The organism is Salipiger thiooxidans (assembly GCF_900102075.1).
Taxonomy (GTDB): domain Bacteria; phylum Pseudomonadota; class Alphaproteobacteria; order Rhodobacterales; family Rhodobacteraceae; genus Salipiger; species Salipiger thiooxidans.
The window spans coordinates 54,755-101,326 of the sequence record NZ_FNAV01000018.1 but is presented as its reverse complement, the minus strand read 5'-3'; the positions used below and the strand labels follow the sequence as shown (position 1 = coordinate 101,326).

The 46,572-nt window shown below is 68.9% G+C and carries 46 protein-coding genes and 2 pseudogenes (1 of these 48 running past the window's edge); 24 read left to right on the top strand and 24 right to left on the bottom strand.

The window, feature by feature from the left end; all coding sequences use genetic code 11:
- Positions 1-315: pseudogene (locus BLQ77_RS22910) on the bottom strand (transposase); the annotation flags it as partial.
- Between the two features lie 58 nt (positions 316-373).
- Here BLQ77_RS22910 and BLQ77_RS28265 point away from each other — a divergent pair.
- The 5 genes and pseudogenes from BLQ77_RS28265 to BLQ77_RS22900 all read left to right on the top strand — a co-directional run.
- Positions 374-487: pseudogene (locus BLQ77_RS28265) on the top strand (IS5/IS1182 family transposase); the annotation flags it as partial.
- Between the two features lie 67 nt (positions 488-554).
- Complete coding sequence (locus BLQ77_RS28905; protein WP_165617182.1) at positions 555-698, top strand: hypothetical protein; 144 nt, start codon at positions 555-557, stop codon at positions 696-698.
- Positions 699-958: 260 nt separating this feature from the next.
- Complete coding sequence (locus BLQ77_RS29725; protein ID WP_264187694.1) at positions 959-1,087, top strand: hypothetical protein; 129 nt, start codon at positions 959-961, stop codon at positions 1,085-1,087.
- Between the two features lie 227 nt (positions 1,088-1,314).
- Positions 1,315-2,100, top strand: a complete 786-nt coding sequence (locus tag BLQ77_RS22905; protein WP_089963088.1) for a sulfotransferase family 2 domain-containing protein — start codon at positions 1,315-1,317, stop codon at positions 2,098-2,100.
- 108 nt (positions 2,101-2,208) lie between these two features.
- The gene (locus BLQ77_RS22900) at positions 2,209-3,456 is read left to right on the top strand and encodes a lytic murein transglycosylase (protein WP_089963086.1); all 1,248 of its coding nucleotides are present in this window, start codon (positions 2,209-2,211) and stop codon (positions 3,454-3,456) included.
- Between the two features lie 24 nt (positions 3,457-3,480).
- Here BLQ77_RS22900 and def (BLQ77_RS22895) read toward each other — a convergent pair whose 3' ends face one another.
- Genes def (BLQ77_RS22895) through def (BLQ77_RS22885) form a run of 3 tightly spaced genes read right to left on the bottom strand, consistent with a single transcriptional unit; the run spans position 3,481 to position 4,990 of the window.
- Positions 3,481-3,975: a peptide deformylase gene (gene def / locus BLQ77_RS22895; protein ID WP_089963085.1), complete on the bottom strand. Its 495-nt coding sequence runs from the start codon at positions 3,973-3,975 to the stop codon at positions 3,481-3,483.
- Complete coding sequence (gene def / locus BLQ77_RS22890; RefSeq protein WP_089963083.1) at positions 3,972-4,472, bottom strand: peptide deformylase; 501 nt, start codon at positions 4,470-4,472, stop codon at positions 3,972-3,974. The genes def (BLQ77_RS22895) and def (BLQ77_RS22890) overlap by 4 nt, the downstream gene beginning before the upstream one ends.
- Positions 4,469-4,990: a peptide deformylase gene (gene def, locus BLQ77_RS22885; RefSeq protein WP_040384207.1), complete on the bottom strand. Its 522-nt coding sequence runs from the start codon at positions 4,988-4,990 to the stop codon at positions 4,469-4,471. Before def (BLQ77_RS22885) ends, def (BLQ77_RS22890) begins: the two co-directional genes overlap by 4 nt.
- Positions 4,991-5,131: 141 nt before the next feature.
- Between def (BLQ77_RS22885) and BLQ77_RS22880 the strand changes: the two genes are divergently transcribed.
- A complete protein-coding gene (locus BLQ77_RS22880; RefSeq protein ID WP_089963082.1) occupies positions 5,132-6,307 on the top strand; it encodes a MalY/PatB family protein in 1,176 nt (391 codons plus the stop codon).
- Positions 6,308-6,487: 180 nt separating this feature from the next.
- Here BLQ77_RS22880 and BLQ77_RS22875 read toward each other — a convergent pair whose 3' ends face one another.
- The 6 genes from BLQ77_RS22875 to ispH all read right to left on the bottom strand — a co-directional run bounded on the left by BLQ77_RS22875 (position 6,488) and on the right by ispH (position 10,249).
- Positions 6,488-7,108, bottom strand: coding sequence for a trimeric intracellular cation channel family protein (locus BLQ77_RS22875; RefSeq protein WP_089963080.1), 621 nt, complete (start codon positions 7,106-7,108; stop codon positions 6,488-6,490).
- A 16-nt stretch (positions 7,109-7,124) separates the two neighbouring features.
- Complete coding sequence (gene rnhA / locus BLQ77_RS22870; protein ID WP_089963078.1) at positions 7,125-7,586, bottom strand: ribonuclease HI; 462 nt, start codon at positions 7,584-7,586, stop codon at positions 7,125-7,127.
- Positions 7,579-8,166, bottom strand: coding sequence for a class I SAM-dependent DNA methyltransferase (locus tag BLQ77_RS22865; protein ID WP_089963076.1), 588 nt, complete (start codon positions 8,164-8,166; stop codon positions 7,579-7,581). Before BLQ77_RS22865 ends, rnhA begins: the two co-directional genes overlap by 8 nt.
- The gene (locus BLQ77_RS22860) at positions 8,163-8,618 is read right to left on the bottom strand and encodes a DUF3429 domain-containing protein (protein ID WP_008886242.1); all 456 of its coding nucleotides are present in this window, start codon (positions 8,616-8,618) and stop codon (positions 8,163-8,165) included. The genes BLQ77_RS22865 and BLQ77_RS22860 overlap by 4 nt, the downstream gene beginning before the upstream one ends.
- Positions 8,615-9,229, bottom strand: a complete 615-nt coding sequence (locus BLQ77_RS22855; protein ID WP_089963075.1) for a LysE family translocator — start codon at positions 9,227-9,229, stop codon at positions 8,615-8,617. The genes BLQ77_RS22860 and BLQ77_RS22855 overlap by 4 nt, the downstream gene beginning before the upstream one ends.
- Before the next feature lie 72 nt (positions 9,230-9,301).
- The gene (ispH, locus tag BLQ77_RS22850; RefSeq protein ID WP_089963073.1) at positions 9,302-10,249 is read right to left on the bottom strand and encodes a 4-hydroxy-3-methylbut-2-enyl diphosphate reductase; all 948 of its coding nucleotides are present in this window, start codon (positions 10,247-10,249) and stop codon (positions 9,302-9,304) included.
- Between the two features lie 143 nt (positions 10,250-10,392).
- Between ispH and BLQ77_RS22845 the strand changes: the two genes are divergently transcribed.
- Positions 10,393-10,599: a hypothetical protein gene (locus BLQ77_RS22845; RefSeq protein ID WP_089963072.1), complete on the top strand. Its 207-nt coding sequence runs from the start codon at positions 10,393-10,395 to the stop codon at positions 10,597-10,599.
- A 3-nt stretch (positions 10,600-10,602) separates the two neighbouring features.
- Here the strand turns inward: BLQ77_RS22845 and BLQ77_RS22840 are convergent, their stop codons facing one another.
- Complete coding sequence (locus BLQ77_RS22840; protein ID WP_089963070.1) at positions 10,603-11,049, bottom strand: YqaA family protein; 447 nt, start codon at positions 11,047-11,049, stop codon at positions 10,603-10,605.
- 40 nt (positions 11,050-11,089) lie between these two features.
- On the bottom strand, positions 11,090-11,665 hold the full coding sequence (locus BLQ77_RS22835) for a LabA-like NYN domain-containing protein (protein WP_008886053.1): 576 nt from the start codon (positions 11,663-11,665) through the stop codon (positions 11,090-11,092).
- A gap of 136 nt (positions 11,666-11,801) precedes the next feature.
- On the opposite strand from BLQ77_RS22835, the gene folK reads away from it, so the two are divergent.
- The 5 genes from folK to BLQ77_RS22810 all read left to right on the top strand — a co-directional run bounded on the left by folK (position 11,802) and on the right by BLQ77_RS22810 (position 16,692).
- Positions 11,802-12,368 (top strand): 2-amino-4-hydroxy-6-hydroxymethyldihydropteridine diphosphokinase, encoded by a 567-nt coding sequence (folK, locus tag BLQ77_RS22830; RefSeq protein WP_242661824.1) that lies wholly within the window; start codon positions 11,802-11,804, stop codon positions 12,366-12,368.
- Between the two features lie 78 nt (positions 12,369-12,446).
- Positions 12,447-12,800, top strand: coding sequence for a DNA-directed RNA polymerase subunit omega (gene rpoZ, locus BLQ77_RS22825; protein WP_008885085.1), 354 nt, complete (start codon positions 12,447-12,449; stop codon positions 12,798-12,800).
- A 39-nt stretch (positions 12,801-12,839) separates the two neighbouring features.
- A complete protein-coding gene (locus BLQ77_RS22820; protein WP_008884397.1) occupies positions 12,840-14,978 on the top strand; it encodes a RelA/SpoT family protein in 2,139 nt (712 codons plus the stop codon).
- A gap of 153 nt (positions 14,979-15,131) precedes the next feature.
- The gene (locus tag BLQ77_RS22815; protein ID WP_008885274.1) at positions 15,132-15,785 is read left to right on the top strand and encodes a DUF2062 domain-containing protein; all 654 of its coding nucleotides are present in this window, start codon (positions 15,132-15,134) and stop codon (positions 15,783-15,785) included.
- A 43-nt stretch (positions 15,786-15,828) separates the two neighbouring features.
- A complete protein-coding gene (locus BLQ77_RS22810; RefSeq protein WP_089963067.1) occupies positions 15,829-16,692 on the top strand; it encodes a DMT family transporter in 864 nt (287 codons plus the stop codon).
- A gap of 16 nt (positions 16,693-16,708) precedes the next feature.
- On the opposite strand, the gene BLQ77_RS22805 is transcribed toward BLQ77_RS22810, so the two are convergent.
- Positions 16,709-18,181 carry an ABC transporter substrate-binding protein gene (locus BLQ77_RS22805; protein ID WP_089963065.1) on the bottom strand — a complete coding sequence of 491 codons (1,473 nt, stop codon included), beginning with the start codon at positions 18,179-18,181 and terminating at the stop codon, positions 16,709-16,711.
- A 123-nt stretch (positions 18,182-18,304) separates the two neighbouring features.
- Between BLQ77_RS22805 and panB the strand changes: the two genes are divergently transcribed.
- Both panB and panC read left to right on the top strand, forming a co-directional pair.
- The gene (panB, locus tag BLQ77_RS22800; protein ID WP_089963064.1) at positions 18,305-19,138 is read left to right on the top strand and encodes a 3-methyl-2-oxobutanoate hydroxymethyltransferase; all 834 of its coding nucleotides are present in this window, start codon (positions 18,305-18,307) and stop codon (positions 19,136-19,138) included.
- Positions 19,135-19,977 carry a pantoate--beta-alanine ligase gene (gene panC / locus BLQ77_RS22795; RefSeq protein WP_089963062.1) on the top strand — a complete coding sequence of 281 codons (843 nt, stop codon included), beginning with the start codon at positions 19,135-19,137 and terminating at the stop codon, positions 19,975-19,977. Before panB ends, panC begins: the two co-directional genes overlap by 4 nt.
- A gap of 63 nt (positions 19,978-20,040) precedes the next feature.
- Here the strand turns inward: panC and BLQ77_RS22790 are convergent, their stop codons facing one another.
- The gene (locus BLQ77_RS22790; protein ID WP_089963060.1) at positions 20,041-21,315 is read right to left on the bottom strand and encodes an acetylornithine deacetylase/succinyl-diaminopimelate desuccinylase family protein; all 1,275 of its coding nucleotides are present in this window, start codon (positions 21,313-21,315) and stop codon (positions 20,041-20,043) included.
- Positions 21,316-21,366: 51 nt separating this feature from the next.
- Positions 21,367-22,314, bottom strand: coding sequence for a DUF2125 domain-containing protein (locus BLQ77_RS22785; protein WP_089963059.1), 948 nt, complete (start codon positions 22,312-22,314; stop codon positions 21,367-21,369).
- Between the two features lie 67 nt (positions 22,315-22,381).
- On the opposite strand from BLQ77_RS22785, the gene BLQ77_RS22780 reads away from it, so the two are divergent.
- The 4 genes from BLQ77_RS22780 to serB all read left to right on the top strand — a co-directional run bounded on the left by BLQ77_RS22780 (position 22,382) and on the right by serB (position 27,056).
- Positions 22,382-22,924 carry a gamma-glutamylcyclotransferase gene (locus BLQ77_RS22780; RefSeq protein ID WP_089963057.1) on the top strand — a complete coding sequence of 181 codons (543 nt, stop codon included), beginning with the start codon at positions 22,382-22,384 and terminating at the stop codon, positions 22,922-22,924.
- A gap of 64 nt (positions 22,925-22,988) precedes the next feature.
- Entirely contained in the window at positions 22,989-24,197 is a 1,209-nt protein-coding gene (locus tag BLQ77_RS22775) for a biopolymer transporter ExbB (protein WP_089963056.1), read from the top strand.
- 3 nt (positions 24,198-24,200) lie between these two features.
- On the top strand, positions 24,201-25,991 hold the full coding sequence (locus tag BLQ77_RS22770; protein WP_089963054.1) for a peptidoglycan -binding protein: 1,791 nt from the start codon (positions 24,201-24,203) through the stop codon (positions 25,989-25,991).
- Between the two features lie 198 nt (positions 25,992-26,189).
- Positions 26,190-27,056: a phosphoserine phosphatase SerB gene (gene serB / locus BLQ77_RS22765; protein WP_089963053.1), complete on the top strand. Its 867-nt coding sequence runs from the start codon at positions 26,190-26,192 to the stop codon at positions 27,054-27,056.
- 145 nt (positions 27,057-27,201) lie between these two features.
- Here the strand turns inward: serB and BLQ77_RS22760 are convergent, their stop codons facing one another.
- Positions 27,202-28,200: an asparaginase gene (locus tag BLQ77_RS22760; protein ID WP_242661823.1), complete on the bottom strand. Its 999-nt coding sequence runs from the start codon at positions 28,198-28,200 to the stop codon at positions 27,202-27,204.
- 170 nt (positions 28,201-28,370) lie between these two features.
- Between BLQ77_RS22760 and BLQ77_RS22755 the strand changes: the two genes are divergently transcribed.
- On the top strand, positions 28,371-28,901 hold the full coding sequence (locus BLQ77_RS22755) for an invasion associated locus B family protein (RefSeq protein WP_083791764.1): 531 nt from the start codon (positions 28,371-28,373) through the stop codon (positions 28,899-28,901).
- 93 nt (positions 28,902-28,994) lie between these two features.
- On the opposite strand, the gene arfB is transcribed toward BLQ77_RS22755, so the two are convergent.
- From arfB to BLQ77_RS22725, 6 genes are all read right to left on the bottom strand, one after another.
- Positions 28,995-29,417, bottom strand: a complete 423-nt coding sequence (gene arfB / locus BLQ77_RS22750; protein ID WP_008885850.1) for an alternative ribosome rescue aminoacyl-tRNA hydrolase ArfB — start codon at positions 29,415-29,417, stop codon at positions 28,995-28,997.
- 398 nt (positions 29,418-29,815) lie between these two features.
- Positions 29,816-30,457 carry a queuosine precursor transporter gene (locus BLQ77_RS22745; RefSeq protein WP_089963051.1) on the bottom strand — a complete coding sequence of 214 codons (642 nt, stop codon included), beginning with the start codon at positions 30,455-30,457 and terminating at the stop codon, positions 29,816-29,818.
- Positions 30,458-30,520: 63 nt separating this feature from the next.
- Positions 30,521-31,429 (bottom strand): esterase-like activity of phytase family protein, encoded by a 909-nt coding sequence (locus BLQ77_RS22740; RefSeq protein WP_089963050.1) that lies wholly within the window; start codon positions 31,427-31,429, stop codon positions 30,521-30,523.
- The gene (mepA, locus tag BLQ77_RS22735) at positions 31,402-32,322 is read right to left on the bottom strand and encodes a penicillin-insensitive murein endopeptidase (protein ID WP_089963048.1); all 921 of its coding nucleotides are present in this window, start codon (positions 32,320-32,322) and stop codon (positions 31,402-31,404) included. Before mepA ends, BLQ77_RS22740 begins: the two co-directional genes overlap by 28 nt.
- Positions 32,307-33,716, bottom strand: a complete 1,410-nt coding sequence (locus BLQ77_RS22730; RefSeq protein ID WP_089963099.1) for an MFS transporter — start codon at positions 33,714-33,716, stop codon at positions 32,307-32,309. Before BLQ77_RS22730 ends, mepA begins: the two co-directional genes overlap by 16 nt.
- 106 nt (positions 33,717-33,822) lie before the next feature.
- Positions 33,823-34,356, bottom strand: a complete 534-nt coding sequence (locus BLQ77_RS22725; RefSeq protein WP_008885027.1) for an acyl-CoA thioesterase — start codon at positions 34,354-34,356, stop codon at positions 33,823-33,825.
- A gap of 129 nt (positions 34,357-34,485) precedes the next feature.
- Between BLQ77_RS22725 and BLQ77_RS22720 the strand changes: the two genes are divergently transcribed.
- Positions 34,486-34,770, top strand: a complete 285-nt coding sequence (locus tag BLQ77_RS22720) for a YggT family protein (protein WP_008884312.1) — start codon at positions 34,486-34,488, stop codon at positions 34,768-34,770.
- Positions 34,771-34,803: 33 nt separating this feature from the next.
- Here BLQ77_RS22720 and BLQ77_RS22715 read toward each other — a convergent pair whose 3' ends face one another.
- Positions 34,804-35,145: a YciI family protein gene (locus BLQ77_RS22715; protein ID WP_089963046.1), complete on the bottom strand. Its 342-nt coding sequence runs from the start codon at positions 35,143-35,145 to the stop codon at positions 34,804-34,806.
- A gap of 181 nt (positions 35,146-35,326) precedes the next feature.
- Here BLQ77_RS22715 and recQ point away from each other — a divergent pair, with 181 nt between their 5' ends.
- On the top strand, positions 35,327-37,381 hold the full coding sequence (gene recQ / locus BLQ77_RS22710) for a DNA helicase RecQ (protein WP_008884143.1): 2,055 nt from the start codon (positions 35,327-35,329) through the stop codon (positions 37,379-37,381).
- A gap of 68 nt (positions 37,382-37,449) precedes the next feature.
- Positions 37,450-38,220, top strand: coding sequence for a peroxide stress protein YaaA (yaaA, locus tag BLQ77_RS22705; protein WP_008884358.1), 771 nt, complete (start codon positions 37,450-37,452; stop codon positions 38,218-38,220).
- Here the strand turns inward: yaaA and BLQ77_RS22700 are convergent.
- Complete coding sequence (locus tag BLQ77_RS22700) at positions 38,208-40,793, bottom strand: hybrid sensor histidine kinase/response regulator (protein WP_089963045.1); 2,586 nt, start codon at positions 40,791-40,793, stop codon at positions 38,208-38,210. The two genes, yaaA and BLQ77_RS22700, sit on opposite strands and share 13 nt — an antisense overlap.
- A 135-nt stretch (positions 40,794-40,928) precedes the next feature.
- Here BLQ77_RS22700 and BLQ77_RS22695 point away from each other — a divergent pair, with 135 nt between their 5' ends.
- Both BLQ77_RS22695 and BLQ77_RS22690 read left to right on the top strand, forming a co-directional pair.
- Positions 40,929-46,352 carry an alpha-2-macroglobulin family protein gene (locus BLQ77_RS22695; protein WP_089963043.1) on the top strand — a complete coding sequence of 1,808 codons (5,424 nt, stop codon included), beginning with the start codon at positions 40,929-40,931 and terminating at the stop codon, positions 46,350-46,352.
- Positions 46,349-46,572, top strand: partial view of a putative glycolipid-binding domain-containing protein gene (locus BLQ77_RS22690; protein WP_008886098.1) — the beginning only. It continues 328 nt past the right edge of the window; the window shows 224 of its 552 coding nt (coding positions 1-224); the start codon lies at positions 46,349-46,351; its stop codon lies off the right edge, out of view. The genes BLQ77_RS22695 and BLQ77_RS22690 overlap by 4 nt, the downstream gene beginning before the upstream one ends.

The window sequence follows — 46,572 nt, the reverse complement described above, 5'->3', positions numbered from 1 at the left end:
CGGGCACCGTCCAGTCAAGGCCGACCAGTCGCAGCAGACTTTCGACGAACCCGGTTGTCTGCCGGAGCGCCATGCCGAACAAAACCTTCATCGAAAGGCACGTCTGGATAGCGGCATCGCTGTAGGTCTGCTGTCGGCCACGCCGGCCTGTCGCCGCGCCATCCCAGCTCATCTCAGGGTCGAACCAACCTCTCGTGACATTGCTGCGCAATGCACTGCCGGTCAGTGGATCGTCAGCGAACCCCGGCGCTTGAGCGCTTCGTTATAGGCTGGCCAGTTCCTGGTCCTGTAGGTCGCGGGTATGGGTCTGCTCATGCATCCCGGCTACCACGTTGGATTCACGAGATGAATACCTCACGCGATTTGTGCAACAGAGCCCTTCGCCGCGCAGGATCCCGATCGCCAAACTGCTGAAATCCACATCCGGGTCGCCCTGATCAATCGCTTCAACGCGCCCGGCACCGCCGAGCCCGTCCGCGTGGCCTGAGCCTGAACGGGAAAGGGCCACTCTCGCCTCAGGCCGCCGTTCTGCAACAACGCCGGTCAGAAGTGGAGTGCTGGTGCTTGGGGTGGGCGCGCTGCTGCGCCGACCGGTGGCCTTGGTCGCCGGCCATCGCGCGGCCCTGACCCGGGCGGGCAGCTACGGGACCGGAAGCACCGCCGCCTTCTGGGTGATCGAGCGGAATTCGCGCTTCTGAAAACCCGGCCGACACGCCACACAAATGCCTTATTTTCAACGCGGTGATGCCTGATTTTCGAGGCGTTCGGCTTTGCCGAGGGGCGGTGGGCGAGGCGGCCTATCCCAAAGGGTAGGAGAGCCCCACCGGTGCGCCATTCGAGTGTCCAGAGGCGCGGTACGATTTGTTGGTTAACGCAGTCATAAGGGTTAGGCGAACAGCGACGCCGGGACGGAAGAGACCGGCAGCAACAACAGCAAGCGCCCAACGGAGGATTGAACATGTACATCGGAGCACTCGTCGTCATCATCGCCGCAGGTTGTGTTTTCGAGCTTCTCGAGGGTGCCTCCGAACGCCGCCGCAACCAGCGCAACGCCGAGCTGGCGAACTTCCCCGGCCTCAACGGCTGACCCGGTTGCCGGGGGCCGATCCAGAGCCCCCGGCCATGCCTCGGACCGCGCGCCACCGGCGCGGGTCGAAAAGCCCGGCACGAGGTCGGCGCGATGTCGGCGAGCGTCGTTGAAACCCGGCCAGACGCCGTGTAACCTTCCCCCCGAACCTCTCGTGCAAGGCTTTGATTTCACGTGCTTCGCCGCACGCCTGCCGAGATCTCAACTCGGGTGCGCAGGGACCGGGCGTGATCATCAGTTACCGGCACAAGTTCATCTTCATGCACTCCCGCAAGACCGCGGGAAGCTCGGTGACGGCGCTTCTGAGCCGCCATCTCGGCCCGCAGGACATCCAGCTCGGCGGCTGGCCCGAGGCGTTCGCCGCCGGGTCCGGGATCAACCGTCGCGCGCTGCTGACTTCCCTGCACGAACCCCGGATGCTGCTGCGCCGCTCTTTCCGCCACATGCGCGAGACCGGCCGGTTCGAGCTGTCTCCCGAGGCGGTCAACCGGATCACCAAGCGGCACTACCAGGACTGCCACGGCTTCACCCACGGCGCCCACGCCCGCGCCGCCGAGGTCCGCGCCTTCGCGCCGGAGGAGTGGGAGACGTTCTTCAAGTTCGGCATCGTCCGTAACCCGTGGAGCCATGCGGTCTCGGACTACTACTGGCGGCTGCACGTCTGCCGGAACCCCGAGGTGAGCTTCCGCGAATACCTCCTGCGGTTGCAGGACCGGGCGCGCCCCGATCCCGAGCAGATCCGCCCTCCGCTGGTGCCCAACTGGGAGATCTACGCCATCGGCGACGAGGTCGCGCTGGATTTCGTCGGCCGCTACGAGCGGCTGGACGAGGACCTTGCCGAGGCGGGGCGCCGCATCGGGCTCAGCTGCAACATCTCGGGCATCAGGGCCAAGGGCGGCATCCGCAACGCGCGCCGTCCCATCGCCGACCACTATGACGACGAGACCACCGAGATCGTCCGGCAGGTCTATGCCCGCGAGGTCGCGCATTTCGGCTACGAGCCGCCGTTCTGAGGCCCCGACGGCCCCGGTGTGCCGTCTCTTGCCGATCCGCAAGCGGCTGCTTGCCGAGCATGGACCGACGCGACACACTGCCCGCAAAGAGAAAGCAGGAGACAGGCAATGCGGGTGACACGGCGAAACATCATGATGGGCGGCGGCGCCCTTGCGCTGCTGGCGGGCTGCGGCGGAGGCGGGGTCTCGATGGAGCCCTCGGGCGGGCTCACGCCGGACCTGCTGCCGCAGCCCAACGCCGGCTACGACGCCTGGGTGGCGTCCTTCCGCAGCCGGGCCGCGTCGCGCGGGATCAGCGCCGCGACGCTCGACACCGCCTTCCGCAACGCGGGCTTCCTGCCCGGCGTGGTCAAGCGCGACCGCAGCCAGACCGAGTTCACCCGGACGCTCGAGGATTACTTCGCCATCGCGGCCTCGGGCGAGAAGGTCTCGACCGGCCGCAGCAAGCTGCGCCAGTACGGCGGGCTCCTGCAGGAGATCGAGGGCCGCTACGGCGTGCCGCCGCAGATCGTCACCGCGGTCTGGGGCATGGAAAGCCGCTACGGCGAGCGCCGCGGCGACATCCCGGTGGTCTCGGCTACCTCGACGCTCGCCTATGACGGGCGCCGCGCCGATTTCTTCGAGAGCCAGCTGATGGCGGCGCTGCGCATCCTGCAGCGCGGCGACACCACCGCCTCGCAGCTCACCGGAAGCTGGGCCGGCGCGATGGGGCACACGCAGTTCATCCCCACGACCTATCAGGATTACGCGGTCGACTTCCGCGGCGACGGCCGGCGCGACATCTGGTCCGAGGATCCCACCGACGGGCTGGCTTCGACCGCCAACTACCTGTCGCGCAGCGGCTGGCGGCGCGGCGAGCCCTGGGGGCTCGAGGTGAGCCTGCCCGCAGGTTTCAGCGCCGGCCAGACCGGGCGCGGGGTGCGGCGCTCCTCGTCGGAATGGGCGGCCATGGGCGTCCGCGCCGCGGGCGGCGGCTCGCTGCCGGGCGGCACCGGCTCGATCCTCGCGCTGTCGGGGGTGTCGGGGCCGGCCTTCCTCGTGTTCCGCAACTACAACGTCATCCTGCGCTACAACAACGCCGAGAAATACGGGCTGGGCGTCGGGCACCTGTCGGACCGCCTGCTGGGCGCGGGGCCGGTGAAGGCGAGCTTCCCGCCCGACCAGTACGGCTTCACCATCGACGAGCGCAAGGATCTGCAGGCGCAGCTCAACCGGGCGGGCTATGACGTGGGTACGCCGGACGGCGTGTTCGGCAGCAAGACCGAGGCCGCGATCAGGTCTTATCAGGCGAGCGTCGGCCTGCCGGTGACCGGAGAGCCTTCGCGCGATCTTCTGATGCGTCTGCGCCGGGGCTGAATCGGGCGACCACAGGGGCCCGCGTCAGCGGGCCTTCTTCGCCCGGCGCAGCAGCATGTCACGTTTCACCTTGCTGAGGTGGTCGAAGTACATGCGCCCGTTCAGGTGGTCGATCTGGTGCTGCACCGAGGTCGCCCACAGCCCGACGAAATCGCGCTCTTCGATCTCGCCCTCGGCATTGAGGAACCGGACGGTGACCGCGCGCGGACGGTCGATGCTGGCCCAGACACCGGGAAGATTGGGGCTCGCCTCGTCGTGGCTGCGCAGCTTGACGCTGGCATGCAGCACCTCGGGGTTGGCCATGCGAACGGCCTCGCCCCGCTTCTCAGAGGCATCCACAACCGCGAGACGCAGCATGACGCCGATCTGCGGCGCGCCGAGGCCGACGCCGGGCATCGCCTCCATGGTGTCGATCATGTCGGTCCAGATCGCGCGGATCTCGTCGGTGATCGCCTCGACCGGGGCCGCGGGGGTGCGCAGGCGCTTGTCGGGCCACGGGATGCAGGGGCGGGCGGTCACGATTGCTGCGCCTCGTATTCGAGCTTCAGGGCCTTGGCCTCCTGCGGGTCGAGCCGGTCGAAATGCACCAGCCCCTCGAGATGGTCGTATTCATGCTGCGCGACGATGGCCTCGGAGCCCTCGAAGTCGCGCTCCTGCCGGGTGCCGGAGAGATCTGTGAAAGCGATGCGAACCCGCACCGGGCGCCGCACCTGCGCGGTGACCCCGGGGATCGAGAGGCAGCCCTCGGGGCCGCTGGCGGTCTCTTCCGAGACCTCGACGATCTCGGGGTTGATGCAGGCGAGGGGGACCATGTCACCCTCCTTCCAGCCGGCATCCATGACGAAGACCCGCTTCAGCACGCCGACCTGCGGCGCGGCGAGACCGCGGCCGGGGGCGTCGTACATGGTCTCGAAGAGGTCGGTGACCAGCTGCTCGACCTCGGCCACGTCGGCCACGGTCTCGCAGGGCTGCTTCAGGCGCTCATCGGGCCAGAGCAGGATCTCTCGCAGGCTCACGGGCGGGCCCGTTCGCGCTTGAGCTTGACCATCTTGCGGGTGATCATCTGGCGCTTGAGCGGCTTCAGGTAGTCGATGAAGAGCTTGCCGTCGAGGTGGTCGATCTCGTGCTGCACGCAGGTGGCCCAGAGCCCGTCGAACTCTTCCTTCTGCAGCTTGCCGTCGCGGTCGAGCCATTCGACCTCGACCATCTTGGGGCGCTCCACGTCGGCGTACTGGTCGGGGATCGACAGGCAGCCTTCCTCGTAGACGCTGCGCTCATCCGAGCTCGCGAGGATGCGCGGGTTGATCATCACCAGCGGGCGCGGGGTCTCGCCGTTGTCCTGCTTGGCGCAGTCGAGCACGATGAGCCGGTGCAGGATGCCCACCTGCGGCGCCGCCAGCCCGATGCCCGGCGCGTCGTACATGGTTTCGAGCATGTCGTCGGCAAGCGTGCGCAGATCGTCCGACAGATCGGCGACCGGATCGCAGAGCTTCTTGAGCCGCGGGTCGGGGTGGATGAGAATGGGCCGTTTCATGCGATCCATCTAGGCAAATCGCTGGGTTTTCGCAAGCGGGTGGGGGTTGCACTCGCCGCCCGTCGCGCTAGCGTTCGCGCACATACAGTTCGCCGCGCGGCCGCACCGTCGCGCGGGTCAGTGATAGAGGAACCACCCCCCATGACCAGCCGCTTCGACGAAGTGATCGACCGTGTCGGAACCCATTGCTCGAAATGGGACAAGATGGAGGCGCTGTTCGGCGTTTCCCCGCAGGACGGGCTTGCGATGTGGGTGGCGGACATGGATTTCCGCCCGCCGTCCTGCGTGCAGGACTCGCTGCAAAAGATGCTCGATCACGGGATCTACGGCTATTTCGGCGACGAGTCCGACTATCTCGGCGCGATCCGGTGGTGGCAGGAGACGCGGCACGGCTGGAAGATCGATCCGGAGTGGGTCTTCACCACGCATGGCCTCGTGAACGGCGTCGCAATGTGCGTCGACGCCTGGTCGCAGCCCGGCGACGGCATCGTGCTCTTCACCCCGGTCTACCACGCCTTCCACCGCATCATCAAAGCCGCCGGCCGCGAGGTCGTGGAGTGCCCGCTCGTGCAGCGCGACGGCCGCTACGAGATGGATTTCGGGGCATATGACGCGATGATGACCGGGCGCGAGAAGGTGCTCGTGCTGTGCTCGCCCCACAACCCGGGCGGTCGGGTCTGGAGCCGCGACGAGCTTCAGGCGGTCGCCGATTTCGCCAAGCGCCACGACCTGATCCTGGTCTCCGACGAGATCCACAACGACCTCGTGATGCCGGGCCACAAGCACGTGCCGATGGCGCTGATCGAGGGTGTCGAGGATCGGCTCGTGATGATGACCGCGACCACCAAGACCTTCAACATCGCGGGCGCCCATAGCGGAAACGTCATCGTCCCAGACCCGAAGCTCCGGGCGAAGTTCGGGGCGCGCATGGCGTCGCTCGGCCTGTCGCCAAACAGCTTCGGCCTGCACATGGCCACCGCGGCCTGCTCGCCCGAGGGCGCGGCATGGGTCGACGAGCTGACCGGCTATCTCGACGGCAACCGCAAGATTTTCGACGAGGCGGTGAACGCGCTGCCGGGGATCTCGTCGATGGCGCTCGAGGCGACCTACCTCGCGTGGGTGGATTTCGAGGGCACCGGCATGGACGCCGCCGAGATCGAGCGCCGGGTGCAAGGCGAGGCGAAGATCGCCGCCAACCACGGGGCGGCCTTCGGCACCGGGGGCGAGAGCTTCCTGCGCTTCAACATCGCCACCCCGCGGTCGCGGGTCGAGGAGGCCTGCGCGCGGCTCCGGAAGGCCTTTGCCGACCTTCAGTGAGCCTGGAGGCTTTGGGTGGGGCCGGGAGGGGCGCTGCCCCTCTTGGCCTGACGGCCAATTCACCCCGGGATATTTCCGGCCAGAGGAAGGGCGGGCGCGGCTCGGCTGTGCGCGTCCGGGGGAGGGGTCCCGCCGCGTTTGCGGGGAGGACGCCGCCGGCGGCATGGAGCTTGGCCTGCGTCAGGTGCGCGGGGGGCGTCCCTTGTAGACCGGGATCTGCCAGCCGAAGGCGATTGTGCCTCCGCGCAGCACGAAGGTGAGAATGGCGCCGATCAGCGCCCCGCGGCCGGGCAGCATGCCCGCCGCGTCGGCGATGAGGAAGGCGCCGGCACCGGCGAGGGCGCAGGTGGCGTAGGGCTCGCCCTGTTTCAGCAGCAGCGGCACCTCGTTGGCGACCACGTCGCGCATCAGCCCGCCGAGGCAGCCGGTGGTGACGCCCATCACCAGAACCACGGGGATGCTGGCGCCGTTGCTCTGGGCGATGCCGGAGCCCGCTGCCACCGCGACCGAGAGCGCCGCGGCGTCGAGCCACAGGATGGCGCGGTAGCGGCTTTCCAGTAGGTGCGCGGTGAAGAATACCAGCACCGCGGCGCCGGTCGCCACGCCGAGATAGGTGGGGTTGTCGATCCACAGCACCTCGCGGTCGAGCAGCAGGTCGCGCACCGTGCCGCCGCCGAGCGCGGTCAGGCAGGCGAGGAAGGCGAAGCCGACGATGTCGAGCTGGGCGCGGCTGGCCACCAGCGCCCCGGTCAGGGCGAAGATCAGCACCGAGGTGTAGTCGAGCAGCACGAGCGGGGTCATCGCCGCGCCCTCCGGGTCACTTGCCGCCGGGCTTGAACGGCGCCATGCCGGCGCGGGCGAGCTCGTCGGCGCGCTCATTCTCCGGGTGGCCGGCGTGGCCCTTGACCCATTTCCAGGTCACGGAGTGCATCCGCTGCGCCTCGTCGAGGCGCTGCCAGAGCTCGGCGTTCTTCACCGGCTTCTTGGCGGCTGTCTTCCAGCCGTTGCGCTTCCAGCCGTGGATCCAGCCGGTCACGCCGTTCTTCACGTAGGCGCTGTCCGTCACCACGGTGATGGTGGTGGGCCGGGTCAGCGATTCCAGCGCGTTGATCGCGGCCAGAAGCTCCATCCGGTTGTTGGTGGTGTCGGCTTCACCGCCCTTGAGCTCGCGCTCCTTGACGATGTACTCGCCGTTCATGGCGCGCATCAGGACACCCCAGCCTCCCGGGCCGGGGTTACCGGAGCAGGCTCCGTCGGTATATGCAAAAAGTTCAGGCATGGGCGGCGACGCTTATCCACTGCGAGGGGCTGCCGTCAAGCCCGCGCCCTTCGCCGCGGCTGAGGCCGTCGACGGTCAGGCCCGCCTCGGCGAGCAGCGCGCGCAGCTCGGGCTCGGCGTAATATGTGTAGAAGCGGCCCAGCCGGTCGCGGGCCTCGCCGGTGCCTTCCTTCAGCATCAGGCCCAGCACGCCGCCCGGCCGCAGCGCGCGGGCGATGGCGGCGAGGTGCCGGGGTATGGCGTCGCGCGGCGCGTGCAGCAGGCTGAAGGCGGCCCAGATGCCGTCGTAGCGGTCCTGCGCGTCGAGATCGTCGAAGGTGCCGAGCCGCGCGGTGACGCCGGGCCGTGCGTTGGCGAGGCGGATCATCTCGGGCGAGGCGTCGAGCGCGTCGACCCGCAGGCCGGCGCGGGCCATGTGCTGGCTGTCGTGGCCCGGCCCGCAGCCGAGATCGAGCACCTCGGCGCCCTCGGGCAGGCGCGCGATGAAGGCCCGGAGCGAGGGGAAGGGGTCATCGGGTTGGAGCTTCTCGTAGTCGAGGGCCTTCTCGGCGTAGACGCGCTGGGTCTCGTCGTCGGTCACAGCGTCACCCCGACCAGCAGGCAGAGCACCACGGCGGCGGTCATCGGCAGGCGCAGGCGGAACCACCACTTGGGCGCGAGGCCCCAGCGCCAGAACTGCCAGTCGAGCGCCAGCAGCCCGAGATAGCCGAAGATCAGGTTCATGCCCGCCGACACCGGCCCGCCGCCCGCCATGAAGAAGGCCCAGAGCGCCGGGATCACCGAGAGCGCGTAGCACACCGGCGCCTGCCGCTCGGGCGCCTTGGTGGCAAAGCCCCAGAGCACGCCCGACATGAAGGCGAGAATGACGGTGCCGTAGGCGAGCTCGACATAAGGGCCGACGAAGCGCCCGCCGAGGGTCTGGTAGCCGAGATCGTAGGCGGTGTCGGACATCAGCGTGAGCGCGCCCCAGAGGAAGGGCAGCAGCCCCGCGACGGACAGCCAGAGGGCGGTGCGGGGGATCGCGGGCGTCATGCGCGCTCGAGGGCCAGTCGGCCGGCCAGCAGGGCGAAGATCGCCGCGAAGGAGCGGTTCAGCCTGCGCATGGCGCGGTCGCTGCCGAGCAGCCAGCGGCGGGCGTGGGCCGCGAAGAGCCCGTAGATCACGAAGACCGCGAAGGTGAGCGCCATGAAGACAGCACCGAGCAGCAGCATCTCGGCGGTGGCGGTCTCGGGGTTGCCCGACAGGAACGGCGGCAGGAGCGCGAGGAAGAACAGCGACAGCTTGGGGTTCAGGATGTTGATCAGGGCCCCGCGCCGGGCGATCCGCGCGGCGCTCTCGCGGTGCCGCTCGGCGCCCACGGCGAGCGCGCCGCCCGAACGCAGCGCCTGCCACGCCAGCCACAGCAGGTAGGCCACGCCCGCGAATTTCACCACCGTGAAGAGCAGCGCCGAGGCGTGCAGCAGCGCCGCCAGCCCGAGGATGGCGGCGGCGAGATGCGGCACGATCCCGGCGGTGCAGCCGAGTGCCGCGTGGACCGAGGCGCGGCGCCCCTGACCAAGGCCTATCGCGAGCGTGTAGAGCACCCCGGTTCCGGGTGCGAGCACCACGACCAGCGCCGTGACAAGAAATTGCAGGCTGAGCATCGTTTCCTCCCTCGTTCTTGAGGGCAAGGTTTCCGATCCCGCCCGACCTGTCAACGGGCCCTCAGGCCGCAGTCACGCAGGTTCCCTGAGCACGCGGGGCACCTTGAACTCGACGTTCTCCTGCGCGGCCTCGACCATCTGGACGGTCACGTCGAAGCGGGCGCGGAAGGCGTCGATCACCTCGTCGATCAGCACTTCGGGGGCCGAGGCCCCGGCGGTGACGCCCACCGTGCGGATGCCCTCGAGCGCGCGCCAGTCGATGTCGGTGGCGCGCTGGACCAGCTGCGCGTAGGTGCAGCCGGCCTTGCGGGCGACCTCGACCAGCCGCTTGGAGTTGGAGGAGTTGGGCGCGCCCACCACCAGCAGGGCGTCGCAGTCGGACGCGATCGCCTTCACTGCTTCCTGCCGATTGGTGGTGGCGTAGCAGATGTCTTCCTTGTGCGGGCCGACGATGGCCGGGAAGCGCGCGCGCAGGGCGGCCACGATGTCGATGGTGTCGTCGACCGAGAGCGTCGTCTGGGTGACGAAGGCCAGCTTCCCGGGGTCGCGAACGGTGACACCGGCCACGTCGTCGACGGTCTCGACCAGCAGGACCTCGCCGTCGGGCAGCTGGCCCATGGTGCCGATGGTCTCGGGGTGGCCGGCGTGGCCGATCATGATCATCTGCAGACCGTTTTCGTGGTGGCGGGCGGCCTCGATGTGGACCTTGCTCACCAGCGGGCAGGTGGCGTCGACGTAGATCATCTCGCGCTGGCGGGCGGCGGCGGGCACCGCCTTGGGCACGCCGTGGGCCGAGAAGATCACCGGCCGGTCGGGCGGGCACTCGTCGAGCTCCTCGACGAAGACCGCGCCCTTGTCGCGCAGCCCGTCCACGACGAACTTGTTGTGCACGATCTCGTGGCGCACGTAGACCGGCGCCCCCCATTTCTCGAGCGCCATCTCCACGATCTTGATCGCCCGGTCGACACCGGCGCAAAAGCCGCGCGGGGCGGCGAGGTAGAGAGTGAGGGGGTTCGTCATGGCGGTCTCCTGTTGCCCCTGAAGTAATCCCTGAGACGTTCGGCGTCGACCCCCTCAGCCAATATGCACCGCTTCCAGCCGATGGCCATCGCGGGACTCGGTCAAGGGGAGGGGCGGGTTGCGGCGCGGGCACTGATCTTCGAATGGTCAGGCTGCACAGACGGGGACAGCGAGATGCCGAAGATGGTCTCGACGGTGGCGGCAGCTACCAGTCCAGCATGCAGGGCTTCGGCGACATACTGAGCGAGGACGAGATCCTCGACGTCATGGCCTGTATCAAGAGCACCTGGCCCGAACAGTTGGTCGCGACCCACAACGAGATCAACGCCCGCGCGTCAGCCTGCGAGTGAGCTTCAGGGCGCTCCGCCCACGGCGTTCGTGGCAAGCGCGAGCACGATGTAGCGGCCGGTCTTTGCGATGGTGACAAGTGCGAGGAATACCGCCCAGTGCGTGCGCATCACGCCCGCGATGACGGTAAAGGCGTCGCCCAGCGGCGCCCAGCTCAGCAGCAGTGTCCAGATGCCCCAGCGGGCATAGATACGCTGCGCCTTCCCGAGTTGCTTTTCGGAAACAGGAAACCACCGGCGGTGGCGGAAATGCTCCAGCCAGAGGCCAAGGACGTAGTTCACCACCGCGCCGAGTGTGTTGCCGATGCTGGCCACCAGAATGATAAGCGGCAGCGGTGCGGCATTACTCAACTGTAGCCCGACGAAAATCACCTCGGACTGAAACGGCAGTATGGTTGCGGCCCCGAAGGCCGCCAGGAAGAGACCGCCAAGCGCGGCAGCCTCAGATAGCACGGGCGCGGACCCTCATCCCCATGAACACCGCGCCCGGGCTTCAGTTACCGTTGCTCGCAACCTCGAAGTTGCGCTCCGCCTGCTGTTCGCGCGGCGGACGGCCGATGACTTCACGCAGTTCGTCGAGCTCGATGAAGTTGTCGGCCTGACGGCGGAGTTCGTCTGCGATCATCGGAGGCTGGCTGCGGATGGTAGATACCACCGAAACGCGAACGCCTTGACGTTGCAGGCTTTCCACGAGCGGGCGGAAGTCGCCGTCGCCCGAGAAGAGCACGATGTGATCGACGCGCGGAGCAAGTTCCATGGCATCGACCGTGAGTTCGATGTCCATGTTTCCCTTGACCTTCCGGCGGCCCTGGCTGTCAGTGTACTCTTTCGCCGGCTTCGTAACCATGGTGAAGCCATTGTAATGGAGCCAGTCCACCAGCGGGCGGATCGGCGAATACTCGTCATTTTCCAGCAGGGCGGTGTAGTAGAACGCGCGCACCATCTTTCCACGGCGCACGAATTCCTGGCGCAGCAGCTTGTAATCGATGTCGAACCCAAGAGCCTTTGCAGCGGCGTACAGGTTGGATCCATCGATGAACAGCGCCAGCCGTTCGTCCTTGTAGAACATTAAAAAAGTCCTTTCAGCAATAGGACGTGCCTGAGTGTCCGTGAGTGATAAATGGGTGGCACGCCCAATCATTAAACAGTAAAGTTTTCGACCGGGGTTGCAACCCGGCAAACATATCCAAGAGGATAGATCAACTGTGTCTTTCCGACAAGAAATCTTGATCGCCTTAGGCGCGAATTTGTCGTCCGACACTGGCCTTCCGCGCGAAACCCTCCATGCTGCACTGGCACGTTTGCGCGACCACGGGCTGACCGTCCTGCGCACCAGCCGCTTCTTCGCAACACCTTGTTTTCCCGCGGGGGCGGGGCCCGACTACGTCAATGCCTGTGCGGTCCTCGGGGGGGGCGCGGAGCCCGCGGAAGTGCTCGCCACACTGCACGCGGTCGAGGCCGAATTCGGGCGCGCGCGCGAGCAGAGATGGGGCAGCCGGACACTCGATCTGGACCTTTTGGCGGTCGGAAAAATAGTTCTTCCTGACGCTGCGTTCCAAGGCAGATGGCGAGAACTTCCGCTCGACCGGCAGTTGCGCGAGACTCCGGACCAACTGATTCTGCCGCATCCGCGGCTGCAGGAGCGGGCCTTCGTGCTGGTCCCTCTCCTTGACGTGGCGCCGGACTGGCGGCACCCGCTTCTGGACCGGACGGTGCGAGAGCTTTGCGCCGCATTGCCGGACGAGCAGCGCGCCGAAGTCAAGCCTGTTTGACCGAATCGTCCTTGTGTTCCGTTTCTCTGCGCGTTAGACGTTCACTTTCTGACGGCAAACCGGATAGGTGATACGCATATGGCCCGCGTGACGGTAGAAGATTGCGTCGACAAGGTTCCGAACCGCTTCGAGCTGGTGATGCTCGCCGCCCACCGGGCGCGCGAGGTGTCGGCTGGTAGCCCGATCACCGTGGACCGTGACAACGACAAGAATCCCGTTGTTGCGCTTCGCGAGATCGCTGAAGAGACCCAGTCGGCGGACGAACTTCGCGAGCGTCTCATCGAGTCTCACCAGACTCAGATCGAGGTGGACGAGCCCGAAGAGGACAGCATGGCGCTTCTCATGGGTGCCGAGCAGGACAAGCCCGCCGACGACGACATGTCGGAAGAGAAGCTCCTGCGCGCCCTGATGGAGGCACAAGGGGAAAGCTGAGGCCCTGCCCCTTTGCGGGCCAGGTAAGGATACGCGCCCATGATTGCGGCCGAAGACCTGGTTGCGCTGGTCCGCAACTACAATCCCAAGACCAACGAAGAGCTCATCCGCGCGGCCTATGATTTTGGCCGCGCGATGCATGAGGGGCAGCTCCGCCACTCGGGCGAGCCCTATTTCACGCATCCCGTTGCCGTTGCCGCGATCCTGACCGAGCAACAGCTCGACGACGCGACCATCATCACCGCCCTGCTGCACGACACCATCGAGGACACCCGCGCCTCGTGGAAGGACATCGCAGACCGCTTCGGCGAGGATGTCGCCGATCTCGTGGACGGCGTGACCAAGCTCACGAACCTGCAGCTCTCGAGCTCCGAGACCAAGCAGGCCGAGAACTTCCGCAAGCTGTTCATGGCCATGTCCAAGGATCTGCGGGTGATCCTCGTGAAGCTGGCGGACCGGCTGCACAACATGCGCACCATCAAGGCGATGCGCGCCGAGAAGCAGGTGCAGAAGGCGCGCGAGACCATGGACATCTACGCGCCGCTCGCCGGCCGGATGGGCATGCAGTGGATGCGCGAAGAGCTCGAGGACCTCGCCTTTCGGGTGCTGAACCCCGAGGGGCGCGCCTCGATCATCCGACGCTTCATCACGCTCCAGAAGGAAGCCGGCGACGTCATCCACCGGATCACCGGCGACATGCGGCACGAGCTCGAGGAGGCCGGCATCGACGCCGAGGTCTTCGGCCGCGCCAAGAAACCCTACTCGATCTGGCGCAAGATGCAGGAAAAGGGCCTGGGCTTCTCGCGCCTCTCCGACATCTACGGTTTCCGCGTCATCACCCGCAACGAGATGGACTGCTACCGCGCGCTGGGCGTCATCCACCAGCGCTGGCGGTCGGTGCCCGGACGGTTCAAGGACTACATCAGCCAGCCCAAGTCGAACGGTTACCGCTCGATCCACACCACGGTGTCGGGCCGCGACGGCAAGCGCGTCGAGGTGCAGATCCGCACCCGCCAGATGCACGAGGTTGCCGAGACCGGCGTTGCCGCGCACTGGTCCTACCGGGACGGCGAGCGCGCCGAGAACCCCTTTGCCGTCGATCCCGCCCGCTGGATCGCCTCGCTGACCGAGCAGTTCGACGCCGAGCAGGACCACGACGAGTTCCTCGAGGCAGTGAAGCTCGAGATGTACTCGGACAAGGTGTTCTGCTTCACACCCAAGGGCGACGTGGTGAAGCTGCCCCGTGGCGCAACGCCGCTCGATTACGCCTACGCCATCCACACCCGCATAGGCTCGGCCTGCGTCGGCGCCAAGGTCGACGGCATCCGGGTGCCGCTCTGGACCCGTCTGAAGAACGGCCAGTCGGTCGAGATCATCACCGCCGAGGGCCAGACGCCGCAGGCCACCTGGCTCGACATCGCGACGACCGGCAAGGCCCGGACCGCGATCCGCCGCGCGCTGCGCGAGGCCGGGCGCGAGCGGTTCATCAAGCTCGGGCAGGAACTCGCGCGCTCGGCCTTCGAGCATCTCGGCAAGAAGGCCACCGACAAGGTGCTCGAGAAGGCCGCGCAGACGCTGCGGCTCGAGGACAAGGACGAGCTTCTGGCGCGCCTGGGCTCGGCAGAGATCACCTCACGCGAGGTGGTGCACGCGGTCTATCCCGACCTCACCCCCAGCGCCGAGGCCGAGGTCGACGCCCATCGCGCGGTCATCGGTCTGGAACCGGGCACCGGCTTCACCCGCGCGCGCTGCTGCCAGCCGCTGCCGGGCGAGCGCATCGTCGGCATCACCCAGCGCGGCAAGGGCGTCTTCGTGCATGCCATCGACTGCGAATCGCTGGCCGCCTTCGAGGACCAGCCGGACCGTTGGGTCGACCTGCGCTGGGCCGAGGGGACGCACCCCGCTGCCTATGGCGTGAGCCTTGAACTCACCATCGGAAACGATGCCGGTGTCCTTGGCCGCGTTTGCACCTTGATCGGGGAGCGGCTGGCCAATATTTCGGATCTTGAGTTCGTGGATCGTAAACCCGACTTCTTTAGGATCCGCATGGATGTCGAATTTCGGGATGCAGAGCACCTTCATTCGGTGATCTCGGCGCTCGAGGCTGAAAGCGACGTTGCATCGGTCGTCCGGCGCCGCGATTCCTCGCAGGCGACGGTCACGGCGGCAGCGGAATAGCGGCGCCGCTGCGTCGCCGGAGCAACGACGCAGCCATGTGCCGCCCGACAGGCGGCGCGGCCCCTGTGTCGGCAGGACAGAGACGCGGCCCTTTGGGTCGTAACGGAATGAATGCGCGGCCCCCCGCGGGTCGCCGAGGAACGGAACGGGCCTTTGGTCTTCAAACGCCGTGACAGACGGCCTTTCGGACGCGTCGTGCTGGAGTTCTTCTGGCCGCGCGGAGGGTGGGCACGGGCAGCGCGCTACATCCAGCACCGCCTCCACCGATTGCCGGATCCGCCCGAGAAGATTGCCCGCGGCATCTTTGCCGGGGTCTTCACGACGTTCACCCCCTTCTACGGCATGCATTTCTTCGTCGCCGGCACCCTTGCCTGGATCCTGCGCGGCAACATCATCGCGGCGCTTCTGGGCACCTTCTTCGGCAACCCGCTCACCTACGTGCCCATCGCCATCGCCTCGTTGCGCACGGGCTACTGGCTGCTCGACATCAACCGGCACGAGCCGCACCACCGCTCGATCCTCGCCAGTTTCAGCTATGCCAGCGGCGACCTGTGGGAAAACACCGTCGCCTGGTTCACCGGCGCCCCGACCAATTGGTCGAACTTGCACGTCTTCTACGACGTGGTCTTCTATCCCTACATGATTGGCGGCATCCTTCCCGGCATCGTCACCGGGCTTGTCGCCTACTACCTGACCGTGCCGCTGATCCGGGCCTACCAGAACCGCCGCAAGGGGGCGCTCAAGGCCAAGCTCGAGGCGCTGCGGAAGAAGAAGGAACAGGCCGAGAGCGGCACGCCGTCCGAGTGACGGTCGCCATGTGATCTCGCGACCGGGAGGGGGAGGCCCGCCGATGCGATTGTTTCTGCTGGTCGCCCTGACCATGACGGCCTTTGCCGCCAACTCGCTGCTGAACCGCGCGGCGCTGGCCGGCGGCGGCATCGATGCCACGAGCTTCGGCACCATCCGCCTGCTCGCCGGTGCCGCCATGCTGGCGGTGCTGGTGCTGGCACGCCACGGCGCTTTGAAGCTTGGCGGCCCCGGCAGGGTCGCGGGGGTCGCGGGGCTCTTCCTCTACATCTACGGCTTCTCGGCTGCCTATGCCGGGATGCCGGCGGGGCCGGGGGCGCTGCTGCTCTTCGGCATGGTGCAGGTGACGATGTTCGGCGGCGGCGCGCTGGGCGGCGAGGCCATTCCCGCACGGCGCTGGATCGGCGCGGCGCTGGCCTTCGGCGGGCTGGTCTGGCTGCTCTGGCCCGGCGGCGGCACGGCCCCGAGCCTGCCGCACGCGCTGGCGATGCTGCTGGCGGGCTTCGGCTGGGGGATATACTCGCTCGCGGGCCGCAAGGCCGAGGTGCCGTTGGTCGCGGCGGCGGCAAACATGGTGATCGCTGCAGGGCTCGGCCTTCTGGTGCAGCTGGGCGTGATGGGCGCGGGCCACGTCGCGGCGGACTGGGCGCTGACCCCGGTCCTGCTCGCGGTGATCTCGGGGGCGGTGACCTCGGGGCTGGGCTACACGCTCTGGTATGCGCTGCTGCCGAAGATCCCGGGCTCGGTCGCAGCCGTGGCGCAGCTCACCGTGCCGGTGATCGCCATGGCGGGCGGCATGATCTTTCTCGGAGAGGTGCTGACCGCGCGCTTCGTCCTGGCCGCGCTCCTCGTGCTGGGCGGCGTCGCGGTGTCGGTGTTGCCGCCCGGCCTCGCCCGCAGGCGCTGACCGGGCGGCGGGCGCCTTATTCGACCCAGTGCACGCCGGTCAGGTCGGTGGCCTGCGTCGGCTGGTTCTGCCAGAGCCCCTCGAGCCGCGCGTCGGCGACGGTGGGGAAGGCCAGCTGGAAGAGGTAGGCGTTGACGTGGTCCTCGGCGATCATGGTCTCGGCCTTGGCCACCAGCTCGGAACGCGCCGCCGGATCGGTCGTGGTCCCCAGCGTCGCCATCAGCTCCTGAAGCTCGGGGTTGTCATAGCCGAAGTAGTAATCCGGCCGCGCGTAGATGCCGATGTCGAAGGGCTCGGTGTGCGAGATGATGGTCAGGCCGAAGTCCTTGCCCCGGAACACTTCCTCGAGCCACTGCGCCCATTCGAGGTTGGTGATCTCGGTGTCGATGCCGATCTCGCGCAGCTGCGCCGCGATAATCTCGCCGCCGCGTCGGGCGTAGGAGGGCGGCGGCAGCTTCAGCGTGGTGACGAAGCCGTCCGGGTAGCCCGCGTCCGCCAGCAGCGTCTTTGCCTTCTCTGGATCGTAGGTCGAGAGTTCGGTCAGGTCGACGTAATCGGGGTTGTGCGGGGCGAAATGGGTGCCGATGGGCGTGCCCTGTCCGAACATCGCACCGTCGATGATCGCCTGCCGGTCGATGGCATGGGCCACCGCCGCGCGCACCAGCGGGTCGGCGAAATGCTCCTCGGCGTTGTTCATGGCGAGGATGGTCTCGCCCTCGGTGGTGCCGACGATCACCTTGAAGCGCGGGTCGGCCTCGAACATCGGCAGGTTCTCGGGGGCGGGGAAGCCCGCGAAGGCGTCGATGTCCTGCGCCATCATCGCCGCGAAGGCCGCGGTCGGGTCCGCGATGAAGCGGAAGGTCACGTGCGCCAGCGCCGGCGCCTCGCCCCAGTAGGCGTCGTTGCGCGACAGCTCGATGCGGTCGCCGGTCATCCAGCGGTCGAAGACGAAGGGCCCGGTGCCGATGGGGGTCTGCTGGATGCCCTCGACGCTCTCGGGCGCGACGATCACCGCATCGCCCCAGGCCATGTTGAAGAGGAAATTGCCGTCGGGCTCGGCCAGCGTCACCTGCACCGTGAGCGGGTCCAGCACCGAGACCTCGGCGATGCCCTCGAACAGCGCCTTCTGGGCGTTCTGGCTGTCCTCGGCGCGGGCGCGGTCGAGGCTGAACTTCACGTCCTCGGCGTCCATCGTGGTGCCGTCGTGGAAGGTGACGCCGTCGTGCAGGTGGAAGGTGTAGGTCTTGGCGTCGTCCGATATCTCCCAGCTTTCGGCGAGCCCGGGCACGATCTCGCCGGTTTCGCTGAATTTCGTCAGCCCCTCGAAGACGTTGGTGTAGAGCACGCTGTCGATGGCGCCCGCCGCCGCCGAGGTCGGATCGAGATGCGGCGGCTCGAGCTGCAGGGCGATCACGAGGTCCGGCGGCGCGGCCAGCGCGGCTTGGGCCGAAAGCAGGAAAGCGGCAAGGACGGGGCGGGTGCGGACCATGGGAAACTCCGTTCTGGGTTGCGGCGAGTGTGGCGAATTTTCTCATGCGATCAAGGGCGGGCTGGATAATGGCGGTGCGGACTGATAGATGGCGCCAGCCTTGTTGCCGAGGAGGAGACGCCAATGAGTGCCACCGCACGCAAGACCGCGCCGCTGCCGGAAGATATCCGCGCCCGGAAGGGAGGCGCGCCGCTGGTCAGCCTCACCGCCTACACCACGCCGATGGCGCAGCTGATGGACGCGCATTGCGATTTCGTGCTCGTGGGCGATTCCGTCGGCATGGTGCTGCACGGGCTCGAGTCGACGCTTGGCGTGACCATGGAGATGATGATCCTGCACGGCCGGGCGGTGAGGCGCGGGCTGGCGCAGGCGATGATGGTCGTCGACATGCCTTTCGGCAGCTACGAGGAAAGCCCCGAGCAGGCCTTCCGCAACGCCGCCCGGCTTATGGCCGAGACCGGCTGCGCGGCGGTGAAGCTCGAGGGGGGCGTCCAGATGGCCGGGACGATCGCGTTTCTCGTGAAACGCGGCATCCCGGTGATGGCGCATGTGGGGCTGACGCCGCAGTCGATCAACACGCTGGGCGGCTACAAGGTGCAGGGCCGTGGCGCCGCAGGCGACCGGCTCATGGCCGACGCGGTGGCGGTGGCAGAGGCGGGAGCCTTTGCGGTGGTGCTCGAGAAGGTGCCCGCGGCGCTCGCCGACCGGGTCACCGCCGGCATCGCCATTCCCACCATCGGCATCGGCGCCTCGGCGGGATGCGACGGGCAGATCCTCGTGGTCGACGACATGCTGGGGCTCTTCACCGCCTTCAAGCCGAAGTTCGTGAAGCGCTACGCGACGCTGGGCGATCAGGCCGAGGCCGCGGTCGCAGCCTATGCCGAGGAGGTGCGCAGCCGCCGCTTCCCCGCCGCCGAACACGTCTTCGCCGACGCCAGGCCGGGAGAGGGCGCATGACTGACATCGTTCGCACCCGATCGGCACTGCGGGCACGCGTGCTCGCCTGGAAGCGGGCGGGCGAGAGCATCGGCGTGGTGCCGACCATGGGCGCGCTGCACGCCGGGCACCTGAGCCTCGTCGAGGCCGCGAAGGCGGCGAACGACCGGGTCATCGTGACGATCTTCGTCAATCCGAAGCAGTTCAACAGCGCCTCGGATCTCGAGAACTACCCGCGGACCGAGGAGCAGGACGCCGAGAAGCTTTCGCCGCACGAGGTCGAGGTGATCTACGTGCCCGATCCCGACCAAATCTACCCCGATGGTTTCGCGACCACGGTTTCGGTCACCGGGCTGACCGAGGGGCTCTGCGGCGCCCACCGGCCCGGGCATTTCGACGGCGTGACCACGGTGGTGTGCAAGCTCTTCCTGCAGACCGGCGCCGACCGCGCCTATTTCGGCCAGAAGGACTACCAGCAGTTGCAGGTGGTGACGCGCATGGCCATGGATCTCGACATCCCGGTCGAGGTGGTCGGCTGCCCCACGGTGCGCGAAGACGACGGGCTCGCGCTGTCCTCGCGCAACCTGCTGCTGCCGGCCGAGGCCCGCGTCGCGGCGCCGGGGCTCAACCGCGCGATGTCCGCCATGGCGGAGGGGCTGCTGGGGGGCGGCGATGTCGCGGCGCTGCGGGCGACGGCAGAGGAGGCGATCCTCGCGGCCGGGTTCGAGCGGGTCGAGTATCTCGAGCTGCGGGCGGCGGACGGGCTGGCGCCGATGGCGTCCGTCGACCGTCCGGCGCGGCTGCTTGCGGCGGCATGGATCGGCGGCGTGCGGCTCATCGACAACATCGCGGTCGGCTGAGGCCGGGCGCGGCGCTGCCTTTTTCGCAAGGGAAGGGGGCCGCGCTGGGCCCCCTTTCGCGGTCTAGGAGGGCAGCAGCAGCCGTTCGAGGCTGCGCCCCATCACCCGCGCGCTGTCGAGCATGTCGGTGACGCCGACCCACTCGTCGGGCTTGTGCGCCAGCTCCAGCACGCCCGGCCCGTAGGCGATGCAGTTCTTCAGCTTGCCGATGCGGTCGATGTGCTTCTGGTCGTAGCTGCCGGGGGAGGCGACGTAGCTGGCCTCGAGCCCCAGCTCCTCGCGGATGGCCTCGGTGACGGTGCGCACCACAGGGGCGTCGCGGTCGGTCATCGAGGGGATCACCCGGTTGAGTTCGCGGATCTCGTAGTCGAAGTTCTCGCGCCGCGCCTTGAGATCGTCGAGCAGGCCGATCACCTCGTCGCGCACGCCCTCGACGGTTTCCTCGATCAGGAAGCGCCGGTCGATCACGATGCGGCAGCTGTCGGGAACGCAATGGGCGGGCAGCCCGTCGAAATCGGGCGGGTTCTCGGGCTGGCCGCCGTGGATGGCGTTGATGTTCATGGTCGAGGACCGCGCCCCCTCGGGCACCACCGGCATCTCGGTGTGACGCGCCGCCATCGCGGGGAAGAGCCGCTCTTCGAAGGCCGCCAGCACGGCGCCCATGTGGCGCACGGCACAATCGCCGAGGAAGGGCATGGAGCCGTGAGCGATCTCGCCCTTGGTCTCGATCTCGGCCCACCAGCCGCCACGGTGGCCAAGACAGATCCGGTCCTTGTTGAGCGGCTCGGGGATGATGACATGCTGCACCCGCTCGGGCGCGAACCAGCCCTCGCGCGCAAGATAAGCAACGCCGCCATAGCCGCCGGATTCCTCGTCGGCGGTGGCGCTGATCTCGACGGCGCCGGCGTGGTCGGGGTGGGTCTCGAGAAAGGCCTCGGCGGCGATGATCGAGGCGGCGAGCCCGCCCTTCATGTCACAGGCGCCGCGCCCGTAGATGCGGTCGCCGTCAAGCTCGGCGCCGAACGCGTCGCGGGTCCAGCCCTTGCCGACCTCGACCACGTCGTGGTGCGAGTTGAAATGCACGCAGTCGCCCGGGCGGGTGCCCTCGCGCCGGGCCACGAGGTTCCAGCGCGGGTAGCGGTCGCTGTCGCCGGGGGCACCCACCGCGCGCACCAGCTCGCAGGCAAAGCCGCGCGCCGCGAGCCGGTGGTGCAGGTAGTCGCAGATCGCCCGGTAGTTCTCGCCCGGCGGGTTCAGTGTCGGGATGCGGATGAGATCCTGCGTGAGCGCGATCAGCTCGTCGCGCCTGGCTTCGATGCGGTGGGACAGGTCGGTCATGCGCGCACTGTTCCCGGGAACGGGGCGCGGCGCAAGATGCCGCGGGCGCGCTCAGTGCAGCTGCGGTGCCTTGCCGAGCGGCAGGAACCCGAGCCAGGTCCGGCGGTCGCGGAACTCGAAGGTGAGGTCGATGGTGTCCTCGCGCCCCGAGAGCCCGGCCAGCAGCTGCGCCGCGCTCTCGATCAGCGACAGCACCTCGGATGGCACCCGGCCGGCCTGGCGTTCGGCCTCGATGGCCTCGCGCAAGTTCTCGACCCGGAGCGACAGCTCGCCCTCGGGGTAGCCGTCCTCGTCCACGTCGAGCTCGCCGGTGGCAGCGAGCTGCAGCGCGTCCATGCCGATTTCCGCGCGGCGGATCTCGATGCGGGTCGGCTGCGCGTCGGCGTAGGTCTCGGGGCGTAGCGGCTCGGCCAGCGCCACGGTGCTGTCGAGCCGCAGCCCGTCGTCGCCGCCGCCCGAGATGCGCCCGCCGGTGGCGATGCCCTCGGCGTTGACGGCGACGCGGTAGGTGCGGTCCTCGCCCTCGAGCCGGTCGATGGCGGCAGTCAGGTCCGACAGCGCCAGAGGCGCCTCGCCGGAGACGTTCAGGACATCGGCCTCGGCGTGGGCGCGCAGAAGGTAGCCGTCGTCGCGCACGAGGCTGGCGCGCAGCCCCTCGGAGCTCATCTCGTAGCGCGCGCCATCGCGGGTCAGCACCTGCTCGTCGGGAAAGGCGATGATGACGTGATCGCGGCTCCAGACCATCTGGAGAACCTGCAGGAAGGGCGCCTCCCAGACGGTGTTGCTGCCGGGATCGGCAAGCAGCAGGCCGGTGAAGGTGGTGTCGAGACGATTCGGGAAGCCGCGGATGGCGAGGTCGTCGTAGCTCACCTCCCAGCCGTCGGCGCGGCGGTCCTCGGCCCAGCCCTCGATCGCCCGTTTCTGCGCCCATGCGGAAAATGCCCAGAAGCCGGACCATGCCAGCGCCGCGACGATCACCAGAATTGCCAGTCGTTTCACGGCGCCCCCCTTTTCATGCCCCTGCCGCATGGTGTTTACAGCTTGGCAAAGGAAAGGACCAGAAATCATGGCGCTTTGGGTCTTCGGCTACGGCTCGCTCCTGTGGAATCCCGGCTTCGAGGTCGCCGAGGAGGCGCATGCCATCCTCCCCGACTACCACCGCAGCTTCTGCATGCGCTCGATCCACCATCGCGGCACCGAGGATGAGCCCGGCCTGGTGCTGGCGCTCGACGAACAGCCCGGGGCGCTCTGCGAGGGGCTGGCGCTGCGCGCCGCCGGGGGACGCGAAGATGTAACCCTGGCTTACCTGCGCGAGCGCGAGCTGATCTCGTCGGCCTATCTCGAGAAAATGCTTCACGTGGATCTGCGCGACGGCCGGCGGGTCGAGGCGGTGACCTATGTCATCGATCCGCACCACGTTCAGTATTGCGGCGGTCTGCCGCTCGAAGAGCAGGCCGACATCATCTCGCGCGCCATCGGCGGGCGCGGTCCGAACACCGAATACCTCTACAATACGGCGTCGCATCTCGATGCGCTGGGCATACCCGATGCGGAACTGCACTGGTTGCAGGATCGTGTGCGGCAACTTTCGGATAACCGCTTGGCTTGATTCGGCTGCCGCAATAGGCTCGGCTCCGACAGGACCGATGCCAGAACCACCGCCAGGGACATAAATGGACACGCCCGACCTCGAGGCCGAGCCACACTTCAGCCAGCCCGTACGCCAGATCGCCCTCATGCTCGCGGTCATCGGCCTTTGCGTCGCGGGCGGCGTCGTCGCCCTTCCGCGGGTGCTGCCGGTGTTCCAGGCGAACCCGTGGCTCAACGGCTTTATCGTCTTCGTCTTCGTGCTTGGTGTGCTCGCCTGTTTCTTTCAGGTCGCGCAGCTCATCACCTCGGTGCGCTGGATCGAACGCTTCGTCACCGACCGCGACGCGGGCGCGCAGGCGCCCCGGCTGCTGGCCCCCCTCGCGGCCCTGCTGCGCCGGCGCGACCGGCGGATGCAGATCACCACGACCTCGACCCGCTCGATCCTCGACTCGGTGGCCACCCGCATCGACGAGGCGCGCGAGATCACCCGCTACCTCGTCTCGCTGCTGATCTTCCTCGGCCTTCTCGGCACCTTCTACGGCCTTGCCACCACGGTGCCGGCGCTGGTCGACACGATCCGCAGCCTCGCGCCCGAGCAGGGCGAGTCGAACATGGACGTGTTCACCCGGCTGATGTCGGGTCTGGAAAGCCAGCTCGGCGGCATGGGCGTGGCCTTCGCCTCGTCGCTGCTGGGCCTTGCGGGCTCGCTGATCGTGGGCCTGCTCGAGCTCTTCGCGGGTCACGGCCAGAACCGCTTCTACCGCGAGCTCGAGGAATGGCTCAGCACCATCACCAAGCTCAGCTTCTCGGGCGATGGCGACAGCGCCGGTGACACCGGCGTGGTCGAGCAGGTGCTCGACCAGATGACCGACCAGATGGAGCGGCTCACGCTGATGTTCGCCCGCGCGCAGGAGGGCCAGAACGAGGTCGATGCCCGGCTCGGGCAGCTCGCGGATTCGGTCGAGCGCATGACCGAGCGGCTCGAGGCCACGGCACCCTCGGCCAACTCGCTGGCCCGCATCGCCGAGGGGCAGGAGCGGCTGGCCGAGGTGCTGGCCGAACGCGACGCCGCCGAAGGCTTCGACGCCGAAAGCCGCATGCGGCTGCGGTCGATCGACGTGCAGATGCTGCGCTTGCTGGAAGAGATCTCCGCCGGCCGGCAGGAGACCATGGCCGAGCTCCGCACCGACCTCAGCAGTCTGAACCGCACGCTCTCCAAGCTCGCCAACCAGCCGCAGGCGGCGGCGCCGTCGCTGACCATCCGGCCGGCGCGACCGAAGGGCGAGGCCTGATTCATGGCCCTGTCGCGACGCACCGGCGCGCGCTTCCAGGCCAACATCTGGCCGGGCTTCGTCGACGCGATGACCGGCCTCCTGCTGGTGCTGATGTTCGTGCTGACCATCTTCATGGTCATCCAGTCGGTGTTGCGCGACACCATCACCGGGCAGGAAAGCCAGCTCGACCGGCTGTCCTCGGAACTGGCGGAGCTGAGCCAGGCGCTTGGCCTGCAGGAACGCGAGAACAGTCAGCTCACCGCCCGTCTGGGCGAGCTGCAGACCACGCTCGACGACAACGAGACCCGGCTCGCGGAACAGCAGGGCCTGATCGCCACGCTGACCGCCGCCCGCGACCGCCAGGCGGAGGAACTGCAGGCGGCGCAGGGGCGCATCGCCTCCTTCGAGGAACAGGTCGCGGCGCTGCTGTCGGACCGCGATGACGCGCGTGCCACCATCACCGAGTTGACCGCCACACAGGCCGAGCTCGAGGCCGCCCGCGACGCGGTGACCTCCGAACGCGACGCGCTGGACCTGGCGCTGGCGCAGGCCCGCACCGAGGTCGACGCGCAGGCCGAGGCTGCCCGTCTCGCCGCCGCCCGCCGCGAGGCGCTCGAGGCGCTGGTCGAGGATCTGCGCGCCCGCAACGCCGAGCAGGCCGAGACCATGGGCGGGCTCACGACCCGCGTCGATGAATTGCAGCAGGACCTGACCGACGAGGAGGCGCAGCGCCTCGCCGAGGCCGAGGCCGCCGCCGCCTTGCGCGCGCGGCTCGAATCCTCCGACACCGAGCTGACCGCGATGACCATGGCGCTCGAGGAACAGCGCCGGAAGGCCGAGGAGACGCTGACCCTGCTGGCCGCCGCCCGCGACGCGAGCGACGACCTTGATGCCCGTCTTGCCGCGGCGCTGGCGGCGCAGGGCGATGCCGAGAGCAGCACCGCCGACCTGCGCGACCGGCTCGCGGCGGCGCTCGCCGCGCAGAAGGCGGCCGAGGCCAAGGCTGGCGCTCGGCTCTCCGAGGCGGAACGCCAGGCCGCGCTGCTGGCGGCCGCCCGCGCCGAGCTCTCCGACACCGAGGGCCGCGCCGGCGAGGCCGAGCAGCGCGCCGGTGCGGCCGAGCGCCAGACCGAGCTGCTGAACCAGCAGGTCTCGGCGCTGCGCACGCAGCTCTCGCAGCTGCAGGGCCTGCTCGACGACGCCAAGGAGCGCGACGTGGACGCGCAGGTGCAGCTCCAGAACCTCGGCTCCGAGCTCAACGCCGCGCTGGCCCGCGTCGCCGCCGAGGAACGCCGCCGGCGCCAGCTCGAGGAAGCCGAACGCCAGCGGCTCGAGGATCAGGCCAAGGACCTCGAACGCTACCGCTCGGAGTTCTTCGGACGGTTGCGCGAAGTGATCGGCAACCAGGAAGGCGTCCGCATCGAGGGCGACCGCTTCGTCTTCTCCTCCGAGGTGCTCTTCGCGCCGGGCGAGGCCGAACTGTCGCGCTCGGGCCAGATGGAGATCGCCAAGATCGCCAGCATCCTGCGCAACGTGATGGCCGACATTCCCGAGGGGCTCGACTGGATCATCCGCGTTGACGGCCATACCGACGACATCCCGCTGCGCCCCGGCGCGCGCTTCTCGGACAACTGGGAACTGAGCCAGGCGCGGGCGCTGTCGGTGGTGCGCTACCTTGTCGACTTCCTCGGCATCCCGCCGGACCGGCTCTCGGCCAATGGTTTCGGCCAGTACCAGCCGATCGACCCCTCCGACACCGCCGATGCCCGCGCCCAGAACCGCCGCATCGAACTCAAGCTCACCGAACGCTGAGGCAGCGCGCCACACCGACGGGCCGCCTGCACAAGATCCCCAACGACGCGCCGGCGCCCGCCTTTCATCTTGCCCCTAAACTCCGGGGAGCGCGAGGGGCTGGCCCCTCGCCGGCGCAGCGGTGACGCACGCGCGGGGCTGGAAAATCCCGGCGCGCCATGCGAGACACGCCGCGCATCGGATCAGGAGACCGCGCCCATGTTCATCGTCTCGCTCATCGCCCGACCCGGCGGCCTCGAGCCCGCGCTCGTCTCGGCGCTGCGCAATGCCACCGGGGGCGGCGACGTCACCTGGCTCTCGCAGGGCGAGGCGGCGGAATTCCCGGTCGGCGTGGCACCGTCGAACCTCGAGGGGCTGGGCGCCTCGGTCGCCGATCAGGCCGACCTGAACCTCCTGCCTGCCGAAGGGCGGCGAAAGAAGATGCTGCTGGCCGACATGGACTCGACGATGATCCAGCAGGAATGCATCGACGAGCTGGCCGAGGAGGCTGGTGTCGGCGCCCACGTCAAGGACATCACAGCCCGTGCCATGAACGGTGAACTCGATTTCGAGGGCGCGCTGACCGAGCGCGTGGCGCTGCTGCGCGACCTGCCGGAAGGCGTCATCGACAAGGTGCTTGAGACCCGCATCACCCTGATGCCGGGCGGGCCCGCGCTGGTCGCGACGATGAAGGCGAACGGCGCATACGCGGCGCTGGTCTCGGGCGGCTTTACGGCCTTCACCACCCGCGTGGCGACGATGGTGGGCTTCGACGAAAACCGTGCCAACACCCTGCTGACCGACGCCGGCCGGCTCTCGGGCGAGGTCGGGCGGCCGATCCTCGGCCGCGAGGCCAAGGTGCAGGCGCTCGAGGAGATCTCGGCACGGCTCGGCATCTCCGAGGCGGACGTGCTGGCGGTGGGCGACGGGGCGAACGATCTCGGCATGCTGACCCGCGCCGGCATGGGCGTGGCGCTCCACGCCAAGCCCTCGGTGCAGGCGCAATGCGACCTTCGGGTGAACCACGGCGACCTGACGGCGCTTCTCTACCTGCAGGGCTATGCCCGGAGCGAATTTTCCGGCTGATGGATCGGTGCCGGTGAGGGGCCAGCCCCTCACACTCCCCGGAGTTTAGGGGCAAGATGAAGAGACGGCCCGCGCTCCTGTCCGGAGGGCGGGCCGTTCGATGTTTGGCGATGCAGTGTATGGCGACGCGGTGCCGCGCGGTCGGTCAGGGAAAACTCGGGGCCGGGCGGATCTCGCCGGTGAGCAGGCCGCGCCAGTTGCGGATTTCCGGGATGAGGAACGTGTTCACGTCCGGATGCGCCGGGTCGAGCACGCCCAGTTTCACGAGGATCGCGGCGATGGCGCAGTTGGAGGCGCGGGTGGCGCCGTCGACGACCTTGAGCGCGATGCCGAGGCCGCGCTGCGGCAGAATCGCGATGAAATAGCCCTCGGCCCCGGTCTTGATCGCCACCGGCTCGTTCGCGGCGCGCATCAGCAGCGTACAGGCGCGGCCGTCGCCCGCCACGTAGTCGGGGAAGGCGATCATCGCCTGCACCAGCTGGGCGCCGGCGCGGCTCAGGGCGTCGCTGCGCTGGCCGGCGGTGGCGAACCAGGCCATGGCGCGGGCCATGCCGTGCATCGTGGTGGCGTAGTTGGGGGCCGAGCAGCCGTCGATGCCGAAGAACGGGCTCGACTGGTCGGTCACCGTCTCGAATGCGTCGCGCACGGCGATCTGCACCGCGTGGTCCGGATCGACGTATTCGGGGCCCGCCTGCAGGTGTTGGGTCAGGGTCAGGAAGCCCGCGTGCTTGCCCGAGCAGTTGTTGTGCACCTGGCAGGGGGTTTCCTCGTCGCGGATCATCTGGAACCGCAGCGCCTTGTCGCGCGAGGGTTCGGCGCCGCAGCGCAGGTCGTCGTCGGTGAGGCCCAGGTCCTCGAGCCAGGCGTTGACCGCGGTGACGTGCAGCGGTGCGCCCTCGTGCGAGGCGCAGGCCAGCGCCAGCTGCGGCTCCGCCAGATGGCGGGCAGCGGCGGCGCCCGAGGCGACCAGCGGCAGGGCCTGGATCATCTTGGCGGAGCTGCGCGGCAGCACCAGCTTGTCCGGGTCGCCCCAGGCCTCGACGATCTGACCGGTGCCGTCGCAGATCACGGCGTGACCGACGTGCAGGCTTTCGGCCAGCGGGCCGCGGTGGATTTCGACCATGGGGACGGGGGGCAGGGGCATCTTGACCTTCACATCTGAGCGATATCTTGCCAACGGGGGCTTTATGGCGGCACGTTTTTCGGGCTATCCTGCCGCCGTCGAGTAGAGAAAGGTTGCGCCTGTGACAAGGCCGGAACAGGTTGGCGCCGACCGCAGGTATTGAGGCAAGAAGACAGCTGGAGGCTGCAGGTATGAAGTCATTTCTCGGTGGGATTCTGGGCGGAGCCGTCATGGCACTGGCCGCGACGGCGGCCGTCGCCCAGGAAGAGAGCCAGAACCGCGTGAACGCGATGACCGACTGGTCCGTGTTCGAGGGCAAAGACCCGCGTGAGTGCTGGGCGGTAACCACCTACAAGGAAAGCGTGAACACCAAGGACGGGCGGGTCGTGTCGGTGCGCCGCGGGGATATCCTGCTGATGGTGTTCTATCGTCCCGGCTCGAACGTGTCGGGCCAGGTCGCCTTTACCGGCGGCTATCCCTTCGCGGGCGGGTCGACCGTCGGCGTGAACATCGGCGGCACGGAGTTCGATCTCTATGCCGATGGCGAATGGGCCTGGCCGGCGACGCCGCAGGACGATGCGCAGATCATCGCCGCGATGAAGCGCGGATCGGATGCGGTGCTGACGGCGCGTTCGTCGCGGGGCACCCAGACCAAGGACACCTTCTCGCTGCTCGGGTTCACCGCGGCGGTGGAGGACGCAGAGAAGCGCTGCGCCAACTGATCCTGCGCTCCGGGGCCGGGGTGCGATTCGCCCCGGCCGGAGCGGAGGACGACGCGGCGTTCGGTCGTTTTCGGCGCGTGTGGGCGGCGCGGGTCACGGACCCGGGTCGACCTTGCCGCGCAGGGCCTTGACCTCACCCCTCGCTTTCTTCGAGTTCAGCCGCCGGCGCTTTGACCCGAGCGTCGGCTTCGTCGCGATGCGGCGCTTGGGCACCTCGAGCGCCTTGCCGATCAGCTCGGCCAGCCGCTCGCGGGCGATCTCGCGGTTGCGGGCCTGGCTGCGGGTGTCGTCGACCTGGAGCACGAGCGCGCCATCCTTGGTCCAGCGGCGACCGGCGAGCTTGCGCAGGCGGGTCTTCACCGCGGGCGGCAGGTTGGGTGAGCGTTCGGCCTCGAACCGCAGCTCCACCGCGGTCGAGACCTTGTTCACGTTCTGCCCGCCGGGGCCCGACGCGCGCATGAACTGCTCGGTCAATTCCCAGTCTTCGATGCTTATGCGGTCCGAAATCTTCAGCATGGGCGTGATGTAGCGCGTTTCGGCGGTTGGCTGAAACACAAAGCGGCTTTGTGCGCGGTCCTTGGGGGCTGGAATGCGGGGGAGGGGGCTGGATCTCCCCGGTGCGGGCCCGGGGTGCGCGTTCGGCCGCATGGGGATGCGGGAACCGGATGAGAGAACTGAAATGGGCCGCCCTGCCTGTCGGGCGACCCATTCGAGACGTCAAGGAGGCGTGCCGGTTAGGCAATGCCAATTCGGTAGGCTTCATGCCAGGGGCTGCCCTAGCAGATCATCCTCCGAACTGTTCCGACACCTCTCTCCAATGTTTCTCTAGACACTGGATCACCTCCTTTCAGCTGTTAAAAAACGCAAGTTCAGGGTGCCATGGAAAGGCAAACCGTCAAAGCATTTTTCGCAGATCAGGCGGGCACGCGGGCGGAAAGTGCCTTCGAAACGATCATTCGGAACGGCACCAGCGCGATGATGGCGAGCGAGAGCTTCACCAGCCAGTCCGCGGTGCCGAGCGACACCCAGAGCGGCACCATCGGGCCTATGCCCAGGAGGGGCAGGGGCTCGGCGGCCCAGCTCACGTCGTTGCCGGGTTCGAGGAAGCTAAGTGCGCCCGAGAAGGCGATGCTGAAGAAGATCGCGGTGTCGAGCGAGCTTCCCACCAGCGTCGAGGCCAGCGGCGCGCGCCACCATGCACCGTCGCGCAGCCGGTCGAAGATCGCCACGTCCATCAGCTGCGCGGTCAGGAAGGCGAGGCCCGAGCCGATCGCCACCCGCAGCGTCACGGCGGGGAAGGTGTAGCCGTCGCCCTCGAGCATGATCTGCGTGCCGATGAGCGAGCAGATCACGCCGACCACGAAGCCCGCGAAGACCACGCAGCGCGCGGCGGGGGCGCCGTAGAGGCGGTTCATCACGTCGGTGACGAGGAAGGCGAGCGGGTAGGTGAAGGCGCCCCACGTCAGCCACTGGCCGAAGAGGAACTGCACGAGGATGTTCGAGGCCAGCACGATGGCGGCCATGGCAAGGATGCCGGGAAGGTGTCTGCGTGTCATGTCTGGACCCGTTTTGACAAGGTAGCGGGGACTTGGCCCGCTCTGGCGGGCAATCGGGGCCTGTTAAGGCGTCTTCGGCGACGAGGCAAGCGATTCCGGGACGGTGTACTCGACGATCTGGGTGCGCTGGAAGGCGTTGAAGTTGTCGTCCGAGATCATCGTGAGCCGGATCGATCCGGTCTCGTCGCGCCAGACCGCGATGCCCTCGAGGTTGTCATGACGCAGGACGCCGCTCTCTAGGAGCGTGGTCTCGTTGTCGAGCGCGTCTTCGGACATGTCGAAGCGGCGCACGCGGCTGCGGAAACCGAAGCCGGTGAACTCGCGTTCGAGCAGGTAGAAGCGCCCGTCGGGGCCGATGTCGGCGCCCACGGCGAGAAAGCCGCCGCGGCGCGGGATCTCGTAGACCTGCTGCCAGTCGCCATCGTAGCGCCAGACCGGGAAAGGCCGGGTCAGCTCGCCGGAGCGTTCGGGAAGGGTGTAAAGCCGGCCCCGGTCGTCGATGGCGAGGGCTTCGAGGCTGGAGTTGTCCTGCAAGTGCTGGAAGGCTTCGGGCTGCGGCAACCGGACGGGTATGTCCGAGGACGCGTAGGACAGCACCCGCGCATCCCCCTCGTAAGAGATGAATGTCGTGCCGTCGCGACCGATGGCCAACCCTTCGGAGTCAGAGGTCTTGATGCGCTGTGGTTTGCCATTTTCACCCATCAGGCGACTGATGGGACCGGGTTCGATGCCGACGATGCGGCCGTTCTCGCGGATGAAGCGGCCAGAGACGATATGCGCCCTGTCGCTCACCGCGGTGAATTCAAGGCCGTCGTCGGACACCTCGATCCCCGAGAAGCCCCCGAACTCGGGCTCATTAACGGTCCAGATGAAGCTGTCGGTAAAACGCGCCTCGCCGCTGCTTGCGGCAGCGGCGAATGCGAGCCCTCCCGTCAGTGCGGCGATCAGCGCGCCGCGAGTACGGATGCGCATTGGGCCGGAAGGTCTCCCATGACGAGGTCGCGCTTCGGCTTGGGCGGAGGCGCATTCGGGTCGGGCGGCGGCGGGTTGAGGATGTTGTTCACCCAGGCCTGCGCGTCCGCGCAGCCGTCACCCGCGGGTGGCGGTGTCTGGTCCACGCAGCCCGTCGCACCCGCGGGGCAATTGAGCCGCACGTGGAAATGATAGTGGTGGCCATACCACGGCCGGATCTTGCGCAGCCACGACCGGTCGCCGGTCTCGTCGTTGCACATCTGCACCTTGGCCCCCGGGAAGACGAAGATCCGCGCCACCCGCGGGTCGCTGGCGGCCGCCTTCAGAAGTTCGTGGTGCGCCCGGGTCCAGCTGCTGTTGACGTAGGCGCCCGAGGCACGCTGCATCGAGATAGACGAGATGTTCTCGCGCGCCGAGCGGCTGAGGGTCAGGTCGCTTCCCGGCAGCATCCAGATGTCGGCATCGAGCCCTATCTGGTGGCTGGCGTGGCCCGAGTTCATCGGGCCGCCGCGCGGCTGGCTCATGTCGCCGACGTAGAGCCCGTTCCAGCCCGGAAGCGCCGCTGCCTTGCGCGACAGGTCCTGCACGAAATCGATGAGCTGCGGGTGACCCCAGTTGCGGTTGCGGCTGAGCCGCATCGCCTGCCAGGTCGGGCCGGTCTCGGGCAGCGACGCGGCGCCCGCGACGCAGCCGCGCGAATAGCTGCCGAACGAGGCGGCCCTCTGCGGCGAGCCGACGCTCTCGGCCCCGAAGAGGGCCTTGGCGCTCTTGGTCGACAGCACGCCGGTCACGCGTGGCAGGTCTTCCTCGGTTGTTGTTGGGGCTTTGCGGCCTTCGCCACAGCCCGCAAGGACCGTCGCTGCGACGGCTAGTGCGGTCAGGGTGCGGAACATGCTGCTCGGTCTCCGTCTGGTTGCACCCACCGTAGCAGAACGAGGCCCAAAAGGAAAAGGAAGATGACCGGAAGGAAGCCCAGCTGGTTGCTTTGCGTCCAGAGGGTGAAGAAGGTGATCAGCGCGGGGGCAAGAAACGCCGTGGCCTTGCCGGTCAGCGCGAAGAGCCCGAAAGCCTCGGCAGCGCGGGCATGGTCGGTGTGGCGCACCATCATCGAGCGCGAGGCGGAATAGAGCGCACCGCCCGCGCCGCCGATGACCGCGCCGCAGAGGAAGAAGATGGTGTCGGGCAGGCGCGAGCCCTCGGGCAGCGCGACAAACAGGATGTGGTCGCGCGACATGCCGATGATGATGACGCTCACCGCCAGCAGCAGCCAGATGCAGGTCAGGATCACCGGCTTCGGTCCCCAGCGATGGTCGGCCCGGCCGCCGAGCCACGAGATCACCGCCGCCGCGATCGCCGCGATGATGCCGAAGACGCCGATCTGGGTGATCTCCCAGCCCAGCACCAGCCGGGCATAGATACCGCCGTAGGCGTAGAGCGCCGCCAGCGAATCCCGGTAGAACATCGAGCTTAGCAGGAAGCTGCGGTAAGAGGGGCGGTCGGCCAGCTCGCGCAGGCTGTCGCGCAGACCGCCGAGGATCTGGCCGGCGCCGGGGCGCGCCTGCCGGACGCCCGCCGGGTCGCGGTTCCACAGGAAGAACGGCACCATGAAGAGCGCGAACCAGATCGCGATGAAGGGCCCGACGAAGCGCGTGCCCTCGCGGGTCTCCGGGTCGAGCCCAAAGGCCGGGGCGAGGCCGATCAGCGTCTGGCCGCTCGGGGTCTCTGCAAAGAACAGCAGCATCAGGAACAGCGACACGACGCCGCCCCAGTAGCCGAAAGCCGAGGCGCTGCCCGAGATCCGTCCGACTTCGTCCGGGGTGCCGAGGCTCGGCAGCGTGGCGTTGTTGAGGTTGAAGGCGGATTCGCTGGCGGTGAAACCGACCCAGAAGGCGATCAGTGCCAGCGTCAGCCCGGTGCCGTCCGGCATCAGGAACCAGAGCGCCGCGGCGCAGAGCGTGGCGATGGCCGAGAAGCCCCAGAACCACGGCATCTTCCGCCCCGAGGCGTCGGCCCAGGCCCCGAGCAGCGGCGCCGTGAAGGCGATGAACAGCCCCGAGACCGTTTGCGCCGACGACCAGAGCCCCTGCGCATGGGCCTTGGCCGACGCCTCGGTCAGGCCCGAGCCGAGGTACCATTCCGCGGCGACCGCGGCGAAATAGGGGCTGAAGATGAAGGTGAGGCCCAGCGTCGCGTAGGGCTGCTGCGCCCAGTCCATGAACATCCAGCCCCAGACCCGCCGGGGCGTGGCAGGGTGCCCGATGCCTGCCGTCTTCGCCTGATCTGCCATGCGCTCGGTTGTCGTCTGCCTGACCATGCGGCCCCCCTCTGTCGGGCGCGATAGAACAGACGGGGCGACGTTGGGGCAAGCGCAAAAGCGCGCCGCGGTCGGGGGGTCACATCTGCGGCGGCCAGGGCCGGGCGTCCTCGGCCTGAAGCCAGAGCGTCACCCATTCGGGCAGTTCGGGCGAGACCGCGTCATAGCCCAACCCGGTCATCACCCGCTCTGTCGGCACGATCCCGTTTCGGTCGGTGACGGCGCCGCGGTACACCGCGTGGTTGGCGCAGTCGCCGTTCTCCTTCCACATGGTCTGCTCGAGATACATGAAGCGGTGATCCCAGCCGATCAGCCGCGAGCGCATCTCGACCCGCTCGAAGGTCCGGATCCGCCGCCGGTAACGCACGCAGGCGCCCGCCATGGTCAGGCCCCAGCGCTCGCGCCGCAAGAGCGGAATCAGCCCCGAACGCTGCGCCAGCGGGATCCGCCCGAGATCGTAGAGCGTCAGGGTGCGGCCGTTGTTGAGCTCCTTCCAGAGGTCGATGTCCCACGGCCAGCAACGGTGGTGCGAGACATGGATCTCTCCCAGCCCGAGCTTCGGCGCGTTGCGGTACTTCCAGATCTCCTTGGCCATGCGGATGAAGGGATACATGCGGCCTCCTTTTTGCGCTCGACAGTGACGCGCCGCACCGCGGCGTCAACCACGACCTCACGGCACTCTTGTGCAGGCGGCCGGAGATGCCTACCTGTAGGCGCGGTTATAGAAAGGGAATACCGGCACATGATGGCAATCTACGGACCGCTGAAGCTGATCCTAGACGTGATCTTCTTCATCATGATCGTCCACATCATCATGAGCTGGCTGATCAATTTCAATATCCTGAACCTGCGCCAGCCCATCGTCGGCCAGATCTGGGAGGGGCTGAACCGCCTGCTCGAGCCGATCTACCGACCGATCCGCAACATCCTGCCGGACACGCGTCCGCTGGATCTCGCGCCGCTGGCGGTGTTCATCATCATCATCTCGCTGCGCGACTACATCCTGCCGACAATCTTCTTCGGCTGATCCTCTGTTGGCGGGGCCCTGCGGCCCGCGCCGTCAGAATTCCGGGTCGTACATGATCTCGCGCACGTCCTGTGCGCAGCGGCAGGCCGCGGCGAAGCGGCCCGCCCAGTGCAGCGCCTCGTCCCGCGTGGCCAGCTCGAGAATCGAGAAGCCGCCGAGCACGGCCTTGGTCCCGGGCTGGGGGCCGTGCGTGACCGACCCGTCGGTGCCCACGATCGCCGCCTGCTGACGCAAAAGGCCGCCGCCGAAGATCCAGGCGCCCTCCGCCCTGGCATCGCGGGCCACCGTGCGCGCGGCCTCGCCGGCCACGGGCAGATCCTCGGGCGGGATGTGGTCCATCGCGCCATCGTCGAAGGAAATCAGGTATCTGGGCAAGTGAGCTCTCCTCATCGCGGTGCAGTTGCCGGGGGCATGCTAGCAGACCGCGCCGGATCGAATGCGCCGGACCTTGCGCAAAGCCCGATATTTCCGCGTGCCCCGCACTTGTTCATCAAATCTTAGTATGAGACTGTACGGACTAGAGCAGATCTAGTTAAAATTCGGCAGGTCCACATCCATGCCCCGCGACAACGCGCCTGGAGAGGCGCTGCTGAAAGAGGTTTTCGGCTTCGATGCCTTCCGCCCGGGTCAGGGCGAGATCGTCGACGCCGTCGCGCGTGGCGAGAACGTGCTGGCCATCATGCCCACCGGCGGCGGCAAGTCGCTCTGTTACCAGCTTCCGGCGCTGATGCGCGGCGGCGTGACGGTGGTGATCTCGCCGCTCATCGCGCTGATGCGGGACCAGGTGCGCGGGCTGCGCGAGGCGGGGGTTGCCGCGGGCGCCCTGACCTCGGGCAACACGCAGGAAGAGACCGACGCCGTCTGGGACATGCTCTCGCAGGGCTCTCTCAAGCTGCTCTACCTCGCACCGGAGCGGCTCGCCTCGGGCGGGGCGCAGCGGATGCTGGCCGAGGCCGGTGTCGGGCTCATCGCGGTGGACGAGGCGCATTGCGTCAGCCAGTGGGGCCATGACTTCCGCCCCGACTACCTGCGCATCGGCGAGCTGCGCCGCGCGCTGGGCGTGCCCGTCGCCGCCTTCACCGCAACCGCCGATCAGGAGACTCAGGGCGAGATCGTTCAGCGTCTTTTCGACGGGGTGCAGCCGCAGACCTTCCTGCGCGGTTTCGACCGGCCCAACATCCACTTGGCCTTCGCGCCCAAGGATAGCCCGCGCGCGCAGATCCTGCGCTTCGCCGCTGCCCGCCGGGGCCGTTCGGGCATCGTCTACTGCGGCACCCGCGCCAAGACCGAGGGGCTGGCGCGTGCACTTGCCGACGAGGGGCACCCGACCTGCTTCTACCACGGCGGCATGGAGGCCGAGGCCCGTCGCGGCGTCGAGGAGCGCTTCGCCAAGGAAGACGGGCTCATCGTCTGCGCTACCGTCGCCTTCGGCATGGGCGTCGACAAGCCCGACATCCGCTGGGTTGCCCATGCCGACCTGCCCAAGAGCATCGAGGCCTATTACCAGGAGATCGGCCGTGCCGGCCGCGACGGTGCCCCGGCCGAGACCATGACGCTCTACGGTCCCGACGACATCCGCCTGCGCCGCTCGCAGATTGACGAGGGCATGGCCCCGCCCGAGCGCCGCGCCGCCGACCATGGCCGCCTCAACGCGCTTCTGGGCCTCGCCGAGGCGCAGGGCTGCCGGCGCCAGCAGCTGCTGCGCTACTTCGGCGAGGAGTCCGGGCCTTGCGGCAACTGCGATCTCTGCGACACGCCGCCCGAGCTCTTCGACGGCACCGAGGCGGTGCGCAAGGCGCTCTCGGCCGCGCTGCGCACCGGCGAGAACTTCGGCGCCGGGCACCTGATCGACATCCTGACCGGCAACGAGACCGACAAGGTGCGCCAGCGCAACCACGACCAGCTGCCGACCTTCGGCGTCGGCCGCGACCTCAAGCGCGGGCAGTGGCAGGCGGTGTTCCGGCAGATGATGGGCCACGATCTCGTCCGCCCCGATCCCGAGCGCCACGGCGCGCTGGTGATGACCGACGCGGCGTTGCCGATCCTGCGCGGCGAAGAGCCGATCACCCTGCGCCGCGACGTCATCGACCGTGCCGCCGATCGCCGCCCGCAGGTCAAGACGCTGGTGTCCGAGGAAGACGCGCCGCTGATGTCCGCGCTCAAGGCCAAGCGCACGGCGCTGGCGCGCGAGGCGCAGCTGCCGCCCTACATGATCTTCCCCGACCGCACCCTGATCGAGATGGCCGAGCGGCGGCCGCAGAGCCTCGACGACATGGGTCGGATCAACGGCGTGGGGGCCAAGAAGCTCGAACGTTACGGCGCCGAGTTCCTCGAGGTCATCACCGGCGCGGTCGAAGAGATGCACCCGTCCCGCGTGAAGCTCGCGGCGCGCGGCGCGGGCGAGGTCTATGACACGCTGATGGCGGTGCAGGCGGATCTGGCACGGGGCGTCGACGGAACCGAAAAGCCGCTGTCCTGCTCGGCCTCGCTGCTTGCCAAGGTGGCGCAATGCCCGGCGGACCGCCCGCAGGAGCTCGAGCGGCTGCTCGGCGAGCGCCGGTTCGAGCGTTTCGGGACGGCATTTCTGGACGTTCTGGGGCGGGTGGACTAGACCGGCGTCAAGATATTCCGAAACCCAGATGTAGACGATCCGGGACCGGCCCGGACAGGAGAGAGACGATGCTTGTGGTGGTGTCTCCGGCCAAGCGGCTGGACTGGGCCGAGCGCGACGTGGCGATGACCGAGCCGTGCTTCGCGGACGAGGCAGTGCGGCTGGCGAAGACCGCGCGCAACCTGACGCTGGGCGATCTGAAGGGGCTGATGGGGCTGTCGGACGATCTCGCCAAGCTCAACCGCGACCGCTTCCGCGACTTTTCGGCCGAGCCTGAGGACGCGGTGCTGCGCCCCGCGGCGTTGGGCTTTGCTGGCGACACCTACCAGGGGCTCGAGGCGGCCTCGCTCGACGCGGACGAGATGGCCTGGGCGCAGGATCACCTGCGCATCCTGTCGGGACTCTACGGCGTGCTGCGACCGCTCGACGGCATTCAGCAGTACCGGCTCGAGATGGGCTCGAAGCTGAAGACCCGGCGCGGCAAGGATCTCTACGCCTGGTGGGGCGACAGCATCGCCAAGGCGCTGAACGCCGATGCCGAGGCGCGCGGCACCGAGGTGCTGGTGAACTGCGCGAGCCAGGAGTATTTCGGCGCCGTCGACCGCAAGGCGCTGAAGCTGCGGGTGATCACCCCGCAGTTCATGGAGGACAAGGACGGCGCGCCCAAGATCGTGAGCTTCTACGCCAAGAAGGCGCGCGGTGCGATGGCCCGCTACATCGTGCAACGCCGCCTCACCGATCCGGACGCGCTGCGGGATTTCGACAGCGGCGGCTATGCCTTCAACGAGGCGCTGTCCAAGCCCGACCAGCCGGTCTTCACCCGCCCCTACGGCGCCTGAGCCACGGCGCTCGTCCACTTGTCGAGCAGTGCCGCAAGCTCGGCCTTGCGCAGCGGCTTGGTCAGGTAGTCGTCGAGCCCGGCCTCGATCACGCCCTCGCGGTCGCCGGTCATGGCATGGGCGGTGACCGCTATGATGGGGACCCGCGGGCCGCCGGCCTCGAGCGCGCGGATCTCGCGCGTGGCTTCCCTGCCGTCCATGTGGGGCATGGAGATGTCCATGAAGATCAGGTCCGGCCGCTGTTCCCGGTAGGCGCGCACCGCCTCGATGCCGTTGTCGGCGAAGCGCAGGCGCAGCGGCTGGCCGAGCTTCTGCACCATCTTGCGAAACACCAGTTGATTGGTGCGGTTGTCCTCGGCGAGCAGCACATCGAGCGGTCGCGGGGCCGGCCTTGCGACCGGACGCTCGGCCGGGTGGGGCCGCGGGCTCGCGCCGGTGACGGGGCGGTGGCGGAAGGCCGGCACCGGGCGCTGCACCTCGGACCCGGCGCCGGACTGCGGCGGTTCGAGCGCAGTCTCCAGCGCCGCGAGCAGGGCGCTGCGCTGCGCCGGCTTTTGCAGCACCGCCCGCGCCCCGGCCTCGCGCCCCGCCACCGCGAGGCCGGCGGGCTCGGGGGTCAGCAGGATCACCGGCAGGCCCGGCTGCATCAGCGCCAGTTGCCGCGTCAGTTCGAGCCCGCTCATGTCGGGCAGCTCCTGCTCGGCGATCACCAGGTCGGGCGGCTCGGCCATGCGGTCGAGCGCCTCCTCGGCGGTCTTGCAGGTGGCGACCACGAGCCCCAGCGTCTCGAGCTGGCGGGCGAGGATGGCGCTGTTGAGCGCGTGGTCCTCGACTACCAGCACGGTTTCGAGCCCCTCCGGCAGGGTGGCGCAACTCTCCCCGGAGGGGGCGGCGACGGCGAGCGGGATGCGCAGCCCGAAGCATGAGCCCTGACCGGGCCCGGATTCCACCCAGATCTCGCCCTCCATCATCTCGACCAGGCGCTTGGTGATCGCGAGGCCGAGCCCGGTGCCCTCGAAGGGGCGGTTGCGGTCGTCCTCGGCCTGGTTGAACTCGCCGAAGATGTGCTCGATCTTGTCGGCGGGCACCCCGACCCCGGTGTCCTCGACGGTGATGCGCACGTCGAGCGCGCCATGGGCGTGCCGCAGTCCCAGCACCCGCACCAGCACGTGCCCCTCGTTGGTGAACTTCACCGCGTTGCCCACGAGGTTGGTGAGGATCTGCCGTACCCGCCCGGGGTCGCCGACCACCCGCTGCGGCAGGAACATGTCGTATTCCGCCAGCATCTCGAGCCCCTTCTCCCGCGCGGTGGGCTGGAGCAGCAGCAGCACCTCGTGCACGGCGCGTTCGAGATCGAAGCTCTCGGCGCTGAGCTTGAGCTTGTCGGCCTCGATCTTCGAGTAGTCCAGGATGTCGTTGATGATCACCAGAAGCGCCTCGCCCGAGCCGCGGATGGTGTCCACGTAGAGCCGCTGCTCGTCGGTGAGGGGGGATTCGCGCAGAAGCTCGGCCATGCCCACGACGCCGTTCATCGGGGTGCGGATCTCGTGGCTCATGTTGGCGAGGAAGGAGGATTTCGCCCGGCTCGCGGTCTCGGCCCGGATCCTGGCCTCCTCGAGCTCGCGCTGGGTGTCCTTGACGCCGGTGATGTCGATGCGCAGCCCGACGCGGCCGCCGTCGCGGAGCGGGCGCTCGTAGATGCGCAGCCAGCGGCCGTCGCCCAGCTGCTGCTCCATCTCGTGGCTGGCGTGGCGATGGGCCGAGAGCCGTTCCTCGAGCCAGTCTTCCTCGCGCCCGACGGCGGCGGCGTACTGGCCGCGTTCGAGCCCGTAGCGCAGGATGTCCTCGAAGGAGGCGCCTGGCACGATGGCGGGGGCGCTGGCCTTGTAGATCGCGCGGTAGGGCTCGTTGCACATCAGCATCCGGTCCTCGGCGTCGTAGATGACGAAGCCGTCGGGCAGCTCTTCTAGGGCGGACCACATGCGCATGAGCTCGGTGATGTCGACGCAGAGCGACACCACGCCGCCGTCGGGCAGGTGCCGGTCCTGCATCTTGATGAACTGCCCGGTCCAGAGCCGCAACGTTTCGGAGGGGATCGGGTCCATGTCCCAGCGCGCGGTCATGCGCTCGTGCCAGGACCGGCGCGGCTCGCCCTGCAGGTCGACGATGCCTTCCTCGACCATCATCTCGAGCACGTGGCGGTAGCTGGCACCCGGCCCGATGGTGTCGAGCCCCTCGAACGGGGCGAGATAGGCGGGGTTGGCAAGCTCCATCATCCGCTCGGCGCTGAAGGTCGCGAAGCCGTCGCGCATGGATTGCAGGGCCTTCCAGAGCTGGCCCTCGACCATCTCGATCTTCTCGTGCGCCTCGCCGAGCTCGGATTTCACGCGCCGGTTCTCGGTCCGCACCTCGCTGATCTCGGCGCGGGTCGAGTGGATCTCGTTGCTCAGCGCGCGGGCATGCTTGTTGAGCTTCCGGTTGGCGGCAAAAAGCTCGGCCTGCTTGAGTTCCAGCAGACGCTCCGCCGCCAGCCGCGCGCGGCGCTCCTCGGCCAGCCGTGCCGTCAGACTCATGTCCCCGAAGCCTCCTTGACTGGGGGCAGAATGAGGCGGTCTTGGTGAAGATCGTCTTAAGCGCGACCGCGGGAATCGTTGCCTTGGCGAGGCCCGGCGGGCACGATAGGGCAGTTGTCATGAGGAGTTAGCAGAATGCGTCGTTTGATCGCCGCCGTCGTCGCAGGTGTGGGTATCGCCACGTCCCTCATGGCACAGGAGGCGGTGCCCGAGCGCCGGATCGTCGCCAGCCGCGACATGGATTTCTACGGCGGTGACCTGCAACCCCTGTTCGACACCACGCTCGAGGCCTGCCAGTCGCTCTGCCTGAACGACCCGTCCTGCGGCGCCTTCACCTTCAACAGCCGCTCCAACGCCTGCTTCCCGAAATCCGGGGTCACCGAGCGCACCCCCTACGAGGGCGCGGTCTCGGCCGAGGTGGTGGCGGCCGACCCGGGCGTCGTGGCGGCGGCCGCGACCCGGGCGCAGGACCTCGGCTTCCTCGACCAGCGCGACCTTGTCGCCGCGCGGGACGAGGCGCAGGCCCTGGGGCTGCGCCACGCCGGGGGGCAGTGGCCGGTGGATGCGCTGCTCGAGGCCGCGCGCAATGCCGAGGCGCGGGGCGAGCTGCGCGACGCGCTGCAATGGGCCGGCGCGGCGACGGCCCAAAGCGACGCGGCGGCGCACTGGCTCGACTATGGCGCGCTGGAGCTGCGCCTTGCCGCTGACAGCGCCCGGGATCGCGACGAGCTGCAGCGCCGCGCGGTGCTGGCGGCGATCAACGGCTACCTGCGCGCCGATCCCGCGCCGCAGCGGGCGAGCGCGCTGCTGCTCCTGTCACAGGGGCTCGAGGCCGAGGGGCGCGGCCGCCTGATGGTGCCGGCGCTGCGGCTGGCCGAGCGTCTCGGCCCGCGCGAGGACATTGCGCAGGCGCTGGACCGGGCCATCGCGCAATACGGCTTCCGCATCACCGACCACGTGGTCGAGGCCGACAGCGCCGCGCCGCGCATCTGTGCCGAGTTCTCCGAACCGCTGGTTCGCGCCGGACAGGATTACGCGCCCTACGTCCGGCTGCCGGATCCGCGCCTTGCGGTCGTTGCCGACGAGCAGCGGATCTGCGTCACCGGTCTGTCGCATGGCGAGACCTACGAGCTCACCTTCCGCGCCGGGCTGCCCTCGGCCGAGGGCGAGGAGCTGGCCCGCGACGTGGCGATCAGCGCCTATGTCCGCGACCGCGCCCCCGCGGTGCGTTTCCCCGGCCGCGCCTATGTGCTGCCGCGTTCCGCCGATGCCGGGCTGCCGGTCGAGACGGTGAACCTGCCCGAGATCGACCTGACCCTGCGCCGGGTCTCGGACCGCAACCTCATCCGCGCCATTCAGGACAGCTATTTCGGACGCCCGCTCAGCGGCTGGGAGGATCGCCGCTTCGGCGAGGAGCTGGCCGAGGAAATCTGGACCGGCAGCGCCGAGGTGGAGAACCGTCTCAACGCCGACGTGACGACGCGCCTGCCGATGGGCGAGGTGGTGGGTGACCTGCCCGCCGGGATCTACGCGCTCACCGCGCGGGTGCCCGACGCCGACCCATACGACGATCCGGGCGGCACACAGTGGTTCGTTCTGTCGGACATCGGGCTCACGACCCTTGCCGGCAGCGACGGGCTGACCGTGTTTGCCCGGGCGCTCTCGGACGCGGCGCCGCTCGAGGGGCTCGAGGTCACGCTGCTGTCGCGCTCCAACCGCCCGCTGGCGGTGGTCACCACCGATGCCGAGGGCGTGGCGCGGTTCGAGGCGGGGCTGACCCGCGGCACCGGCGGCGCCGAGCCCGCGCTGGTCACCGCCGCGCGCGGCGACGAGGACATCGCCTTCCTGTCGCTGACCGATCCCGCCTTCGATCTTTCGGACCGCGGTGTCGAGGGGCGCGCACCGGGCGGGCCGCTGGATGCCTTCCTCGCCACCGACCGCGGTGCCTACCGCGCCGGCGAGACGATCCACGCCACGGCACTCCTGCGCGATGCCGCGGTGCAGGCGGTCGAAGGCGTGCCGGTGACCGCCGTGCTCTCGCGCCCGGACGGGGTCGAGCATCTGCGCGTCACCTCGGGTGAGGGCGTCGCGGGTGGCCATGTCTTCGACCTGCCGCTGGTGGCCTCGGTGCCGCGCGGCACGTGGCGGCTGGCGCTCTACGCCGACCCCAAGGCCGAGCCGCTGGCCACGCAGACCGTGCTGGTCGAAGATTTCGTCCCCGAGCGCATCGACGTGACCCTGACACTCCCCGATGCGCCGATCCGTCGCGATGCGCCGCCGCTGCTGGATCTCGAGGCGCGCTACCTCTTCGGTGCGCCGGGGGCCGACCTGCCCATCGAGGGCGAGCTCACGCTGATCCCGCGCCGCACGCTCGAGACGCTGCCCGGCTACAGTTTCGGGCGCCATGACGGCGAGGCCAACCCGCAGACCCGCGCCTTCGCCGCAGACCTGCGCACCGATGCCGACGGCAAGGCGCAGCTCACCCTGCCGCTGCCCGACCCGGATGCGGGGACCGAGGGCCAGCCGCAGGAGGCGCGGCTCACGCTGCGCGTGGCCGAGGGCTCCGGGCGTCCGGTCGAGCGCTCCGTCACCCGCGCGGTGGCACCGGCGGGCCCGATGATCGGCATCCGGCCCGAGTTCGACGGTACGCTCCCCGAGGGCACCGAGGCGGCGTTCCTGCTGCAGGCGGTGGGCCCTGACCTTGCGCCGGTGCCGATGCAGGTCGAATGGCGGGTGAACCGCGTGACCACGCGCTACCAGTGGTACCAGCTCTACGGCAACTGGGACTGGGAGCCGGTCACCACGCGCGAGACCGTGGCCTCGGGCAGCGCCGCGCTGGGCGCCGAGCCGCTGAGGGTGACGGCGGACGTCGATTGGGGCGAATACGAGCTGGTGGTCGAGCGCACGGGCGGCACCTACGTGGCAAGCTCGGTGGGCTTTGAGGCTGGCTGGTACGCCCCTGCCGACGCGGTGGCCACGCCCGACACGCTGGAGCTCTCGCTCGACCGGCCGGACTATCGCCCCGGCGACACCGCGAAGCTGCGCATCGTGCCGCGCTACGCGGGCAAGGCGCTGGTGACCGTGCTCTCGGATCGGGTGATCGCGATGAAGGCGGTCGAGGTGCCCAAGGGCGAGACGGTCATCGACCTGCCCGTCACCGAGGAGTGGGGCGCCGGCGCCTATGTCACCGCGCAGGTGATCCGGCCCATGGACGTGGCGGCGGGGCAGAACCCGGCGCGCAGCCTCGGCCTCGCACATGCCGGGATCGAGCCCGGCGCACGTTCGCTCGACGTCGCCATCGAGGCGCCGCGCCAGAGCGACCCGCGCGGCCCGCTGACCGCCGCCGTGACCGTGGCGGGCGTGGCCGAGGGCGATACCGCCCATGTGACGCTGGCCGCCGTCGACGTGGGCATCCTCAACCTCACCGGCTTCGACAGCCCCGACCCCTCGGGGCATTACTTCGGGCAGCGCCGGCTGGGGGTCGAGATCCGCGACATCTATGGCCGGCTCATCGACGGCATGACCGGGGCCATGGGGACGCTGCGCTCGGGCGGCGATGCTGATGCATCGCTGCGGTTGCAGTCGCCGCCGCCAACCGAGAAGCTGGTCGCGTTCTTCTCGGGGCCGGTGACGGTGGGTCCGGACGGCCGCGCCGAGGTGCGCTTCGACATGCCCGAATTCAACGGCACCGTGCGGCTCATGGCCATCGCCTGGAGCGAGGGTGCCGTTGGCGAGGCCGAGGCCGAGGTGCTGGTGCGCGACCCGGTCGTGGTGACCGCCTCGCTGCCGCGCTTCCTCGCGCCCGGCGACGAGACCCGGCTGCTGCTCGAGTTTACCCACGCCAGCGGGCCCACGGGGTCCATGCCGCTCAAGGTGACGGCCGAGGGCGTCTACGTGCCGACCGGACCTGCCGCGATCGAGCTCGAGCAGGGTGCCACGCAGCGCCTGTCGCTGCCGCTCACCGCCGCCGCGCCAGGCGATCACCAGATCCGCGTGACGCTCACCGCGCCCGGCGGCAAGACGCTGACCAAGCTGCTGACGGTCGGGGTGCGCGCCAACGATCCGTCTGTCGGCATCACAAGGCGCTTCACGCTCGACCCGGGCCAGACCTTCACGCTCGACGGGCAGGCGCTGGCCGGGCTGCGGCCCGACAGCGCCGAGGTCATCGTCTCGGCCGGGCCGCTGGCACGGTTCGACGCGCCGGGGCTGCTCGCCTCGCTCGACCGCTACCCCTACGGCTGCACCGAACAGGTGACCTCGCAGGCGCTGCCGCTGCTCTACCTGTCCTCCATCGCCGAGCCACTGGGGCTGGGCGGGGCCGAACGCTCGCGTCTGCGGGTGAAGCAGGCCATCGCCCGGGTGCTGACCCGGCAGGCCGCGAACGGTGCCTTCGGGCTCTGGAGCGCAGACTCCGGCGACTTCTGGCTCGACGCCTATGTCACCGACTTCCTGCTCCGGGCCGATACCGCGGGGATCGAGGTGCCGGCCCAGCCGCTCGCTTCGGCGCTGGCCAACCTCAAGAACCGCATCGCCTACGCGCCGGATTTCGACAATGGAGGTGAGGACATCGCCTATGCGCTCATGGTGCTGGCGCGGGCGGGGCAGGCGGCCATCGGCGACCTGCGCTACTACGCCGACGAACGCGCCGACGCGCTGGCGACGCCGCTGGCGCAGGCGCAGCTCGGGGCGGCGCTGGCAAGCTACGGCGACCAGACCCGCGCCGACCGGCTCTTCGCCAAGGCTGCCGCCCGGCTCGCGGGGCAGCAGAACGAGGCACAGCTCTGGCGCGCCGACTACGGCACGCCTTTGCGCGATGCGGCGGGGGTGCTGTCGCTTGCGGTCGAGGCGCGCTCGCAGGCGGTCGACCGCGAGGCACTGGTGACCCGCATCGCAAGCGCCGACCGGCCGCTCTCGACGCAGGAACAGAGCTGGGCGCTGCTCGCGGCACATGCGCTGGTGCAGGACCCCGCTGCCTCGGGCATCGCGGTGGACGGAACCCCCGTGGCGGGCCCCTTCGTGCGGCGGATCGCGGGCGACGCGCTCGACCCCACGGCGATCGCCAACACCGGCGCCGGCCCGGTGCCGATGACAGTGACCGCGCTCGGCGTGCCCGAGGGGGCAACCGAGGCGGGCGGCTACGGCTATGCCCTGACGCGCGAGTATTTCGCCATGGACGGCACGCCGATGACCGGCCCCGTCGCACAGGGTGACCGCATGGTCGCGGTGCTGACCGTGCGCCCGGCCGGGGACGGCGGCGCGCGGCTGATGGTCGACGACCCGCTGCCCGCAGGTTACGAGATCGACAACCCGAACCTGATCCGCGCCGGCGACATCCGTGGGCTCGACTGGCTCGAACCGGCCGAGACCCGGCACGCCGAGTTCCGCAGCGACCGCTTCCTCGCGGCGGTCGACCAGCAGGGCAGCGCGCCGATCCGGCTAGCCTACATCGTGCGGGCGGTCTCGCCCGGGCGTTTCCACCACCCCGCGGCGCTCGTCGAGGACATGTACCGACCCGAGTTCCGCGCCACCACCGCCTCTGGGACCATGGACATCCAATGACCGAGATCATCGCAACGACCCGCTGGCGCGCGCTCGACCGGGACGGAGAGGACAAGTGCCGCCTTGCCCTTCTCAACGGGGGATACATGCTGGTCGGCCACGCGCGGTTCCGGGACGGCGCGGGCTGGGCAGCGCTCGACTACGTGGTGCGCATCGGTTCCGACTGGCGCACGCTGGGCGCCGACGTGACCGGCACCCACGCCGGCACCGAGCTTAAGCT

Bases quoted from the DNA above. Each gene is read 5' to 3' on its own strand.
- yaaA (WP_008884358.1), top strand. From the start codon at position 37,450: ATGCTTGTGGTGGTGTCTCCGGCCAAGCGGCTGGACTGGGCCGAGCGC.
- recQ (WP_008884143.1), top strand. From the start codon at position 35,327: ATGCCCCGCGACAACGCGCCTGGAGAGGCGCTGCTGAAAGAGGTTTTC.
- BLQ77_RS22900 (WP_089963086.1), top strand. From the start codon at position 2,209: ATGCGGGTGACACGGCGAAACATCATGATGGGCGGCGGCGCCCTTGCG.
- BLQ77_RS22845 (WP_089963072.1), top strand. From the start codon at position 10,393: ATGGTCAGGCTGCACAGACGGGGACAGCGAGATGCCGAAGATGGTCTC.
- BLQ77_RS22770 (WP_089963054.1), top strand. From the start codon at position 24,201: ATGGCCCTGTCGCGACGCACCGGCGCGCGCTTCCAGGCCAACATCTGG.
- serB (WP_089963053.1), top strand. From the start codon at position 26,190: ATGTTCATCGTCTCGCTCATCGCCCGACCCGGCGGCCTCGAGCCCGCG.
- BLQ77_RS22775 (WP_089963056.1), top strand. From the start codon at position 22,989: ATGGACACGCCCGACCTCGAGGCCGAGCCACACTTCAGCCAGCCCGTA.
- BLQ77_RS22755 (WP_083791764.1), top strand. From the start codon at position 28,371: ATGAAGTCATTTCTCGGTGGGATTCTGGGCGGAGCCGTCATGGCACTG.
- BLQ77_RS29725 (WP_264187694.1), top strand. From the start codon at position 959: ATGTACATCGGAGCACTCGTCGTCATCATCGCCGCAGGTTGTGTTTTC.
- rnhA (WP_089963078.1), bottom strand. From the start codon at position 7,586: ATGCCTGAACTTTTTGCATATACCGACGGAGCCTGCTCCGGTAACCCC.
- BLQ77_RS22810 (WP_089963067.1), top strand. From the start codon at position 15,829: ATGCGATTGTTTCTGCTGGTCGCCCTGACCATGACGGCCTTTGCCGCC.
- panB (WP_089963064.1), top strand. From the start codon at position 18,305: ATGAGTGCCACCGCACGCAAGACCGCGCCGCTGCCGGAAGATATCCGC.
- BLQ77_RS22700 (WP_089963045.1), bottom strand. From the start codon at position 40,793: ATGAGTCTGACGGCACGGCTGGCCGAGGAGCGCCGCGCGCGGCTGGCG.
- BLQ77_RS22740 (WP_089963050.1), bottom strand. From the start codon at position 31,429: ATGCGCATCCGTACTCGCGGCGCGCTGATCGCCGCACTGACGGGAGGG.
- BLQ77_RS22875 (WP_089963080.1), bottom strand. From the start codon at position 7,108: ATGACCCCGCTCGTGCTGCTCGACTACACCTCGGTGCTGATCTTCGCC.
- BLQ77_RS22720 (WP_008884312.1), top strand. From the start codon at position 34,486: ATGATGGCAATCTACGGACCGCTGAAGCTGATCCTAGACGTGATCTTC.
- BLQ77_RS22725 (WP_008885027.1), bottom strand. From the start codon at position 34,356: ATGTATCCCTTCATCCGCATGGCCAAGGAGATCTGGAAGTACCGCAAC.
- BLQ77_RS22695 (WP_089963043.1), top strand. From the start codon at position 40,929: ATGCGTCGTTTGATCGCCGCCGTCGTCGCAGGTGTGGGTATCGCCACG.
- rpoZ (WP_008885085.1), top strand. From the start codon at position 12,447: ATGGCCCGCGTGACGGTAGAAGATTGCGTCGACAAGGTTCCGAACCGC.
- BLQ77_RS22730 (WP_089963099.1), bottom strand. From the start codon at position 33,716: ATGGCAGATCAGGCGAAGACGGCAGGCATCGGGCACCCTGCCACGCCC.
- BLQ77_RS22780 (WP_089963057.1), top strand. From the start codon at position 22,382: ATGGCGCTTTGGGTCTTCGGCTACGGCTCGCTCCTGTGGAATCCCGGC.
- BLQ77_RS22855 (WP_089963075.1), bottom strand. From the start codon at position 9,229: ATGCTCAGCCTGCAATTTCTTGTCACGGCGCTGGTCGTGGTGCTCGCA.
- def (WP_040384207.1), bottom strand. From the start codon at position 4,990: ATGAAACGGCCCATTCTCATCCACCCCGACCCGCGGCTCAAGAAGCTC.
- BLQ77_RS22820 (WP_008884397.1), top strand. From the start codon at position 12,840: ATGATTGCGGCCGAAGACCTGGTTGCGCTGGTCCGCAACTACAATCCC.
- BLQ77_RS22790 (WP_089963060.1), bottom strand. From the start codon at position 21,315: ATGACCGACCTGTCCCACCGCATCGAAGCCAGGCGCGACGAGCTGATC.
- BLQ77_RS22835 (WP_008886053.1), bottom strand. From the start codon at position 11,665: ATGTTCTACAAGGACGAACGGCTGGCGCTGTTCATCGATGGATCCAAC.
- arfB (WP_008885850.1), bottom strand. From the start codon at position 29,417: ATGCTGAAGATTTCGGACCGCATAAGCATCGAAGACTGGGAATTGACC.
- BLQ77_RS22880 (WP_089963082.1), top strand. From the start codon at position 5,132: ATGACCAGCCGCTTCGACGAAGTGATCGACCGTGTCGGAACCCATTGC.
- panC (WP_089963062.1), top strand. From the start codon at position 19,135: ATGACTGACATCGTTCGCACCCGATCGGCACTGCGGGCACGCGTGCTC.
- BLQ77_RS22860 (WP_008886242.1), bottom strand. From the start codon at position 8,618: ATGACGCCCGCGATCCCCCGCACCGCCCTCTGGCTGTCCGTCGCGGGG.
- BLQ77_RS22760 (WP_242661823.1), bottom strand. From the start codon at position 28,200: ATGCCCCTGCCCCCCGTCCCCATGGTCGAAATCCACCGCGGCCCGCTG.
- mepA (WP_089963048.1), bottom strand. From the start codon at position 32,322: ATGTTCCGCACCCTGACCGCACTAGCCGTCGCAGCGACGGTCCTTGCG.
- BLQ77_RS22745 (WP_089963051.1), bottom strand. From the start codon at position 30,457: ATGACACGCAGACACCTTCCCGGCATCCTTGCCATGGCCGCCATCGTG.
- ispH (WP_089963073.1), bottom strand. From the start codon at position 10,249: ATGACGAACCCCCTCACTCTCTACCTCGCCGCCCCGCGCGGCTTTTGC.
- BLQ77_RS22805 (WP_089963065.1), bottom strand. From the start codon at position 18,181: ATGGTCCGCACCCGCCCCGTCCTTGCCGCTTTCCTGCTTTCGGCCCAA.